At 57.9% G+C, this 57,671-nt stretch carries 51 protein-coding genes (2 of these 51 only partly in view); 34 read left to right on the forward strand and 17 right to left on the reverse strand.

The genetic code is table 11. The features are described from left to right. The 4 genes in view from ACE1BR_RS09550 to glmS are tightly spaced (at most 18 nt apart) and all read right to left on the reverse strand, a layout consistent with a single transcriptional unit that may run on beyond the window. Window positions 1-659 carry the 5' portion of a methylaspartate ammonia-lyase gene (locus ACE1BR_RS09550; RefSeq protein ID WP_374869674.1) on the reverse strand. Its footprint begins 583 nt before the window's first position, so 659 of the gene's 1,242 nt are visible here — the first part of the coding sequence; the start codon lies at window positions 657-659; the stop codon falls past the left edge of the window. Continuing rightward, complete coding sequence (locus tag ACE1BR_RS09555; protein ID WP_374869675.1) at window positions 659-2,104, reverse strand: methylaspartate mutase subunit E; 1,446 nt, start codon at window positions 2,102-2,104, stop codon at window positions 659-661. The genes ACE1BR_RS09550 and ACE1BR_RS09555 overlap by 1 nt, the downstream gene beginning before the upstream one ends. Before the next feature lie 18 nt (window positions 2,105-2,122). After that, on the reverse strand, window positions 2,123-3,511 hold the full coding sequence (gene glmL / locus ACE1BR_RS09560; RefSeq protein ID WP_374869677.1) for a methylaspartate mutase accessory protein GlmL: 1,389 nt from the start codon (window positions 3,509-3,511) through the stop codon (window positions 2,123-2,125). Beyond that, a complete protein-coding gene (glmS, locus tag ACE1BR_RS09565) occupies window positions 3,511-3,960 on the reverse strand; it encodes a methylaspartate mutase subunit S (protein WP_374869679.1) in 450 nt (149 codons plus the stop codon). Before glmS ends, glmL begins: the two co-directional genes overlap by 1 nt. Window positions 3,961-4,703: 743 nt before the next feature. On the opposite strand from glmS, the gene ACE1BR_RS09570 reads away from it, so the two are divergent. After that, window positions 4,704-6,668 (forward strand): LTA synthase family protein, encoded by a 1,965-nt coding sequence (locus ACE1BR_RS09570; protein WP_374869681.1) that lies wholly within the window; start codon window positions 4,704-4,706, stop codon window positions 6,666-6,668. 204 nt (window positions 6,669-6,872) lie between these two features. Here ACE1BR_RS09570 and eno read toward each other — a convergent pair whose 3' ends face one another. The 5 genes from eno to rlmD all read right to left on the reverse strand — a co-directional run bounded on the left by eno (window position 6,873) and on the right by rlmD (window position 14,701). Then, window positions 6,873-8,174 (reverse strand): phosphopyruvate hydratase, encoded by a 1,302-nt coding sequence (gene eno, locus ACE1BR_RS09575; protein WP_335866726.1) that lies wholly within the window; start codon window positions 8,172-8,174, stop codon window positions 6,873-6,875. A gap of 89 nt (window positions 8,175-8,263) precedes the next feature. Then, on the reverse strand, window positions 8,264-9,901 hold the full coding sequence (pyrG, locus tag ACE1BR_RS09580) for a glutamine hydrolyzing CTP synthase (protein WP_374869684.1): 1,638 nt from the start codon (window positions 9,899-9,901) through the stop codon (window positions 8,264-8,266). Between the two features lie 141 nt (window positions 9,902-10,042). Beyond that, the gene (gene mazG, locus ACE1BR_RS09585; RefSeq protein ID WP_374869685.1) at window positions 10,043-10,840 is read right to left on the reverse strand and encodes a nucleoside triphosphate pyrophosphohydrolase; all 798 of its coding nucleotides are present in this window, start codon (window positions 10,838-10,840) and stop codon (window positions 10,043-10,045) included. 84 nt (window positions 10,841-10,924) lie between these two features. Next, the gene (gene relA, locus ACE1BR_RS09590; RefSeq protein WP_374869687.1) at window positions 10,925-13,138 is read right to left on the reverse strand and encodes a GTP diphosphokinase; all 2,214 of its coding nucleotides are present in this window, start codon (window positions 13,136-13,138) and stop codon (window positions 10,925-10,927) included. 240 nt (window positions 13,139-13,378) lie between these two features. Beyond that, window positions 13,379-14,701, reverse strand: a complete 1,323-nt coding sequence (rlmD, locus tag ACE1BR_RS09595) for a 23S rRNA (uracil(1939)-C(5))-methyltransferase RlmD (protein ID WP_374869689.1) — start codon at window positions 14,699-14,701, stop codon at window positions 13,379-13,381. Between the two features lie 153 nt (window positions 14,702-14,854). Here rlmD and barA point away from each other — a divergent pair, with 153 nt between their 5' ends. From barA to galE, 7 genes are all read left to right on the forward strand, one after another. After that, window positions 14,855-17,572: a two-component sensor histidine kinase BarA gene (gene barA, locus ACE1BR_RS09600; protein ID WP_374869691.1), complete on the forward strand. Its 2,718-nt coding sequence runs from the start codon at window positions 14,855-14,857 to the stop codon at window positions 17,570-17,572. Window positions 17,573-17,661: 89 nt separating this feature from the next. Next, window positions 17,662-18,141 (forward strand): DUF1456 family protein, encoded by a 480-nt coding sequence (locus ACE1BR_RS09605; protein ID WP_374869693.1) that lies wholly within the window; start codon window positions 17,662-17,664, stop codon window positions 18,139-18,141. 34 nt (window positions 18,142-18,175) lie between these two features. Continuing rightward, the gene (locus ACE1BR_RS09610; RefSeq protein ID WP_374869695.1) at window positions 18,176-19,051 is read left to right on the forward strand and encodes an N-acetylmuramoyl-L-alanine amidase; all 876 of its coding nucleotides are present in this window, start codon (window positions 18,176-18,178) and stop codon (window positions 19,049-19,051) included. Window positions 19,052-19,203: 152 nt separating this feature from the next. Further along, window positions 19,204-19,671, forward strand: a complete 468-nt coding sequence (locus ACE1BR_RS09615) for a Dps family protein (RefSeq protein WP_374869697.1) — start codon at window positions 19,204-19,206, stop codon at window positions 19,669-19,671. A gap of 288 nt (window positions 19,672-19,959) precedes the next feature. After that, window positions 19,960-21,609 (forward strand): hydroxylamine reductase, encoded by a 1,650-nt coding sequence (gene hcp / locus ACE1BR_RS09620; RefSeq protein ID WP_374869699.1) that lies wholly within the window; start codon window positions 19,960-19,962, stop codon window positions 21,607-21,609. 84 nt (window positions 21,610-21,693) lie between these two features. After that, entirely contained in the window at window positions 21,694-22,683 is a 990-nt protein-coding gene (locus tag ACE1BR_RS09625) for an FAD-binding oxidoreductase (protein ID WP_374869701.1), read from the forward strand. Window positions 22,684-22,777: 94 nt separating this feature from the next. After that, window positions 22,778-23,791, forward strand: coding sequence for a UDP-glucose 4-epimerase GalE (gene galE, locus ACE1BR_RS09630; protein ID WP_374869703.1), 1,014 nt, complete (start codon window positions 22,778-22,780; stop codon window positions 23,789-23,791). A gap of 70 nt (window positions 23,792-23,861) precedes the next feature. Here the strand turns inward: galE and ACE1BR_RS09635 are convergent, their stop codons facing one another. Further along, on the reverse strand, window positions 23,862-24,563 hold the full coding sequence (locus tag ACE1BR_RS09635; protein ID WP_374869705.1) for a phosphatase PAP2 family protein: 702 nt from the start codon (window positions 24,561-24,563) through the stop codon (window positions 23,862-23,864). A 248-nt stretch (window positions 24,564-24,811) separates the two neighbouring features. On the opposite strand from ACE1BR_RS09635, the gene mpl reads away from it, so the two are divergent. Continuing rightward, window positions 24,812-26,194: a UDP-N-acetylmuramate:L-alanyl-gamma-D-glutamyl-meso-diaminopimelate ligase gene (gene mpl, locus ACE1BR_RS09640; RefSeq protein WP_374869707.1), complete on the forward strand. Its 1,383-nt coding sequence runs from the start codon at window positions 24,812-24,814 to the stop codon at window positions 26,192-26,194. Beyond that, window positions 26,191-26,802 (forward strand): flavin prenyltransferase UbiX, encoded by a 612-nt coding sequence (locus ACE1BR_RS09645; RefSeq protein WP_374869709.1) that lies wholly within the window; start codon window positions 26,191-26,193, stop codon window positions 26,800-26,802. The genes mpl and ACE1BR_RS09645 overlap by 4 nt, the downstream gene beginning before the upstream one ends. 75 nt (window positions 26,803-26,877) lie before the next feature. Here the strand turns inward: ACE1BR_RS09645 and ACE1BR_RS09650 are convergent, their stop codons facing one another. Then, on the reverse strand, window positions 26,878-27,492 hold the full coding sequence (locus ACE1BR_RS09650; RefSeq protein WP_374869711.1) for a TetR/AcrR family transcriptional regulator: 615 nt from the start codon (window positions 27,490-27,492) through the stop codon (window positions 26,878-26,880). A 201-nt stretch (window positions 27,493-27,693) separates the two neighbouring features. Between ACE1BR_RS09650 and hpt the strand changes: the two genes are divergently transcribed. The 15 genes from hpt (at window position 27,694) to ACE1BR_RS09725 (ending at window position 40,903) form a co-directional block, all read left to right on the forward strand. After that, window positions 27,694-28,224: a hypoxanthine phosphoribosyltransferase gene (gene hpt, locus ACE1BR_RS09655; protein WP_235461428.1), complete on the forward strand. Its 531-nt coding sequence runs from the start codon at window positions 27,694-27,696 to the stop codon at window positions 28,222-28,224. Between the two features lie 110 nt (window positions 28,225-28,334). Further along, window positions 28,335-29,252: an ABC transporter ATP-binding protein gene (locus ACE1BR_RS09660; RefSeq protein WP_374869713.1), complete on the forward strand. Its 918-nt coding sequence runs from the start codon at window positions 28,335-28,337 to the stop codon at window positions 29,250-29,252. Then, window positions 29,249-30,022: an ABC transporter permease gene (locus ACE1BR_RS09665; RefSeq protein ID WP_215805696.1), complete on the forward strand. Its 774-nt coding sequence runs from the start codon at window positions 29,249-29,251 to the stop codon at window positions 30,020-30,022. Before ACE1BR_RS09660 ends, ACE1BR_RS09665 begins: the two co-directional genes overlap by 4 nt. Window positions 30,023-30,659: 637 nt before the next feature. Then, entirely contained in the window at window positions 30,660-31,307 is a 648-nt protein-coding gene (locus ACE1BR_RS09670) for a B12-binding domain-containing protein (RefSeq protein WP_374869716.1), read from the forward strand. After that, a complete protein-coding gene (locus ACE1BR_RS09675; RefSeq protein ID WP_374869718.1) occupies window positions 31,304-32,314 on the forward strand; it encodes a uroporphyrinogen decarboxylase family protein in 1,011 nt (336 codons plus the stop codon). The genes ACE1BR_RS09670 and ACE1BR_RS09675 overlap by 4 nt, the downstream gene beginning before the upstream one ends. Further along, window positions 32,307-32,939, forward strand: a complete 633-nt coding sequence (locus ACE1BR_RS09680) for a hypothetical protein (RefSeq protein ID WP_374869720.1) — start codon at window positions 32,307-32,309, stop codon at window positions 32,937-32,939. Before ACE1BR_RS09675 ends, ACE1BR_RS09680 begins: the two co-directional genes overlap by 8 nt. Window positions 32,940-33,353: 414 nt before the next feature. Then, a complete protein-coding gene (locus tag ACE1BR_RS09685; RefSeq protein ID WP_374869722.1) occupies window positions 33,354-34,505 on the forward strand; it encodes a double-cubane-cluster-containing anaerobic reductase in 1,152 nt (383 codons plus the stop codon). Between the two features lie 9 nt (window positions 34,506-34,514). Continuing rightward, the gene (locus ACE1BR_RS09690) at window positions 34,515-35,297 is read left to right on the forward strand and encodes an acyl-CoA dehydratase activase (protein WP_374869724.1); all 783 of its coding nucleotides are present in this window, start codon (window positions 34,515-34,517) and stop codon (window positions 35,295-35,297) included. Beyond that, window positions 35,294-35,551: a DUF3343 domain-containing protein gene (locus tag ACE1BR_RS09695; protein ID WP_374869726.1), complete on the forward strand. Its 258-nt coding sequence runs from the start codon at window positions 35,294-35,296 to the stop codon at window positions 35,549-35,551. The genes ACE1BR_RS09690 and ACE1BR_RS09695 overlap by 4 nt, the downstream gene beginning before the upstream one ends. Window positions 35,552-35,683: 132 nt before the next feature. Continuing rightward, entirely contained in the window at window positions 35,684-36,694 is a 1,011-nt protein-coding gene (locus ACE1BR_RS09700) for a substrate-binding domain-containing protein (protein ID WP_374869728.1), read from the forward strand. Next, entirely contained in the window at window positions 36,695-37,453 is a 759-nt protein-coding gene (locus ACE1BR_RS09705) for an ATP-binding cassette domain-containing protein (RefSeq protein ID WP_374869730.1), read from the forward strand. After that, window positions 37,450-38,433, forward strand: a complete 984-nt coding sequence (locus ACE1BR_RS09710; RefSeq protein WP_374869732.1) for an ABC transporter permease — start codon at window positions 37,450-37,452, stop codon at window positions 38,431-38,433. Before ACE1BR_RS09705 ends, ACE1BR_RS09710 begins: the two co-directional genes overlap by 4 nt. A gap of 9 nt (window positions 38,434-38,442) precedes the next feature. Beyond that, a complete protein-coding gene (gene melA, locus ACE1BR_RS09715; RefSeq protein WP_374869734.1) occupies window positions 38,443-39,804 on the forward strand; it encodes an alpha-galactosidase in 1,362 nt (453 codons plus the stop codon). A gap of 147 nt (window positions 39,805-39,951) precedes the next feature. Next, complete coding sequence (locus ACE1BR_RS09720) at window positions 39,952-40,371, forward strand: MauE/DoxX family redox-associated membrane protein (protein WP_374869736.1); 420 nt, start codon at window positions 39,952-39,954, stop codon at window positions 40,369-40,371. Window positions 40,372-40,375: 4 nt separating this feature from the next. Then, a complete protein-coding gene (locus tag ACE1BR_RS09725) occupies window positions 40,376-40,903 on the forward strand; it encodes a rhodanese-like domain-containing protein (protein WP_374869738.1) in 528 nt (175 codons plus the stop codon). Between the two features lie 154 nt (window positions 40,904-41,057). Here the strand turns inward: ACE1BR_RS09725 and yfbV are convergent, their stop codons facing one another. Next, entirely contained in the window at window positions 41,058-41,498 is a 441-nt protein-coding gene (yfbV, locus tag ACE1BR_RS09730) for a terminus macrodomain insulation protein YfbV (protein WP_374869740.1), read from the reverse strand. 305 nt (window positions 41,499-41,803) lie between these two features. Here yfbV and ACE1BR_RS09735 point away from each other — a divergent pair, with 305 nt between their 5' ends. From ACE1BR_RS09735 to ACE1BR_RS09755, 5 genes are all read left to right on the forward strand, one after another. Next, window positions 41,804-43,006 carry an acetate kinase gene (locus tag ACE1BR_RS09735; protein WP_374869742.1) on the forward strand — a complete coding sequence of 401 codons (1,203 nt, stop codon included), beginning with the start codon at window positions 41,804-41,806 and terminating at the stop codon, window positions 43,004-43,006. Window positions 43,007-43,061: 55 nt separating this feature from the next. Continuing rightward, on the forward strand, window positions 43,062-45,233 hold the full coding sequence (gene pta, locus ACE1BR_RS09740; protein WP_374869744.1) for a phosphate acetyltransferase: 2,172 nt from the start codon (window positions 43,062-43,064) through the stop codon (window positions 45,231-45,233). 378 nt (window positions 45,234-45,611) lie between these two features. Further along, window positions 45,612-45,932, forward strand: coding sequence for a ComEA family DNA-binding protein (locus tag ACE1BR_RS09745; RefSeq protein ID WP_374869746.1), 321 nt, complete (start codon window positions 45,612-45,614; stop codon window positions 45,930-45,932). A 96-nt stretch (window positions 45,933-46,028) separates the two neighbouring features. Continuing rightward, on the forward strand, window positions 46,029-46,940 hold the full coding sequence (galU, locus tag ACE1BR_RS09750; RefSeq protein ID WP_374869748.1) for a UTP--glucose-1-phosphate uridylyltransferase GalU: 912 nt from the start codon (window positions 46,029-46,031) through the stop codon (window positions 46,938-46,940). Between the two features lie 213 nt (window positions 46,941-47,153). Then, complete coding sequence (locus ACE1BR_RS09755) at window positions 47,154-48,551, forward strand: peptide MFS transporter (RefSeq protein ID WP_374869750.1); 1,398 nt, start codon at window positions 47,154-47,156, stop codon at window positions 48,549-48,551. Between the two features lie 74 nt (window positions 48,552-48,625). Here the strand turns inward: ACE1BR_RS09755 and ACE1BR_RS09760 are convergent, their stop codons facing one another. Then, window positions 48,626-49,597 (reverse strand): response regulator, encoded by a 972-nt coding sequence (locus ACE1BR_RS09760; protein ID WP_374869752.1) that lies wholly within the window; start codon window positions 49,595-49,597, stop codon window positions 48,626-48,628. Between the two features lie 283 nt (window positions 49,598-49,880). Between ACE1BR_RS09760 and ACE1BR_RS09765 the strand changes: the two genes are divergently transcribed. The 3 genes from ACE1BR_RS09765 to ACE1BR_RS09775 all read left to right on the forward strand — a co-directional run bounded on the left by ACE1BR_RS09765 (window position 49,881) and on the right by ACE1BR_RS09775 (window position 52,279). Then, window positions 49,881-50,579: a DnaT-like ssDNA-binding domain-containing protein gene (locus ACE1BR_RS09765; RefSeq protein ID WP_374869754.1), complete on the forward strand. Its 699-nt coding sequence runs from the start codon at window positions 49,881-49,883 to the stop codon at window positions 50,577-50,579. A 71-nt stretch (window positions 50,580-50,650) separates the two neighbouring features. Further along, window positions 50,651-51,505 carry a DnaA ATPase domain-containing protein gene (locus tag ACE1BR_RS09770; protein ID WP_374869756.1) on the forward strand — a complete coding sequence of 285 codons (855 nt, stop codon included), beginning with the start codon at window positions 50,651-50,653 and terminating at the stop codon, window positions 51,503-51,505. A 138-nt stretch (window positions 51,506-51,643) separates the two neighbouring features. After that, a complete protein-coding gene (locus ACE1BR_RS09775) occupies window positions 51,644-52,279 on the forward strand; it encodes an SDR family oxidoreductase (RefSeq protein WP_374869758.1) in 636 nt (211 codons plus the stop codon). Window positions 52,280-52,346: 67 nt separating this feature from the next. Here ACE1BR_RS09775 and ACE1BR_RS09780 read toward each other — a convergent pair whose 3' ends face one another. The 4 genes from ACE1BR_RS09780 to ACE1BR_RS09795 all read right to left on the reverse strand — a co-directional run bounded on the left by ACE1BR_RS09780 (window position 52,347) and on the right by ACE1BR_RS09795 (window position 57,181). After that, window positions 52,347-53,531, reverse strand: coding sequence for an ABC transporter permease (locus ACE1BR_RS09780; RefSeq protein ID WP_374869760.1), 1,185 nt, complete (start codon window positions 53,529-53,531; stop codon window positions 52,347-52,349). Next, complete coding sequence (locus ACE1BR_RS09785) at window positions 53,531-54,685, reverse strand: ABC transporter permease (RefSeq protein WP_374869762.1); 1,155 nt, start codon at window positions 54,683-54,685, stop codon at window positions 53,531-53,533. The genes ACE1BR_RS09780 and ACE1BR_RS09785 overlap by 1 nt, the downstream gene beginning before the upstream one ends. Next, window positions 54,685-55,689, reverse strand: a complete 1,005-nt coding sequence (locus ACE1BR_RS09790; protein ID WP_139742676.1) for an HlyD family secretion protein — start codon at window positions 55,687-55,689, stop codon at window positions 54,685-54,687. The genes ACE1BR_RS09785 and ACE1BR_RS09790 overlap by 1 nt, the downstream gene beginning before the upstream one ends. 85 nt (window positions 55,690-55,774) lie before the next feature. Continuing rightward, entirely contained in the window at window positions 55,775-57,181 is a 1,407-nt protein-coding gene (locus ACE1BR_RS09795; protein ID WP_374869764.1) for a TolC family protein, read from the reverse strand. A 291-nt stretch (window positions 57,182-57,472) separates the two neighbouring features. On the opposite strand from ACE1BR_RS09795, the gene dusB reads away from it, so the two are divergent. Further along, window positions 57,473-57,671, forward strand: the beginning of a protein-coding gene (gene dusB, locus ACE1BR_RS09800) for a tRNA dihydrouridine synthase DusB (RefSeq protein WP_374869766.1). It continues 767 nt past the right edge of the window; only the first 199 of its 966 coding nucleotides appear in the window; the start codon lies at window positions 57,473-57,475; its stop codon lies beyond the right edge, outside the window.

The raw sequence follows: 57,671 nt of genomic DNA on the forward strand, positions 1-57,671 counted from the left end.
TCGGACAGCCAGCGCACATACTCACGCAGTTTCTCGCCTTGAAAGCCCAGCTTCTCCTCCACGTTGTTGATGAGCGCATGGGGCAACACGTCGACACCTTTGATGATCATCTTGTCGACGGCGATATAGCGGTCATCACCGCTCTGGCCAAATAACGGGATAGCTTCCGGCACCCGGGGCAGCCGCCATTCGTTGCAGATCACTTCCGTTTTCAGACGACCGGTCGCCAGCGCGGTGGCATCGAGCAGCGCCTGCGACAGACCATAGCGAACCGCGGTATGCAGCAGTTTGCCCTCGATGCGCAAGGTGTCGAAGAAGCGGGCATTGGGCAGGAACTCATCGACAGCGCGGCCTTCCAGCAGCGGTTTAATGTAGTCATTGAGGAATGGAATAAAGTGATCCGCGAGGAACAGGGGATCACGACCGCCTGCCCCGGAGTACTGGACGGCGGCACAGTCACCGACCGCGACCATGCCGTTGTCCAGGATCAGCTGTACCGACACGCATTCACCCGCCTGACGTACAGAGGTAAAGCCCGGGGTCACCGGCTTGCCGGTATAAATGAATCCATCATGACCCGCTCCGTCTTTAATCGCCTGCTGATCATCGAAATAGAATGAGGAGTAACCAGCAGTGAACAGGGCCTGTTTAATTTTCATCATGGTCTTCCTATTAATTGACTGTGGGATACGGCATTGATGTCATCAACAACCATCTGGAAGGAGGGCTTGCGCCCTTCAGAGAGCGCACGCTCGGCGATGTAATCGTGGTGCATGGCGAGAATATCTTTGGGCAGAGGAACAGCCCCGGCTTCAAGGACGCGGATCGCACCGGCGTTATCGCGAACCGGCAGCATTTTCCCGGCGTTACAGGTGGCCGGTGCAAACGGCACATCCAGTACCCCCGCTTCGAAGGCCAGCACGGTGCCGCGAGCGATATCACCGTTGCCCAACTCGAAGACACGCTTCAGCACGGCGCGCACCTCGCTCTTGATCAGGTCAACCTCCTGTCTGACGGCAGCGCACGGCGGGAATTTCTGATCACTGACCATATTCAGCATCTGGCGCGAGGCCTTCAGCCCCTGGAGGTTGGCGGCAGCCGTCGGAATGCCGAAGGCTTCGTGCGGGCTCTTGGTGATCACCTTGGTGGCCCCGGACATACCAGCAACCGCCGCCCCCCAGGAGATGATGGCAAACGCCTTGGATTCATCTTCCGGGAAGCCCCCCATCCACTGGTGGAAGACAGTGCTCAGCTCGTAATCTTCGCAACCGAAGTTATGGAAATATTCGTGGGAGAGCTCGCGCAGCGACTGGATCGCGGCGATATCCTGGGTCAGGCTACCGACCTGGCCGTAACCGACGGTGATCGATTTCACCCCCTGCTCCAGCGCCAGCAATCCTTCGATAATGGCCACCGCATGTGACATGAACGGCGGGATCAGGGTGCCGGTCAGTGGGCCAAACGGCTCGCGATTGATACGGATGCCGTGCTCTTCATAGAGCCCCATCAGACGGTCGCAGTACTGCCAGTCGCGGATTGATTTCTCCAGAGAGACCCTTTTGGCATAAGGGATGTTGTAGGAGATGCCGCCGCCTTCATAGCTGGTGAAGCCGCTGGCCATCGCGATTTCGGCGAGCAGACGCGCATCCGGCGTACCGTGGCGAACCTGGATCGGTTTTGCCAGCGCTTCCGTCATCCGGCGGCAGGCAGCTACGCCATGGTTAACCACCGGCAAGCCATTGAGTTTGGAGGTGCCAGCCTCGATGGATTTCTGGATCCCGATGGCGGCCTCTTCATAGCGGTTCAGACGGGTATAGGCATCGATGGTGCTCGGCAGCAGATCGCACTCTTCCTGCAAAGTTTTCAGCAGCTCGATGTGTTCGTCCATCAGCGCCACACCAGCCCGTGGCTGACTCAGCGTCTTGCCCTCCTGGTCGGCCTTCATCAGGGCTTGAGAAAAGCGCTTGTGCTCGGGAATTGTCTGCTGGTACTTCACACCCTCTTCGAAGTTTTCGACGTCTTTGCCGGTGTGCCAGGTCTGCAATACCTGATGCCGCTCGGTCATGAATTCGTCATAGGTCAATTTCTTGTTTCGAAGTTCCATTCGTAGCTGCCTTAATTTTTATAGGGTTAAACATTGAATGCTGGTGCGGGCCGCGGCCTGTGGATACAGCCTGGCTGCGTTGGCCAGCAGAGGTAACAAGCCTCTTGAATCCCGGTAATAGTCAAATTGGGTGGGTAACAGAATGCGTCTGCCTTCGTCATCCAACTCGCGGTACTTCAACCAGTTATGGATGTCGAACCGGCTGGCACGGGAGAGCCATCCACCCGAGCCAACCACTTTGCGCACCGTGGTGAGATCACGCCCCATCTGCAAATCGACGCAACCGACACAGGTGCAAACCTGCTTTTTGGTGCCGGCATGGCGCTCGCTGGCGTAGCCGACACAGAGCCCGGCCAGCAGGGTGTCGAAGTAGCGCTCCTCCTCGTTGGCAGGCAGATGATCTGGCTGGGCAACCAGCTGCTGCAGATAGTGATAAAAGGCTTCCTGACGCTGTGGCTGCTGGGCAAATATCACGTTCACCAGCTCGCGGGTGCTTTCCCCCACCACGGCAGCAGAGACCCGCATGCCCAGATCACCTTCCACGGTGCGTTTTACGAATGGCTCGGGCACACCGTGCAGCACGGTATCCGGCGAGAGGGTGTTGGCGCTGGCGGAATAGATATCGGTGGTGGCCCCACCCATATCGATCAACATGAACTCTTTCCATGCGCTGTCGTAATCGCTGATGGTTTTTACCAGTTCAAAGACAGTCCACGGCGTTGGCATCGGCTCTTCGCCGGTTTCCCCGACGATCACGTCCAACCCCTTGCCCTTCACAATGCGGGACAAAAACACATCGCAAATGGCCTTGCGTGCCGAGTAGGGGTTGGGGTGATCGAGATCGGGCAGGATGTTGTCGACCATCAGCAGATCTTTGTGGCCAAGGATCGTCTGTACCTCATCCTGAATGTCACGGTTGCCAGCGTAGATGATCGCGCAATCCAGGGATGACTCCGCCAGCGCACGGGCATTGGCCAGGCCATATTTCTCTTCGCCACCATCGGTGCCGCCGGTAAACAGCAGAATGTCTGGCGGTGTGGCCTCCAGCTCCCGGATATCGTGGCGGTTCAGCTTATAGGAGTAGTACTGGGCGATTTTGGCTCCCGCCGAATGGGCGGTCACTTTCGCAGACTCCAGCGTGATGGAGGGCACCAGACCCATTGCAGCAACGGCAAGACCCCCTTTCGCCGACGAGGAGTACTTCAGCGTCACCTGCCCGCTGTGCAATAAGGGGCGCGCGTCAGCGACATTCAACACCTTGTTCAGGCAGGCAAAAAAGCCCTCCGCCAAATGGTGGGTAGTCGTGGGAGTCAGGACATGGTTCACCAGCGTTAGCTCATCCCCCTCTGGTGCAAAGAGGGCGGCTTTGGTCCATGTCGAACCTATATCGACGGAGACGGTTTGCATCAGAGCGCCTCTTCCAGACAGGGCTGTGCAGCGCTCTGGCGCTGATTAATGTCATTCGCCATCAAGCGGCAGACATCTTCCAGTTCATGACTTGGCGAAAAGACTCTGTTAAAACCCATCTTCTTAAATTTGGCTTCGATATCGGTAAAATCATGTTTACCAACCACCAGATTGCCGCCGACATAGAGCAGAATATCGCCGATACCACGTTCAATGCAGCGCTCGCGCATTCCCAGACAATCGATATCGCCATGACCATAAATGGAGGAGACAACAATCGCATCAGCACCCGTTTCAATGGCCGCATCAATATATTCATCCTGACTCACCATCACGCCAAGATTGATGACGCGAAAATCATGGGCAGTAAACACGCGATCCAGAACGATATTACCTACCGCATGGCAGTCAGCACCAATGACGCCAATGACCAGTGTTGATTTTTTCATGGGTAACCCTCTGTATTTAAAAGTGCCTATGCACTGACAACCTCATCGCCGTGCATGATGGTGAGGAGTTTCTACAGAAGGTAACCAGGGCACAATTGATCTATTTTCAAAAGAACTTCACAAAAACAAAGACTCTTTGACAAGAGACTTAAAAAACCAATTAATTCAATTGCCTACATAAAAATAGAGATGATACTGTTATTTGGTTTTTAACGGGGAAAGAAAACTACCATCTATATATGTGATCAGGCTCTTGTTTTACCAGAAATACTAAACGACAGATAATTAATGTTTTATTCAACTTGCTAATAATGAGAATGCATTTCGCCACTAAATATGTTCAGCATCTCCTTATTGATGTTTTTATTCGTGCCTGTTAATCCTCAAAAAATGATAAACCCATCAAAGTTTTTATTAAAAAACAACCATATGCTACAGCGTTTATTTTTGTATTACCGAGCAGTGATAGCCACTGGTAGCTGAGTGCGGTGAACCATCATCTCCACGACGACTCATTTGTTCCTGCTCGCGGCTTTTACATATGGGGGGACACCCCCTTTGAAGTGGAGGAGAACAACCGTTGCGCTAAACCTGCTCATCCAAAAGATCGTAGTGGACAAGCTGCAGCGCACTTCTGGATTGTTCAACCCATTTACTACTCACAGCCATTAATACTTGAGAGTCGAGCAGCATATCGGTTATCAATAGCCGCTCGATAAATGCCTGATTACTCCGGATTGATTATGTTTGCTCGCTTTCTGCTGTCGGGTCTGGCGCTGCTCGCGCTCCTGGCTCTGCTGCTCAAATCCCTGCTGCTGTTCTGGTCGCCCGCCAGCTTTGCGGTGCTGACCACCACTCAACAACTTGAGGCGCTGCTGTGGGGCTTTCGCTTCGATCTGGCGGCGGCAGCCCTGCTGTGGGCACCTGCCGCCCTGCTCTGCTGGCTGGCGGTGCGGCTCGGGCTGCGCCGCCTCTCCTGGCTCTGGTGGTGGGTACCAGCCCTGGTACTGGCGGGGTTGCAGGTCGCCGACCTGATGTATTTTGCCAATGCCGGGCGTCATATCGGCTATGAGCTGGGCGAAGTGACCCGCGAGGCGGGCAGCCTGCTCACCACCGCCCTTAAGCAGTACCCATTGCTGATGATCGCAACCCTGGCCGGAGCGCTGGCAAGCGCCCTGTTGTGTCGCCACCAGCTGCACCTGCCCACGCGCATGACGATAGCAAAGACCGAGCTGCCGCTGCTGCTCACTCTCGCCGTCGCGGTGCTCTGCGTGCGCGGCTCCCTGACCGAGCTGCCGATGAAGCCGGATCGCGCCTACGCCATTGGCAACTCTCAGCAGGCACTGCTCGCCCTCAACCCCGTCTACGCCATGCTGGTGAGCACAGCGTCCGCCGATCAGACCGGCGGCGGCACGCCGCTCTATCATCAATTGCCGCAGCCCACCGAACCCCAGTTGGCATTGCTGGCTCACCTCGACGGTCACGCTCCCTACCAGCCACCGCAGCGCAAAATGAACATCATTCTGATGCTGCTGGAGAGCTGGCCTGCCGAGCTGATGCAGAGCTACAACCCGGCTGCACCCAATGTCACTCCCCATCTGGATGCGCTACACCGCGAGGGGCTGCGCACCGATGGTCTGATCGCCGGCGGCCGTCGCACTGTCGAAGGCTTTTTCAGTGCACTCTGCTCCTATCAGAATCCACTGGAGGCGGGCATCCCCAATACACCATTGCAGGATCAGCACTATGAGTGCCTGCCCAAGCTGTTGAGCGATGCGGGCTGGAGCACAGCCGTCTTTCAGGGGATGCACAAGGGGGAGACGGGACAGCTGGCTCAGCTGCTGGGGACGCAGGCTTCTTACGGCAAGCTGGAGATGCCACCACCACAGGTCGAGCAGAACAGCTGGGGCTATCAGGATCCGGACCTCTACCGCTTTATCCTGAACAAGGCGCGCGAGGAGTCACGCCCCTTCTTCTACATGGTGAACAACACAACCACCCACGATGACCAGCTCCCGCCGGGCGAGCCCTGGCTGTTTGGCGACCAGAGCAGCAACGAGCGGCAGATGAGCGTGCTCCACTACGCCGACAAGGCGCTCGGCCGCTTTATCGAGGAGTACCAGCAGGCCGACCTTGGCCCCACCCTGTTCGTCATCACCGCCGACCACACCGCTGGTGAGCGCAGCGGCCACATGGGGCGGTACTGGATCCCGTTTCTGATGTTCGCAACCGATGGCTCAATCGCCCCGCACTATCAGCCGGGCATAGGTGCCCAGCAGGATATCGCCCCCACCATTCTCGACCTGCTGGGGGGCAAAGCGCCCTGGTTTACCGGCCACTCCCTGCTAAGCGAACCACCGCGAGGGGGTATCTATAGCGCCAGCGGCAGCATTGGCAGAGTATACGGGGAGCACATTGTGGAGTACCCGATGCAGGATCCGGACAAGGTCACCTGCTTTAACTGGAAAAAGGATTTACTGCTGAGATCACCGCAGCCTTGCGACGAGCAGGCCTATCGCGAGCGCGACCTCAGCTGGGCCACCACCTGGTATCAGCAGAGCCTGCTGTTTGACGGCAAGTCGCGCGACTATGGCCTGATCAGCCCACAGAGCCAGCTCTCGCCACAACTGGCCGAACAAAGCGCCCCAGCCCCCGAAACGAATGCGGTAGCCGAACACCACAACGACCTAGGTAACGCCAAGAGCTGAGCCAACCCCAAGCAAAAAGCCCGCATCATGCGGGCTTCTTTTTATCGGGTGCCAGTCTGGTCATTGCTGACCAGCTGCGTCGCCAGGGTTCCGGCAACGGCGCAGAAAAACAGGCATAAAAAAATCCGGAGCCACAAGGGCTCCGGATTGTTCGCCAAACCTGGGGTCTGGCCGGGTCAACCGAAGTTGACGACCGAGGCTTGATTAAGCCTGGTTCTTAACTTCTTTCAGACCGCGGAAAGGAGCTTTGGCACCCAGAGCTTCTTCGATACGGATCAGCTGGTTGTACTTGGCAACACGGTCAGAACGGCTCATGGAACCGGTCTTGATCTGGCCAGCAGCGGTACCAACAGCCAGGTCGGCGATGGTCGCGTCTTCGGTCTCACCGGAGCGGTGGGAGATGACGGCAGTGTAGCCAGCGTCTTTGGCCATCTTGATGGCAGCCAGAGTTTCGGTCAGGGAACCGATCTGGTTGAACTTGATCAGGATGGAGTTGGCAACGCCGTTGTCGATACCGCGCTTCAGGATCTTGGTGTTGGTTACGAACAGGTCGTCACCAACGATCTGGATTTTCTTGCCCAGTTCAGCAGTCTGGTAAGCAAAACCGTCCCAGTCAGATTCGTCCAGGCCATCTTCGATGGAGACGATCGGGAACTTGGTGGTCAGGTCAGCCAGGTAGTCAGAGAACTCGTTGGAGGTGAAGATACGACCTTCGCCTTTCAGGTTGTACTCTTTCTTCTCTGCGTCGTAGAACTCGGAAGCAGCGCAGTCCATGGCCAGGGTCACGTCGGTGCCCAGCTTGTAACCGGCAGCAGCAACGGCTTCAGCGATCACTTCCAGCGCTTCGGCGTTGGATTTCAGGTTAGGAGCGAAACCACCTTCGTCACCGACTGCAGTGTTGTAGCCCTTGGACTTCAGCACTTTGGCCAGGTTGTGGAACACTTCAGCGCCCATGCGGACAGCTTCTTTCAGGGTCTTGGCGCCAACCGGCTGGATCATGAACTCCTGGATGTCGACGTTGTTGTCGGCGTGCTCACCACCGTTGATGATGTTCATCATCGGCAGCGGCATGGAGTAAACACCTGCAGTGCCATTCAGCTCGGCGATGTGGGCGTACAGCGGCATGCCTTTAGCAGCAGCGGCAGCTTTGGCGTTAGCCAGGGAAACAGCCAGGATGGCGTTGGCGCCGAACTTGGATTTGTTCTCGGTACCGTCGAGGTCGATCATGATCTGGTCAACAGTGGCCTGGTCCTTGGCATCTTTACCCAGCAGAGCTTGAGCGATCGGGCCGTTTACGGCTTCGAGGGCTTTCAGCACGCCTTTACCCAGGAAACGGCTCTTGTCGCCGTCACGCAGTTCCAGCGCTTCGCGGGAACCGGTAGACGCGCCAGACGGAGCGGCTGCCATACCAACAAAACCACCTTCCAGGTGAACTTCGGCCTCAACGGTCGGGTTACCACGGGAGTCGATGATTTCACGACCGATCACTTTAACGATCTTGGACATGTGTATTTCCTCAGGTTTCGTAAAAAAACAACAAAAATATGCCAAAAAAAGCGGCTGTGGCACAGTGCCCCAACCGCATTTATTTTCAATTACTTCAAATTACGCTTCTGATACTCGCCCGCCGCCTTCACAAAACCGGCGAACAGAGCGTGGCCATCACGAGGAGTTGAGGTGAACTCCGGGTGGAACTGCGCGGCCACGAACCAGGGGTGATCCGGGATCTCGATGATTTCCACCAACTTCTTGTCGGCAGAGAGACCGGTCACTTTCAGACCTGCCGCTTCAATCTGCGGCAGCAGCTTGTTGTTCACTTCATAACGGTGACGGTGACGCTCGTAAATGGTCGGGCTGCCGTACATCTGACGCACCTTGGAATCTTCGACCAGGTGGCAGAGCTGGGAACCCAGACGCATGGTACCACCCAGATCAGAGCCCTCGGTACGGGTCTCAACGTTGCCTTCTTCATCCACCCATTCGGTGATGAGACCGACGACCGGATACGCGCAATCTTTCTTGAATTCGGAGGAGTGAGCCCCTGCCATGCCCGCCACGTTGCGAGCGAATTCGATCATAGCAACCTGCATGCCGAGGCAGATACCCAGGTAAGGGATCTTGTTCTCGCGAGCATACTGGGCCGCCTGGATTTTGCCTTCCACGCCACGCTCACCGAAGCCACCCGGTACCAGGATCGCGTCCAGACCTTCCAGCAGCTCGGAGCCACGGGTCTCGATGTCCTGGGAGTCGATGTACTTGATGTTAACGGAAAGGCGAGTCTTCAGGCCACCGTGCTTGAGCGCTTCGTTGACGGACTTGTAGGCATCCGGCAGGGATACGTACTTGCCGACCATACCGATGGTCACTTCTGCAGTCGGGTTGGCCTCTTCGAAGACCACCTGTTCCCACTCGGACAGGTCAGCTTCTTTGCACTCCAGACCGAAACGCTCGGTGAAGTAGGAGTCCAGATTCTGGGATTTCAGCAGTGCCGGGATCTTGTAGATGGAGTCGACGTCTTTCATGGAGATGACGGCGCGCTCCGGCACGTTGCAGAACAGGGCAATCTTGGCGCGCTCGTTGGCCGGAATGGCACGGTCGGAGCGGCAGATCAGCACATCCGGCTGGATACCGATGGAGAGCAGCTCTTTGACGGAGTGTTGGGTCGGCTTGGTCTTCACTTCACCGGCCGCTGCCAGGTAAGGAACCAGCGTCAGGTGCATGAACATGGCATTGTTGCGGCCCACTTCGGCAGCCAGCTGACGAATGGCTTCGAGGAACGGCAGGGACTCGATGTCACCGACGGTACCGCCCACTTCGACAATGGCAACCTGATGGCCTTCGGCACCGGCAATCACCCGCTCTTTGATGGCGTTGGTGATGTGCGGGATAACCTGAATGGTAGCGCCCAGATAGTCACCACGACGCTCTTTACGCAGTACGTCGGCGTAGATACGGCCGGTGGTAAAGTTGTTGCGACGGGTCATCTTGGTGCGGATGAAACGCTCGTAGTGACCCAAATCCAGATCGGTTTCGGCCCCGTCCTCGGTTACGAACACTTCACCATGCTGGGTCGGGCTCATGGTGCCCGGATCCACGTTGATGTAGGGGTCCAGTTTCATGATGGTCACATCCAGACCACGGGCTTCCAGAATGGCTGCCAGAGAAGCTGCGGCAATGCCTTTGCCGAGGGATGAAACAACGCCACCAGTAACAAAAATATATTTGGTCGTCATGCTGAACCTGAAAGAAGTTTAGGGAATTTTAAGGGGTGCTTCGGGGATGAAGCAGGACGGGGAAACAGTATACCAAAAACCCCTCTCCCAAACAATGAGCAAAAATCTATCAGGCTCATCGCCCCCCCATCTTGCGCCAAATCAACTTTGCTCGGTTTCCTTGGCCCGATCCCAGGCGGCATCGAGCTTTTCGAGGGTGCAATCGGTCATTTTCAAGCCTTCTGCGGCGATAAACTGCTCAACCTGACGAAAACGACGTTCGAACTTGGCGTTGGCGCCCCGCAGCACCTGCTCCGGATCCTTGCCCAGATGACGCACCAGATTGACGGTGGCAAACAGCAGATCGCCGAGCTCATCGCTCACCCGCGCCTCGTCCACATCGGCCATCAGCGCCTCTTCCATCACCTCGTCGATCTCTTCGTGGATCTTGTCCACCACCGGCCCCAAGGTCTTCCAGTCAAAACCGACGGTGGCGCAGCGCTTCTGAATTTTGGCTGAGCGGGTCAGGGCCGGCAGCGCCAGCGGGATGTCATCCAGCACGCTCTCTTGATCGAGTGCCGCCCGTTCTTTGGCTTTTTCCGCCTCCCAGTTCGCTTTTACCGCCTGCTCGTTGGCAAGATCTGCATCGGAAAACACGTGGGGATGGCGGCGAATGAGCTTTTCGCTCACCGTGTCGACGATATCGGCAAAGTCGAACAAGCCGCGCTCTTTACCCAGCTGGGCATAGAACACCACCTGGAACAACAGGTCACCCAGCTCCCCTTTCAGCCCCTGCCAATCCTCGGTCTCGATGGCGTCGGCCACTTCGTAGGCCTCTTCCAGGGTGTGCGGCACAATGGTCTGAAAGTTCTGTTTCAGATCCCAGGGACAACCGTTTTGCGGATCGCGCAGGCGGGCCATGATGTCGAGCAGTTGGGGCAGGTCGTAACGTTGGGACATGGGATATTCGCTTGTTGATTCGTACCACAGGGTCAAAACAGTGACCGACCTGGCGGTCGGTCACAAGTTGGTTCTTGATGACAATCAGAGGCGCTTGGCGCTAATCACATCGTTCAGCTGGCTAAGCTTGGCCAACGCCCGGTTGAAGGCGTTGATGTTGTAAATCTCCAGCTCCATGTCGATCTCGGCGGTCTGCTCGCGCACGTTGGAGCGTGAGCGTACCCCCATCACATTGATCTTCTCGTTGGCCAGCACGGTGGTGATATCGCGCAGCAGACCTGAGCGATCGTTGGAGATAATCCGGATGGTGAGGCCGTAACCACCGGAGTAGTTCTCGCCCCACACCGCATCGATCAGCCGCTCCGGATTGCGCCGTGACAGCTCCTTGAGCTGCTCGCAATCTTCCCGGTGGATCGAGACGCCACGCCCCATGGTGATGAAGCCCTGAATGGAGTCCCCAGGGATCGGCTGACAGCAACGGGCGATATGGGTCATCAGGTTGCCGACCCCTTCCACCACGATGTGATCCTTGGGCTTGTGGCGCATCGGCGAATTGGCCTTCTGCTCCAGTTTCTCCAACAGGCGACGATCTTCCTCTTCCGCCGTCGGCTTGTTGTAGCAGGTGTCGAGATAGTTGAGCACCTGGTTGATGCGGATATCGCCGCTACCGATACCGGCCAGCAGATCGTCGGTGCTCTCCAGATTGAAGCGACGCAGCATGTTGCCTTTGTCGATCTTGGACATGCTGAGGTTGTGGCGATCCAGCTCCTTCTCGAACAGCTCGCGCCCGGCCACGATATTCTTGTCCCGATCCAACTTTCTGAACCAGGTTGCCACCTTGGCCCGCGCCCGACTGGAGCGCAGGAAGCCGGAGTTGGGGTTCATCCAGTCGCGGCTCGGGTTCGGCTCTTTCTGGGTGATCACCTCCACCTGATCGCCGGTTTGCAGTGCGTAGGTGAACGGCACAATGCGACCGTCAATCTTGGCGCCGATGCAGCGGTGGCCAATCATGCTGTGGACGTGATATGCAAAATCGAGCGGGGTGGCGCCTGCCGGCAGGTCGATGACATCCCCTTTCGGGGTGAAGACATAGACTCTGTCCTCAAACACCTGACTGCGCAGATCTTCGAGCAGCGAGCCGCTCTCGGAGAGATCCTCCTGCCAGGCAAGCAGCTTGCGCAGCCACTCGATCTTGTCTTCGAAGTTGTTGGCCTTGCCGCCAGCCTGCGCCCCTTCCTTATAGCGCCAGTGTGCCGCGACGCCGAGTTCGGCGTCCTGATGCATCTGGTCGGTACGGATCTGGATCTCTACCGTCTTGCCCTCCGGCCCCACCACCACGGTGTGGATCGACTGATAGCCGTTGGGTTTGGGATTGGCGACATAGTCGTCAAACTCGCGGGGAATATGGTGGAACTGGGTGTGCACGATACCGAGCGCCGCATAGCAATCCTGCAGCCGCTTGGTCACTACCCGCACTGCGCGCACGTCGAACAACTCGTTGAATTCGAGGTGCTTCTTCTGCATCTTGCGCCAGATGCTGTAGATATGTTTTGGACGGCCATAGACCTCGGCCTCGACCCCCGCCTCTTTCAGCGCATCGCGCAGGGACTGCACGAACTCGCGGATGTAGCGCTCGCGGTCGAGCCGTTTCTCGTCGAGCTGCTTGGCGATCTGCTTGTAGGTTTCTGGGTGCAGGTAGCGGAAGGCGAGATCTTCCAACTCCCATTTGAGCTGACCGATGCCGAGCCGGTTGGCCAGCGGCGCATAGATGTTGGTGATCTCCTGGGCCATCAGCACCCGGGTCTCTTCATCCGCCTTCTTGGCTTCGCGCAGGCAGGCGATCCGCTCCGCCAGCTTGATTACCACGGCGCGCACATCCTCGACCATGGCAAGCAACATGCGGCGCACGTTGTCGACCTGCTCCGGCGAAGTTTCGCTGCGATGGAGGGTTTGCAGGGAGCGGATGGCCTCCATCTCCAGCACCCCTTCCACCAGCTTGGCGATCTTGGGGCCGAAGTCTTCGTCCATCCGCTCCTGGCTGATGAGACCGGCTTCGACGAAGGGGTAGATGATGGCCGCTTTGAGAGTACCGAGATCCATACTGAGCATCAGCAGGATGCCCACCATCTCGATACCGCGCACCAGCAGCTTGCTGGTCAACGCCTCATCGCCAAGCGTCAGACAGTACTGGTAGACGGTTCGCAGCTGATCCTTGTCACTGTCACTTAAGGAGAGCGAGCTGACCCACTCCTCCAAGGTGAAGTTGTCTTTTAAATGAATATCGCGAACCGCAACCATGGTATCAATCCTTTAAATTATCGGGCCGAAAGCTGTCACTTCCCCCCTCTCATGAGACTGCCTCAAATGGGGATATCCGGCGCACTTTTCAAGGCATATTGTCTAAAAAGACAATAGAGTGCGCCAACAGGCCCTGCCGATCTACGAGGGTCTAGATTACCCCAATCACGTCTGCTCAAACAGTCGCGGCGATGCCGGATGCAATATCCGGCATCGCCGTCCTAATGAGCGGGATTACTGCTACTCCCGCTCAAACAGCGCCATGGACTCCAGATGGCCGGTATGAGGGAACATATCGAGCATGCCGAGGCGCACCAGACGATAACCCCCTTTCACCAGCACCTGACTGTCCCGGGCCAGGGTGACCGGGTTACAGGAGACGTAGACCACCCGCTTGGGGGAAAGTTTCACGACGTGTCCCATTACCTCCAGAGCACCGGGGCGAGCCGGATCCAGTAGCACCAGATCAAACCCTTCCCGCGCCCAAGACATGCCGACAATGTCATCGCTCAGGTCGGCCTTGTAGAAACGGGCATTGGTGATGCCGTTGCGACGGGCGTTCTCTTCGGCCCGCTGCACCATCGCCAGTTCACCTTCGACACCGACCACTTCGCGAGCCTGACGAGCCAGCGGCAGGGTGAAGTTGCCGATGCCGCAGAAGAGATCGAGCACCTTGTCATCTTTGCTCGCCCCGAGCCATATCAGCGCCTGCTCAACCATGCTCTGGTTGATGGGGCCGTTGACCTGAATGAAGTCACCGGGAGCAAATGCAAGAGACAGACCATCCAGTGAGTAGGATGGGGAAAAATGTTGCTGCAGCGCTTCGATGCGCTCATCAGCAGCCTGCAGATAGAGGTCGATCCCCTGCGCCTTTGCAAACTCCACCAGCAGGGCGCGATCCGCCTCATTGGGGCGACCGGTGTGGCGCAGCAGCATCATGATCCCCTGCTCGGCCTGAATAAGCTCGGCATGGCCCAGCTCGCGCTGGCTCTTGAGGCGATTGAGGCACTCACGCAGCGCCGGGATCAACGCCGAGACCGGTTCGGCCAGCACCGGGCAGCCGTCGATCTCCACCAGATCATTGCTATTGCGGCGGCGAAAACCGACCCGGGTGCAGCGGCCGTTTTTGTCGAATTTGATGGCCAGACGACAAACCCGACGGTAGGCACGATCTTCGCCGGTCAACACCGGCTCCAGCAGCGGAGCCTTAATGTTGCCGAGGCGCTCGAACAAGCTGACCAGTCCGGCCGCTTTGGCGGCTTGCTGATCCGCAACCGACATGTGCTGGGCACTGCAACCACCGCACTCGCGATAGTGGCTGCAGAAGGGGGCGATGCGGTTGGCCGCCGGGGTCACCACCTGTTGCAAAGCGGCATGGCCATACTGTTTTTTCTCTTCGGTAATGCGCGCCTTGACGGTCTCGCCGGGCAGCGCCCCTTCGACGAAGATCGCCTTGCCCTGATGGCGACCGATACCGACGCAGTGGTGATCGAGAGTGTCTATCGTAAATTCAATGCGTTGGAGCTGAGTGGACTTCTTTTGGGGCTTGAAAAACTGGGCCATAAAACTTGGTGCCTATAGGTGGCTATGTCATGATTGTGGAATCTGCTGCCGGGTATTGTCCCACAAGAATAATAGTATGACCAAATACGGCCTGAGAGCCAGTGCATTGCCATCAACCCTATCGCCAACCCTGATCACTGGTGGCCTGTTCGTATGACCAAATATGGCCTGAGAGCACGCGTTCTCGCCTTCACCATTCTGCCCACCCTGATCATCGGTGGCCTGATGGCCGCTTACTTTACCTTCCACCGCTACCAGCAGCTGGAAAACAACCTCATTGATCAGGGGATCAACATCATCGAACCGCTGGCCATCGCCAGTGAATATGGCATGACCCAGCACAGCCGCGAATCCCTCAAACGGCTGATTGGCCTGACCCATCGCAAGAATTCGCCGCTCATCAAATCCATTGCGGTCTTTACCCAGGACAACCAGCTGTTTGTCACCTCTAACTACCACCGGGACTTCACCCGGCTACGGCTGCCCGATGGCGACCCCATTCCCGAGCTGACCAGCATCACCCTCTATGGTGACGATATTATCTTGCGCACCCCGATCCAGGCCGAAACCACCATGGACGGCTTCCCGCTGCCCAGCGATGTAGAGCCACCGATGATCGGCTACATCTCGATGCAGATAACCACAGACCGCGCCATGCTGCTGCATTATCGCGACACCTTCTTTGCCATCATCATGGTGATCGTCGGCGTCGCCTTCAGTACCCTGTTTGGCTTCAGACTGGTCAAGAGCGTGACCCAGCCCATCACCAACATGGTGCAGGCGGTGCACAAGATCAGGGAGGGTCGCCTCGATACCCGGGTCAGCGGCGAGCTCACCGGCGAGCTGGATATGCTGAAAAACGGCATCAATGCCATGGCCAAGGCGCTTTCGGAATACCACGAGGAGATGCAGCAGAATATCGATCAGGCGACCTCTGACTTGCGCGAAACGCTGGAGCAGATCGAGATCCAGAACGTCGAGCTCGACATGGCCAAAAAACGGGCGCAAGAGGCGGCAAGGGTCAAATCAGAGTTTCTGGCCAACATGTCCCACGAGCTGCGCACCCCGCTCAACGGCGTCATCGGCTTTACCCGCCAGTTGCTGAAAACCAGCCTGACCCCGAGCCAGACCGACTACATGCAGACCATCGAAAAGTCGGCGCGCAACCTGCTGGGCATCATCAACGACATCCTCGACTTCTCGAAGCTTGAGGCTGGCAAGTTGCAGCTGGAGCATATCCCGTTCAGCCTGCGCGATACGCTCAACGAGACCATGCACCTGCTCGGCCCCAGTGCCCACGACAAGCAGCTGGAGCTCTCCCTGCGGGTGGATGCCGACGTGCCGGACTCTCTCACCGGTGACCCCATGCGCCTGCAGCAGGTGTTGACCAACCTGACCGGCAACGCCATCAAGTTCACCGAGCAGGGTAACGTGGATGTACATATCGAACAGATAGGCAGCAGCAATCACAAGGTGAGGCTCAACGTCCAGATCCGTGATACCGGCATCGGCATCTCGGAAGAGCAGCAACATCAGCTGTTCCAGGCCTTCAACCAGGCCGACTCCTCCATCTCCCGCCGTTATGGCGGCACCGGCCTCGGGCTGGTTATCACCCAGAAGCTGGTGCAGCAGATGGGCGGTCAGATCCGCTTCGAATCGGAGCTGGACCAGGGTTCAACCTTCTCGTTCAGTCTGGATGTAGAAGTTTCCCCTCTGCCCCAGAGCGATCAGCTGCCACTGGATCGGATCCGTGGCAAGCGACTCTGGCTGCTGGAGCCGGATCCCTTCGCCCAGACCTCGCTGCACGCCCTGCTGACAGAGTGGCAACTCGATGTGCAACTGCAGGCAAGCGACGCCCCCTGGCCGGAGATGAGCGAACAGGACATAGTGCTCATCGGCAGCAGTACCCTGCATACACCGCAGCAGGTGCTCAACCAACTCGACAGTCTGAGCGGCCAGCAGCAGAACACTATCGTGCTGCTCAGCAGCCACGAGCCCACGCTCTACGAGGCAATGCTGACCCACGGAGCCCAGCACTGCCTCTCCAAACCGGTCAACCATCGCAAACTGCTGCACGCCCTGCTCTCGCCAGAGGCAAGCCGCCAGAAGCTGCCCGCCCAGCCCGCGCCACGCCAGTTGCAGCCGATCAAGGTGCTGGCAGTGGATGACAATGCCGCCAACCTCAAGCTGATCGCCGCCATGCTCAAAGAGATGGTGAGTCAGGTGGTGGTGTGCAAGAACGGCAAGGAGGCGGTCAAACAGGCCCAGAGCCAGCCGTTCGACATCATCTTCATGGATATCCAGATGCCGATCATGGATGGCATCAGTGCCACCCAAGCGATCCGCAACCAGTCCCTCAACACCACCACGCCGATCGTGGCGGTCACTGCCCACGCCATCCCCGGCGAGCGTGAGCGACTGATCCGGCAGGGGATGGATGACTATCTGGCCAAGCCCATCGACGAGAGCATGCTGGCTCAGCTGATCACCGACTTTGCCCATCGCCGCCACCAGAATACCGGCGCCCAGCAGATCGACTGGGAGCTGGCAGTGCGTCAGGCGGCGGGGAAAGAGGATCTCGCCAAAGAGATGCTGACCATGCTGCTGGCCAGTTTCGATGAGGTCGAGCCGGTGCTGGATGCCGCGCTGGCAAGCGAAATTGAAGATAGCGAGGTGTTGATCCATATCCATCGTCTCAACGGCGGCTGCGCCTACTCCGGCGTACCGGGGCTGCAACGGCTGCTCTCCCAGCTGGAGCAACAGCTGCGCGACGGCGTGCCAGTCAGCGAGCTGGAGCCCGAGCTGCTGGAGCTGCTGGATGCGCTGGAACTGGTGCGCCAGGAGGCCCCCCGCTATCTAGACCAGACCTGACGGGTTTGCCCTGAACTGTATCGGCACCCGCTTTTTCTGACGCGGAGGCCGCCAGATGGTAAAGTTGCGCCGTTTACACAGGAGTCAGCATGACCAACAACGATATTCTGCGCCGTCTGCGCTACGCCCTCACCATCAGCAACGACCAGATGGTCGAGATGTTTGCCAAGGGCAACCTGACGGTCACTCACGCCCAGCTGCACAGCTGGCTGATGAAAGAGGCGGAAGAGGGTGAAGAGCAAGAGGCAGGCTATGTCGCCTGTCCCGACTCGGCCCTGAGCCAGTTCCTTGACGGCTTCATTATCGCGCGCCGTGGCGTGCGGGAAGATGCACCGGCCCAGGTGATCCCGAACCGGATCAACAACAACATGATCCTGCGCAAGCTGCGCATCGGTCTCAACTACAAGGAAGAGGACATGCTCGGCACGCTCAAGCTCGCCGACTTCAACCTCTCCAAGTCCGAGCTCAGTGCCCTGTTCCGCTCCAAGGATCACAAGCACTATCAGGATTGCGGGGATCAGATCCTGCGCAACTTCCTGATCGGCCTCACTGCCAAGTACCGCAGCTAACCAACAGCGCGGCTGACCAGGCAAGGCCACCGACATGTGCCAGCGACTCACTCTTCCCCCACACAGCAGACTGGCTGCGGCAGGGAGATGGCGCTGGCGCTTTCTGCTTCCCCTCTTCTTTCTGCTACTAGGTGGCTGCACCCCGGCCGAGTATCAGCTCTCTACCCGCTATCAGAGCGCCAACCAGAACGAGCGAATCGCCTTTCTGATCCTCCACTACACCGACGAGGATGATGCCAACTCCCTGCGCCTGCTGACCGAGCCGGAGCACAAGGTGAGCGCCCACTACCTGATCCCCCGCGACAGCCACGAGACCCCGCTACCGGTCTATCAGCTGGTGCCGGACAGCGCGCGCGCCTGGCATGCGGGACGCAGCCGCTGGCACCAATATGCCGGGCTCAATGCCAGCTCCCTTGGCATCGAGATCGTCAACCTCGGCTATCCGCCGGAAGATGAGCTGCTGGCCCCCGATGCCCGCCGCTGGCAACCCTATACCCCGCAGCAGATAGCTGCCGTCGGCGCCCTCAGTCGGGAGCTGGTCGCCCGCTACCGCATTCCGCCGACTCAGGTGCTGGGCCACAGCGATGTCGCCCCCGAACGCAAGCAGGATCCCGGCCCCCACTTCCCCTGGCGTCAGCTCTACCTTGAGTACGGGGTCGGCGCCTGGCCCGATGAAGATCGGGTAGCTGCGCTCCTGACCAGCCCCCTGCCCGAATGGAGTGCCACCATGTGGCAGCAACAGCTGGCTCGCTACGGCTACGGCCTGCCCCAAACCGGCCAGTGGGATGAGCAGAGCCGCGCCGTCATGCGCGCCTTTCAGCTCCACTTTCGCGCCAGCAAGGTCGATAGCGAAGCGGACCGCGAGTGTCAGGCCATCCTGATGGCGCTGCTCGAGAAGTTCCCAAGCTAACCCGCCCTTTCACCATTTCCCTCCCCACTTTGATAGCCACTCGCTATCAAACCGTTAGGCACGAGCGATTATCCCTTCAAATAACAAGGGGTTAATCTGAGTTCGTTCCAAAACAGATTGTCAAACCCGATGTCCTTATCTGGAGGTGAATGATGAAAAGCCCGATTGGTCTTGATACTGCTCAATCACAAGCCCTGGCAGCCGAGTTGAACAAATTGCTGGCCAGCTACCAGATCCTCTACATGAACGTGCGCGGCTTCCACTGGAATATCCGTGGCAACCAGTTCTTCGAACTGCACCTGAAATTTGAAGAGATTTACAACGACCTGCTGCTGAAAGTCGATGCGCTGGCCGAGAGGATCCTGACCCTGGATGGGGTGCCTATGCACAGCTTCAGCGACTACCTGAAAGTCTCTGCCATCCCAGAGCAAAAAGGGCTGCACGATGGCCGCGCCTGTGTTGAATCCCTGCTGGAGAGCTTCCGCGAACTGCTGGTCGCCCAGCGCCGCATTTTGAACCAGGCCGCCGAAGCCGGTGATGAGGGCACTGCCTCCATCCTCTCCGACTATGTGCAGCAGCAGGAAAAACTGGTCTGGATGTTACGCGCCTACCTGGCTTGATAGTGAACCAAGCCAGCTATAGCGCACGTATGCAGGCTTGAGGAAGTACCGGGCCGGGAGCACCTGATCAGAGCCCGGCCCAGCCCGCTTGATTGTTATGTTCTGTTGCAAACCTGAGTTGTCTCTCCTTTTATCCACCCGCTTGCCGCCCTGTTTGGGCGGCTTTTTTATTTTTGATCTGCATCAAGGGAATCTTAATTGGCAAATTGAATGTCTATTAAGTTTTTCGCGAGGGGAATAGAATCGCCACAAAACAGACAACTGAAATGTCCAATTAGGAGAGGCATGATGTTTTGTGTGCAATGTGAACAGACAATTCGTACCCCGGCTGGCAACGGCTGTGCCTACGCACAAGGTATGTGCGGCAAGACGGCGGAAACCTCGGATCTGCAAGATGTGCTGATCTATACCCTGCAGGGGCTCAGCGCCTGGGCGCTGGCCGCCCGCGAGCAGGGCATCATCGACCGCGAAATCGACGCCTTCGTGCCCAAGGCCTTCTTCGCTACCCTCACCAACGTCAACTTCGACTCGAATCGCATCGTGGCCTATGTCAATCAGGCCCTCGCTTATCGCCAGCAGCTGGCCGATCGTCTGACAGCCATGGCGGTGCAGGTAAGTGACTTGCCGTCATCCGCCCACTTCGAGCCCGGCGCTGAGCTGCTGGAGCAACTTGCCCATGCCGCACCAGCCGCCCCCAATCGGGGCAAGAGCGAGGTGAATGAGGACATCATGGGGCTGCGCCTGCTCTGCCTCTACGGCCTCAAGGGCGCCGCCGCCTACATGGAGCACGCCCGGGTGCTGGATCAGCAGAGTGACGAGGTGGCCGCCGAATTCCACCGCATCATGAGCTGGCTCAGCACAGACCCGAGCGAAATGGGTCGCCTGTTCAACTGCGCCATGGAGATCGGTCAGCTCAACTTCAAAATCATGGAGATGCTGGATCTGGGTGAAACCAGCGCATTTGGCCACCCGGAACCGACCCAGGTCAGGGTCACGCCAATCCCCGGCAAATGCATTCTGGTCTCCGGCCACGACATGATGGATCTCAAGCTCATTCTGGAGCAGACCAAGGGGACTGGTATCAACGTCTACACCCACGGCGAGATGCTGCCCGCACTGGCCTACCCCTTCTTCAAACAGTACCCCCATCTGGTGGGCAACTACGGCTCCGCCTGGCAGAACCAGCAGAAGGAGTTTGCCAACTTCCCGGGCGCCGTGGTAATGACCTCCAACTGCATCATCGACCCGAACGTGGGCAACTACTCTGATCGCATCTTCACCCGCTCCATCGTCGGCTGGCCGGGCGTCACTCATCTGGAGGGAGATGATTTCTCCGCCGTGATTGCCAAGGCACAAGCGCTGGAAGGCTTCAAGCACACCGAGCTGGAGCACTTCATCACCATCGGCTTTGCCCGCAACGCCCTGATGCAGGCCGCACCGGCTGTGATTGAGAAAGTCAAGGCCGGGGAGATCAGCCACTTCTTTCTGGTGGGAGGCTGTGACGGCGACAAGGCCGAGCGCGCCTACTTCACCGAGTTTGCCAAGGCGGCGCCGCGCGACAGCCTGCTGCTCACGCTGGGCTGCGGCAAGTACAAGTTCAACAAGCTCGACTTTGGCGACATCGGCGGCATTCCGCGTCTGCTGGATGTGGGTCAATGCAACGATGCCTACTCCGCCATCCAGCTGGCGCTGGCGCTCTCCGAAGCGTTCGAGTGCGGGGTCAACGATCTGCCGCTGACGCTGGTGCTCTCCTGGTTCGAGCAAAAAGCCATCGTCATTCTGCTCACCCTGCTCTCCCTCGGGGTGAAAGACATTCGTACCGGCCCAACCGCCCCCGCCTTCCTCACCCCGGCCCTGCTCAAGGTACTGGAGGAGCAGTTTGGCCTGAAAGGGACCACCACAGCCGAAGCGGATCTGGCCGAGATCCTTGCTGCCTGATTATCTCATCATGCTGTAAGCATTTGGCGAGCCGTCCGGCTCGCCTTTTTTTGAAGCCATTCTTTCCACAAGAGGAGCCTTGCGATGACCTCTCTCACCCTGCGTTGCATTAGCCGTCGGGCAGATACCCACGACGTGGCCAGCTGGCAATTTGCCCCGCTTGCAGAAACCTTGCCTCCCGTGCTGGCTGGCCAGTGCGTCACCTTGCATACCGAGATCGACGGCAAGCCCCACTGTCGCGCCTATACCCTCTCCTCCAGCCCGCAGGATAGCTGCTGGCAGGTCACCATCAAGGATGTCGGGCTGGTCTCCCACCATCTGCACCAGACCTTGCAAGTGGGTGATCACATCCGGGCAGACGGCCCCTTTGGTGAGTTCAACCTGACTGCATTGCCCTGCGAGCGGCCGCTGCTGCTCAGTGCCGGCTCCGGTATCACCCCCATGTGGGCCATGCTGCGGGACGAACTCGCCAAGCGGCCGAACGCCGACATTCGCTTCATTCACAGCGCCCGCTCGCCAGCAGACGTGATATTCGCAGACGAGCTGACACACTTGGCCAAGGTTCATTCCGGCTTGCGCTGTGCGTTAGTGCTGGAGCAAGCCCCGGCTGACCATCCCTGGATTGGCCGACTCACCCCCACCATGCTGGCCGAGCTGGCCCCTGACCTGCACGAGCGCCATGTCTATCTCTGTGGCCCGGCACCCTATATGACCGCAGCAAGCACTATGCTGGCGGAGCTGGGATTGTCGCCAGAGCAGCTACATCAGGAGTCCTTTGGTCTTCCTCCCGCAGAGCCCGCTGCAGCCACCAGCGACCACTTCTGGCTGACTCTGAAAAAGAGCGGCAAAAAAGTAAAGATCCTGCCGGGCCAGACCCTGCTGGCAGCACTGGAAGCTGCGGGTGAAACCATGATGGCGGCCTGCCGCGCCGGGGTGTGCGGGGCCTGTCGTTGCACTACCGCAGGCAATATCGAGCGCCAGAGTGTGATGACGTTGAGTGCACAGGATCTGGAGAGTGGTGTAGCCCTGGCCTGCTCCTGCACAGCGCAGGGGGATATCTGTCTCGACTATTGAGGTGTGCAGAAGGCTTCATTAGCATCTCAAGCTTTTCCCGAACAGGCTGGGCAGGTAGACTCTGCCCCAGTTTCACTAGAACACGGGATAAAAAATGACAATTCTGGTTACAGGGGGCGCTGGCTATATCGGCTCCCATACCCTGGTTGAGCTCTTGAACGTTGGACAACAGGTAGTGGTACTCGACAACCTCTCCAACTCCTCTCCCGAGTCCCTCAAGCGGGTTGAGCGGATCACCGGCAAGCCGGTCATCTTCGTCGAAGGGGATGTGCTGGACCGGGCCTGCCTGCAGCAGCTGTTTGCCGCCTACCAGATCGAATCGGTGATCCATTTCGCCGGGCTCAAGGCGGTCGGCGAGTCAAGCCAGATCCCGCTCACCTACTACCAGAACAACATTACCGGTACTCTGGTGCTGTGCGAAGAGATGGCCAAGGCAGGCGTATTCCGGCTGGTGTTCAGCTCCTCGGCCACTGTCTATGGCGATCCGGCCTCGGTACCACTGCGAGAAGATTTCCCTACCAGCGCCACCAACCCCTATGGCCGCTCCAAGCTGATGGTCGAAGAGATCCTGCGCGATCTCGCCAAATCCGACCCCCGCTGGGCCATCGTGCTGCTGCGCTACTTCAACCCGGTCGGCGCCCACGAGAGCGGTTTGATCGGGGAAGATCCCAACGGCATCCCCAACAACCTGCTGCCCTATATCAGTCAGGTCGGTGTCGGCAAGCTCAAGGAGCTGGGCGTATTTGGCAATGACTACCCGACGCCCGACGGCACCGGCGTGCGCGACTACATCCACGTAGTCGATCTGGCCATCGGCCACCTGAAAGCACTGGCGCGCATCCAGAGCGATACCGGCGTCTTCACCTACAACCTGGGCACCGGTCAGGGCTACTCGGTACTTGAGATGGTCAAGGCCTTCGAGGCGGCCAGCGGCCGTCCCATCCCCTACGAGATCAAACCCCGTCGCCCCGGTGACATCGCCGAGTGCTGGGCCGAGCCGACGCTGGCCCGTGCCGAGCTGGGCTGGCAGGCAGAGCGCGGTCTGGAGCAGATGATGGTCGATACCTGGCGCTGGCAAAGCAACAACCCGAACGGCTATCAAGGCTGATGATCTAGCGGGTTGATAACAAAACGCCCCGGCATTTTCATGTCGGGGCGTTTTATTTTGTAACGCTCAATCAGTGGGTCTGACTGCGCAGCAGTGGCAATGGCGCAAGATAGGGAACGATTCGCGCGATCAGGCGATCTGACAGCGGGGTCAGCAGCACCCATGGCAGGCAGAGGGTCGCCAGCCCCAGCGCACCGACATAAACATCGGTAAACCAGTGGGCACCTGAGAAAATCCGTGGCGCAGAGAAGAGCGGCACCATCAGCAGAGCGCAGATCCCGGTACTACGCGGCAGATAACGCAAGGCAAAGCCGGCAAAGATCATCAGGAACAGCGCGTGATCCCCGGGGAAACTGTCACCAGAAGAGTCCTTGGTCGGGATCGCACTGAGATGGGTGACTCGCAGCGCATCGCTCACCATCAGGGTCGGGCTGGGCCGCTCCACCGGCAACTGGTGGCCAAGCTGGTTGATCACCACTGCACTCAGCAACATCACTATGCCCATCGCCACCAGCTGACGGCGACCAGCCATATCACGGGCACAGAAGGTGCGGGCTAGGATCAGCCCCATACACCCCAGCACCACCAGATCGAACAACCGGTTATTGGTAATGGCGACCAGATCCGCCCAGCGGGCAGAATCACCAAGCCAGCCATTAACGATGTGAAAAATTGCGAGATCCCATTGATCCCAAGGGCCATGAGCTGGCAACGCAGCCCAACTAATGGCCACCAGACCACCAACCAGATAGCAAAGCAGGAACTTGCCCATCAGCACTCTCCTTCAAAAAAGGGGCGTATCGTAAAACTGTTACGTGCATCACAAAACCAGATAATTGTAAAAAAGTGCGACACAAGATAACGCCTCAATTGCACTCCTTTTTTATCCCCCACACTGGCATGGTCCGGTTTTCCGCTTCTCGAGCCAACTCTGTTGGCCTCTCACCATGGCCGCGACTTGTGCCGCAGCCTCAACACCCCCTAGAATGCGCACTTCCCTTTACTGCGAAAGGAAGCGGTATGCATATTCACATTCTCGGGATCTGCGGCACCTTTATGGGTGGTCTGGCGGTGTTGGCAAAACAGCTTGGCTATCACGTCACTGGCTCCGATGCCAACGTCTATCCCCCCATGAGTACCCAACTCGAGCAACAGGGTATCGAACTGACCGAGGGCTATGACCCCTCCCAGCTCGATCCGGCACCGGATCTGGTGGTGGTCGGCAACGCCATGAGCCGTGGCAACCCCTGCGTGGAGTATGTGCTGGACCGCAATCTGCCCTATATCTCCGGCCCCCAGTGGCTGCTGGAGCACGTGCTGCAGGATCGCTGGGTACTGGCCGTTGCCGGAACCCACGGCAAGACCACCACCGCCAGCATGCTGGCCTGGGTGCTGGAGTACGCCAAGCTGGAGCCGGGTTTCCTCATCGGTGGCGTGCCGGGCAACTTCCCGGTCTCTGCCCGTCTCGGCTCCGCCCCCTTCTTCGTCATCGAAGCAGACGAGTATGACTGCGCCTTCTTCGACAAGCGCTCCAAGTTCGTTCACTACCACCCGCGTACCCTGGTAATGAACAACCTGGAGTTCGACCACGCGGATATCTTCCCGGATCTCGCCGCCATCCAGCGTCAGTTCCACCACCTGATGCGTACCGTGCCGAGCAACGGCCGAGTGCTGTTCCCGCAAGCCGATGACAACCTCACTGCCGTGCGCAAGATGGGCTGCTGGAGCGAAGTGGAGCTGGTAGGTCAGGACAACGCCAAGTGGAAGGCGGTCAAGCTGGCCGATGACGGCTCCGCCTTCGAGGTGTGGCTGGATGGCGCAAAACAGGGTGAGGTGCACTGGGAGTGCATCGGCGAGCACAACGTCAACAACGGCCTGATGGCCATCGCTGCCGCACGTCATGCCGGAGTCATGGTGGAGCACGGTATTGCGGCGCTCTGCCAGTTCAAGTCCCCCAAGCGACGGATGGAGCTCAAGGGCGAAGTGGCTGGCATTAGCGTCTATGACGACTTTGCCCACCACCCCACCGCCATCGAGACCACCCTCGGCGGCCTGCGCGCCAAGGTTGATCACGCGGGAGGCAAAGCCCGCATCCTGGCGGTGCTGGAGCCCCGCTCCAACACCATGAAGCTGGGAGTGCACAAAGAAGAGCTGGCGGGCTGCTTCGACGGCGCCGACGAGGTGTTCTTCTTCCAGCCGCCCCACATCGGCTGGGATCTCGGTGAGGTGACCGCCCACATGACCCGACCGGCCAAGGTGTTCAACGATCTGGAAACCCTGATCAACCGGCTGGTGGCCGAGAGCCGCGATGGCGACCATATTCTGATCATGAGCAACGGCGGCTTCGGCGGCATTCATGACAAGCTGATCGCCCGCCTCAAAGATTATCACGGCGAACTATGAACAAAGCGATCACTCTGGCGCTGACCGGTGCCTCCGGCGCCCCCTATGCCCTGCGTCTACTGGAGTGCCTGGTGCAGGCGGACTATCGGGTCTACCTGCTCGCCTCATCGGCGGCCAGAGTGGTGCTCAAGACCGAGCAGCAGCAGGATTGGCCGGGTTCACCCAAAGAGCTATCGGCTTACCTCTGTCGCCAATATGGCGCCATCGATGGCCAGATAGTTGCCTGCGGCAAGGAGGAGTGGTTCTCGCCGGTGGCCTCCGGCTCGGCGGCTCCCAAACAGATGGTGGTATGCCCCTGCTCCATGGGGACCGTCTCGGCCATTGCCAATGGCACCTCAGACAACCTGCTGGAACGGGCGGCGGATGTGGTGATCAAAGAGCGCGGCCAGCTGATCCTGGTGCCCCGCGAGAGCCCCTTCTCGGCGATCCACTTAGAGAACATGCTGAAACTGGCGCGGCTCGGGGTGACCATCATGCCCGCCGCCCCCGGTTTCTACCATGAGCCGAAAAGCATTGCGGATCTGGTGGACTTTATGGTCGCCCGGATCCTGGATCATCTTGGCGTCGAGCATGAGCTGACCCGCCGCTGGGGCTATGGCCACCACTGAGGCGACCCGCCACATCCGGCCACAAAAAAACGGCGCCACTCAAAAAGAGTGGCGCCGTTTTTTCGTTAAGTCGTATCAGCCAGCCTGAATAGGTGCCGTTACGTACTTGAACAGGAAATCAGTCACCTCTTCGCGCGCCGGGCGCTGGGGTTGATTGATCATCTGCATCATCACATAGCCAAAACCGGTCAGAGAGCGGGCCAGATCCTGTGCTGACAGCACGCTGGTCATCTCCCCTGCATCCATGGCAGTTTGCAGCTCGCTGGCGATCAGTTCAAGACTCTGATCGAGCAGCCGTGTATAGCGGGGCCATACCTCTTCCCGGACTGATGAACTCCACTCCAGCCAGATGCTGGCGTAGTCAGGCTGGTCGTAGGCTACATCGACAGAGAGGCGTACATGACGCAGGATCTTGTCGAAGATAGGGCCCTGACCGCCATATGCCTGCGAAAGCATTTGATTCACAAAGCGTTCAATCTCGGCCAACACCTCATCCACCAACTCCTCGCGGGTGTTGAAATAGTTGAAGACGGTGGCAACAGAGACCTTGGCCTGCTCGGCAATTTCGGCGTGACCTGCACGACCGATACCGCGACGGGAGAACACTTCGATGGCACATTCCATCAGTTGATTGCGACGAGCTTCCGGCGACAGCCGGGTACGACGTCTTATTTCTGCGCGTGGTTCCATAGTTTTTATCATCTAATAGTTATTGGTTATGGTGTTTATAGTATTTTAACTAATCATGCCTGAGTGCCTGCTAACTCTATCAATTAAAATAAGCTGATAAAAGCACCATGTATCTATAGCGCACTTCGACACGAGTGGTAGAATCATCGGTTTTGATATTCATGAACGGCCAAATTCCCTTTGGCCCTATGGGAGTAAGTGATGAAACACACTGTCGAGGTGATGATTTCCGAGGCCGAAGTCGCCGCCCGGATCGCCAAATTGGGTGAAGAGATCACCGCCCGCTATCAGGACTCTGACGAAGTCGTGATGATTGCACTGCTACGCGGCTCCTGCATCTTTCTGGCCGATCTCTGCCGCCAGTGCCAGTTGCCCATCACCCTGGACTTCATGACCGCCTCCAGCTATGGCTCCGGTATGCACAGCACCCGTGACGTGCGCATCCTTAAAGATCTGGATGACGACATCAAGGGCAAGGATGTGGTGATCGTCGAAGACATCATCGACACCGGCTACACCCTCAACAAGGTGCGCGAGATCCTCTCCCTGCGCGAGCCGAAATCCCTCGCCATCTGCACCCTGCTGGACAAACCCTCCCGCCGCGAAGTGCAGGTGCCGGTTGACTGGATCGGCTTTGCCATTCCGGACGAATTCGTGGTTGGCTGTGGCATCGACTATGCCCAGAAGTACCGCAACCTGCCCTTTATCGGCAAAGTGGTACCACAAGAGTAAGCAAGGTTGGAAAACATCCAGAACGGGATGGCTGTCGGCCATTTTCTGTTTGCAGGCGGCCTTGGCCGCCTTTTCTGTATCAAGACGGGTTCAGCCAGTTAGAGGTTGCAATGAACGCACTGGAAATCAGCGGCCTGAAAAAGACCTATCAGGGGGGCGTCGAAGCCCTGAAAGGCATCGATCTCACCGTCAAGCAGGGAGATTTCTTCGCCCTGCTCGGCCCCAACGGAGCGGGCAAGTCCACCACTATCGGCGTCATCAGCTCGCTGGTGAACAAGAGTGGCGGCAAGGTGAAGGTGTTTGGCTACGACATTGACACCCATCTGGAACAGGCCAAGGCCCAACTCGGTCTGGTACCACAGGAGTTCAACTTCAGCCAGTTCGAGAAGGTGATCCAGATTGTCACCCATCAAGCTGGCTTCTACGGCGTGCCCAAAGCGGAAGCGAAAATTCGCGCCGAGAAGTACCTGCGCCAGCTCGATTTGTGGGAGAAGCGCGACATGCCGGCCCGCACCCTCTCCGGCGGCATGAAGCGCCGATTGATGATTGCCCGTGCCCTGATGCATGAACCCAAGCTGCTGATCCTCGATGAGCCGACCGCCGGGGTCGATATCGAGATCCGCCGCTCCATGTGGAGTTTCCTCAAGGATCTCAACCAACAGGGGGTCACCATCATCCTCACCACCCACTATCTGGAAGAAGCGGAGATGCTCTGCCGCAATATCGGCATCATCGACAAGGGCCGCCTGATTGAAAACACCAGCATGAAGAATCTGCTGGGCAAGCTGGGTCGCGAGACCTTCCTGCTCGATCTGGCGCCGGATTCTGCCGTACCGCACCTGCCCGAATTCAACGGCCGGATGCAGGATGAACGTACTCTGGAAGTGGAGCTGGAGAAGAGTCAGTCCCTCAACAGCCTGTTCGAGCAGCTGTCGAGCCAGCAGGTGCAGGTGCTGAGCATGCGCAACAAGGCCAACCGGCTGGAAGAGCTGTTTGTCACCCTGGTCGAAGAGGGGAGAAAAGCATGAACCTGACCACTTACTACATCGCCTTCAAGAGCATTCTGGCTAAAGAGGTGAGCCGCTTTACCCGGATCTGGATCCAGACTCTGGTGCCGCCCGCCATCACCATGAGCCTCTACTTCGTCATCTTCGGCAACCTGATTGGTTCGCGCATCGGTGACATGGGTGGTTTCACCTACATGGAGTTCATCGTGCCCGGCCTCATCATGATGTCGGTCATCACCAACTCCTACTCCAACGTCGCCTCCTCCTTCTTCAGCGCCAAGTTCCAGCGCAACGTGGAGGAGCTGCTGGTGGCGCCGGTGCCCAACTACGTCATTATCGCCGGTTACGTGGGCGGTGGCGTGGCACGCGGCCTCTGCGTCGGTCTTATCGTCACCCTGGTGTCGCTGTTCTTCGTGCCGCTGCAGATCCACCATCTGTTCAGCGTCTGCGTGACCGTGCTGCTGACCGCCATCCTCTTCTCGCTGGGTGGCCTCATCAACGCGGTGTTTGCCAAGACCTTCGACGACATCAGCATCATTCCTACCTTCGTGCTGACGCCGCTCACCTATCTGGGCGGAGTGTTCTACTCCATCACCTTGCTGCCCCCTTTCTGGCAAGGCGTCTCCCAGGTTAACCCGATTATCTACATGGTGAATGCGTTCCGTTACGGCTTCCTCGGCATCTCCGACGTGCCGCTTGGCACCGCCTACCTCATCATCATCGGCTTTATCGTGGCCCTCTACGCTCTGGCCTGGTGGCTTATCTCACGCGGTACCGGACTGCGCCACTAACCCACTGCAACGAACACCCCACGGGTAAACGTTAAAAGATGAGGGAGGCATACCGCCTCCCTCTGTTTTGCCTGCCAACCCAGGCAGCACGTTCAGTATCGCCAAACGCCTCTGTCTACTCACCTGACATCCCTTTTAGAAGACCCTGTCTATTCGTGCGTGGTGACTGCAATGGAATGACGAGTTCCCGGTTGCACCGATGCATGGCAATAAGTGGCTTGGTCCTCCATCCGTGACCAACACCACATGTTGACCCGTCTATTTGGCAAATAGTTACGCCCCTGCCAGAACGTTTGAAAAACAATGCAGCCGATGGCAACCAGCTCGGTGACCAGTAGAAAACAGCCATCCATTTTTGCATTCCCAGCTATTTTTCATGACAGAACTAACAAGAAGAACATAAAACCACCATTTGCCAAATCATTTTTGAGACAGCCCCAGTTTTTGCCATGTCTCGCTTCTGTTTTTCATTCGACAAGCTAATATGCTCCACTTGGCAACCAGCTCCATTTTGGTCGCGGCAATGAAAATATGACTACGGAGAATAGATCTCCCATGAACTCAGGAAAATGAGAACGCCATCCCAAGCGCTAGCTCATGTGGTAAACCTGACTTTATAAAAATTTAGAGGTTTAAAGTGGCAAACTTGCTTTTAACAAAAATATCCTGCGCCATTGTTGATATGGATGAAGATAATATTGAGACGATATTACAAGAGGCCCTTGATCAAGGCATCCCTATGGAGGATATTTATGAGATTGGCCTCAACAATGGCATGCTTGAAGTAACCCGAAAATTTGAATCCAATGAATATTATGTTTCCGAGGTGATAGTTTGTGCCGACACGCTTAATAAAGGAATTCTTTTCTTAAGAGGAAAAGGTGGTCAGCGAAAAGTAAATGGGCCTAAAGTACTGATCGCCGTAGTAGAAGGTGATTTCCACGAAATCGGCAAAAATATCGTCAAAATAATGTTTGAAGCTGCAAATTTTGATGTCATCGATTTAGGCATAAACCAAACATCTAATGACATTATCCGTGCAGCTAAAGAACATAACGTTGATGTTATTACGCTTTCAACCATGATGACCACAACCATGGGTAAGATGAAAGATGTAATCGACACGATTAATAATTCAGATCTAAAGGGAAAGTTTAAAATCATCATTGGCGGTGGCTGTATCAGCGATAAATATGCCAAGGAAATAAACGCTGACGGATACTCTAAAAATGCTATCGATGCAGTCAAACTGGTTAAATTTTTAATGTTAGGGAATGCTTCATGAAAAACAAACCATGGCAAAACATGACTATGCTGGAGTATATAAACAGCGAAGCCCGTGGCTTTTTTATTCCAGACATGGGAACCAATGGATTAGAATTGATTGGCGGTTGCACATTATATGATGTTTACCAGAATCCATTAAAGCAGCTTGAGCTGGCTAAAAAAATGGATGAGGTTTTTGATGGTGATTTTGTTTATACCGCATGTGATGGCATGGTTTTTTGTGAAGCACTAGAGATGGAAATACTAAAACCTGATGATGATTTCCCCAGTGTTTTAAATCATCCATTCAAAACCATCGAAGATATTGAAAAAATAAAATTTCTAGACCCCTATAAAGATGCCAGGATGCCTACCAATCTTGAAAGCATCCGATTGTTATCTGAAAATATGGACAAGCCGGTCTATGACTCTGTGCTCGGCCCCTTTACACTGGCGGTTCAGATGGCAGGGGCGACACATCTCTTGGGGGAGATCATCAGAAACCCGGCGTTTGTTGAAACCATCCTGAAATTTACCACAGACCTTATCAAAAGATACGTGTTGGCTTGTGAGAAGGCGGGGGCAAATTATATAGCATTATCAGAACCGGCAGCAGTCACCCTCAGCCCGGAAAGATTTGCAAAGTATGTGACCCCCAATCTAAACACAATATATAAAGAGATGAAATGCTGGAAGGGAATGCATATTTGTGGTGATACTACTTTTTTACTTGATTCAATTTTAAAATGTAATATCGACGCACTCAGTTTGGATCAATGTCTAGATTACGAGAAAATCGCCCCTTTAATTCCAAGCGACATAGTTCTCATTGGTAATCTGGATCCAGTCGACCTTGTTGGGAGAGGCACCCTTCAGGAAATTGAAAAAGAAACCAAACATTTAAAAAGAAAAATGAAAAATTATAATAATTTTTTATGTGGTCTGGGCTGCGATTGTTTAAATGACACCCCTGTAGTAAACCTCAAAAAGGTTATAGAAATAGCGAAAAGTGCAAACTATGACTAACCATGACATCCATTTAAAACAGCGAGCACCAGCCTCTATAGAGGCCAATTATATAAGTGGCAAGGTGACAAGTAATAAAGACACTATTTTGAAGTTTTTGGGCTATGCAGGTAGGGAGGCTCCTCTCCCTATACTGCAAAAAATAGATACAATCATCTTGGGCATAGAAGGTTTGCTGGATATTCAATATGAATATAAAACATTCCATGATTATGCATTTGCAATTTACACTGTTGGTGAATTAATTGAGGAAGAGATAAGAGCCTACCTCACTAAAAAAGAGATGATGAACGCCCTGATTTTAGATAAAGCGGCCATCGTAGCACTTGATGCTATCAAGGATGCAATTATTGAAAACATAGAATGTGACACCCAAAAATTTGTCAGCGATGAAGTGTACCCAGCATCAAAAAACTTCCCGATAGAAAACCAAAAAGTTATATTTGATTCCTTTAACAACATTGACAAGATAACAATCAATCCATTTTATCAACTATCCCCTATTAAAAGTGTCGGAGTAAAATTCAGCTTGGCTACCCGCAAGAAAAAATTTAACCGATGCAAGGATTGTGAAAACCCGTGTGAAAATAAACAAGCATCAAGAAGAAGCAACAGGTGCTTATGATTTTGTATTGATGACATTCTGGGGTAGGAATCAGGTTCTCGCCATCCCCGCATCAGGTCTGAGAATATGCCTGAAAAGCATATACCCTATGCATTCGCCCCTACCCCGGAACACGCCCCCAAATTGTTTTACCACCTTGCTTGGTTCGGTCTCACAACCTTCTTCATATAGTCCCCCCTTTACCGGTCCGGTTTTGTCACTCGCATACCTATAACACTGTCGTTACTTGCCCTCCCCCGCGATTTCACTCGGTATCACATCAACAACAAATAACCCTTTCATCATTAAGGTGTTTTATGAATCCCTGTGATCTTGCTCACTTTTCGCTGCCTGTCGGTCGGTAGAATTGCTCCGTTGGAAAGGCCGTTTCGGACGGCTTTTTCGTGCTTTTTTTCCACCAGGACAGGATCGCTTATGTCACTGATCACCGAGTTGCCAGCCATTTTCGATAGTTTTTCAGATGCCCGTCGTCAGGGCTTTCTGGCTGTGATGGCACTCAAGGAGCGACAGATCCCCTTGGTCGGAACGTATTGCACCTTTATGCCCCAGGAAGTGGCGATGGCTGCCGGTGCTGTGGTGGTGTCGCTCTGTTCCACCAGCGATGAGACAATGGAAGAGGCGGAGAAAGATCTGCCCCGCAACCTCTGTCCGCTGATCAAGAGCAGCTACGGCTTTGCCAAAACCGACAAGTGCCCCTACTTCTACTTCTCCGATCTAGTCGTGGGTGAAACCACCTGCGACGGCAAGAAGAAGATGTACGAGTACATGGGCGAGTTCAAACCGGTGCACGTGATGCAGTTGCCCAACCGCGCCGATGACGATGCCTCCCGCACCCTGTGGCGCAGCGAAATCCTCCGCTTCAAAGAGGTGCTGGAGCAGCAGTTTGGTCAACCCATCACCGAGCAGGCGCTGCACGAAGCCATTGTGCTGAAAAACCGTGAGCGGCAGGCGCTGGCCGGCTTCTACCGGCTCGGCCAGCTCAATCCCCCGGCGCTGAGTGGTACCGATATCCTCAAGGTGGTCTATGGCGCCACCTTCCGCTTCGACAAGGAGCAACTCATCAGCGAGTTGCAGGAGATGACCAGCCGGATCAAGGCCGAGTACGCCGAAGGTAAACGACTCGATGCCCGCCCCCGCATCCTCATCACCGGCTGCCCCATCGGCGGCGCGGCCGACAAGGTCGTACAACTCATCGAGGAGCACGGTGGCTGGGTGGTGGGTTATGAAAACTGCACCGGTGCCAAGGCGACCGAACGCTGTGTCAGCGAAGAGGGTGACCCCTACGATGCCCTGACCGACAAGTATCTGGCCATCGGCTGCTCCTGCATCTCCCCCAACCACCAGCGCATGACCCTGCTCAGCCAGATGGTGGAGGAGTATCAGGCTGACGGGGTGATCGATGTGATCCTGCAGGCTTGCCACACCTATGCGGTCGAGTCGCTGGCCATCAAACGCCACGTTCGCGATCGTCATGGCATCCCCTATATGGCAGTGGAGACCGACTACTCCAACGCCGACCGGGGACAACTGGCTACTCGTCTGGCAGCCTTTATCGAAATGCTATAAGGAGTTCCCGTGTCTCTCTCAATCGGGATTGACTCGGGCTCCACCGCAACGAAAGGGATCCTGTTTGACAGCCGGGACGGCGGACGTATTGTCCGTCGTTTTCTGGTGCCAACCCCTTTTCGTCCGCTGGCAGCCATCGAGCAAGGCTGGGCCGAACTGTCGGCCGAGCTGCCCCAACGACCCCATCTGACGCTGACCGGCTATGGCCGGGATCTGGCGCAATTTGCCGATCGCCGGGTTACCGAGATCTCCTGCCACGGGCTGGGTGCCCGCCTGCTCTGCCCGTCGGTACATACCGTCATCGACATCGGCGGCCAGGATAGCAAGGTGATCCAGCTGGACCGTGACGGCAACCTCACCGACTTTCTGATGAACGACAAGTGCGCCGCCGGTACCGGCCGGTTTCTCGAGGTGATCACCCGCACTCTGGGTGCACGGGTCGAGCAACTCGACGAGCTGTTGCAAGGGGCCGAGCCCCACGACATCAGCAGCATGTGTACCGTGTTTGCCGAGTCGGAGGCGATCAGTCTGCGCTCGGCGGGCATTCCGGCCGAGTCGATCCTCTCCGGCATCGTCAAATCCATGGCCCGGCGCAGTGCCAACTTCATCGGCCGCCTCGGCGCCAGACCGACGGTGCTGTTCACCGGCGGCGTCAGCCACTGCGCCACCTTCCGCCACTATCTGGCCGAAGGGCTGGGCTGCGAGGTGACGACACACCCCGACGCCCAGTTTGCCGGTGCGCTGGGGGCAGCGTTGTTCGGCGCGCGCGCCATGGCGGGAGGCAAATCATGAACGAAGAGTTCCTCTACCTGTTCCACTCCACCCTCGGCACGGTCCGGCTGCGCAAGCAGCTGGAGCAGCAGCCCCACCTCTTTCGGGTCTGCAACGTGCCGCGCCAGCTCAGCGCCGGCTGTGGCCTCGCCATTCGCCTGCACTGCCCGCCAGATGAGTGGCAACGCTGGTGCCAACAGGGTGAAACGGCGGCCGTCTTTCGCTGCGAAGCGGACGGCGATTATCAGGAGCTGGCCCGCTACCCGGCCTCTTGAGCTCACACACCCAAGCAGGTAGAACCATCCGGCACCAGGCCGTGACCATCACCACATTTATTCAGCGATCCGGATTGCCTGTGTCACACAGCGCACTCTGTACCGCCCGTGTTTACCTTATGGAGAAAAAAGATGAATAACATTCACGTCGGCAAAAAAAACACCGCCAAACGCTGGCTGACCGGCCTGCTGATGTCCAGCTGCCTGCTAGCCTCCCAAGCGGGCGCAGCCCCTTCCGGCAAAGACATGACCATCTGGTTTGATGCCGGTGGCCCGGTCGGTGAATCCTACGTCACCGTGCTGCAAAATGGCGCGGTACAAGCGGCTGAAGATCTGGGCGTCAACCTGCGCCTGGTCTACTCCGACTGGCAGCCGCAGAAGATGATCGAGAACTTCAAACAGGCGGTGGCCGCCAAGCCCACCGGTATCGTAGTGATTGGTCTGCCTGGTGACAGCGCCTACCAGCCGCTTATCAGCGACGCTATCGCCAAGGGGATCAAGGTCACCTCGGTCGATACCGAACTCTATGGCACCATGACCAGCGAACAGGCGAACGGGTTTGGCTTTGTGGGCGACAACAACGCTACCCGCGGCATAAAACTGGCCAAAGAGGCCCTGCGCCGCAGCAATCTGAAGAAGGGCGACCGCGCCATGGTGTGGGGCCTCAAAGATGTCTCTAATCGCAGCGACTCGACGATCGGCCTGATCAAGACCCTGGAAGAGGCGGGCATGAAGGTCGACTTCATCCAGATCTCGCAAGAGGTGGACAAGGATCCGACTCTGGGCGCCCCGGTCATCACCTCCTATCTGGCAACTCACCCCGATGCAAAAATGGTGCTGGTGGATCACGGTGCCCTGACCGCTCAAATGGGCAACTTCCTGCGCAACTCGGCCATCAAACCGGGTGAGCTGTTTGTCGGCGGCTTCAGCCTCTCCCCCGCTACCGCAGACGGGATCCAGTCCGGTTATGTGCAATTGGTCGCCGACTGCCAACCCTACCTGATGGGTTACCTCTCTGTGGTCCAGCTGGTGCTGAGCGAGCGTTACGGCTTCGCCGGTCTGGACATCAACACCGGAGCCGGTTTTGTCACCAAAGACAACATTGGTCTCATCGCCCCGCTGGCGGCCAAAGGTGTGCGCTAAATGGCGCCAATGGCCCTCGATCTGCACGGGCTGAACAAATGGTTCGGCCCGGTGCACGCCCTGCGGGATATTCATTTCCAGCAACGGGCCGGTGAAGTGGTCGCCCTGCTTGGTGACAATGGTGCAGGCAAGTCGACCCTGATCCGGGTGATTGCCGGTGCCGAGCCATTCGGCAGTGGCACCCTGACCATCGCGGGACAAACGGTCGATGGCGAGCGCTACGATGTGCCCATGGCCCGTCGGCTCGGTATCGAGACCGTCTATCAGAGCGGTGCCCTCGGCGGGCAACAGAGCGTCTGGCGCAACCTCTTTCTGGGGCGCCACCTGCGCAATCGCTGGGGCTTCATCGATCAGCAGGAGGAGCGGCGCCGTGCCGCCGACCTGCTGCGAGTGCTCAACTTTCGCGGCATCGGCGCCAACGTCGATGCCCCGGTCAGCCTGCTCTCGGGCGGCGAACGGCAGGGGCTGGCCATCGGCCGCGCCATGCTGTTCGATGCCAGGCTGGTGATCCTGGACGAACCGACCACCGCCCTCTCTCTCGGCGAAGTGGAGAAGGTGCTCAACTTTATCGAACAGTTACGGGCTCAGGGGCGCGCCTGCCTGCTGATCACCCACAACATGGCCGATGCCTACCGGGTTGCCGACCGTTTCGTGGTGATGGACAGGGGCGCCATCGTCGCCCAGTACCACAAGGCCGACATGACTCTGCCCGCGCTGCAACAAGCACTGCTCGATGCCGTCAGAAGGGGCAGCCAATGAGACATTTTCTACTTGCCAACAGAGCGCCCTTGCTGACCGGGCTGATCCTGCTGCTGCTGTGGGGGCTGTTTGCCAGCATCAGTCCGGTCACTTTTTTCCATGGCAGGATCTACACCTCCCTGCTGTCGACCATTCCGCTGACCATCCTGCTGGCGCTGGGCATGACCCTGCTGATCATCGCCCGCGAAATAGATATGAGTTTTCCGGCCATTATCGCACTGGGGGGATTTCTCTTTGCCTGGCTGTTCCAGCACACGGGGTCACCTCTGCTGGCACTGATAGGAGCGATGGCGGGCGGACTGCTGTGCGGGCTGCTCAACGCCCTGCTGATCGTGCAGTTCCAGATTCCCTCCATCATCGCCACCATAGGTACCCAGTTCTTTATCGGCGGCCTCACGACTGTGCTGGCCGACGGGCTGGCCATCAGCCTGCCCGCAATCCGCGATACCCTGCTCCATACCCTGCTGACAGGGCGGGTGTGGGAGTGGTTGCCTGCCCAGGCTCTCTGGAGCCTGCTGGCAGCGCTGCTGCTCTGGTTGCTGCTGGCTCATCACGAGCTGGGCGACCACATCAACTTCATCGGTGACAACCCGGAGGCGGCCCGCCTGATGGGGGTGCCGGTCAACCGGATGCGGCTCGGCCTCTTCATGCTGATGGGGCTGCTCTCTGCCCTGGTCGGGGTGCTGATCAGCGTCGAGATGAGCAGTTGGTGGCCCAATCAGGGGCAAGGTTACATGCTGCTGGTATTTGCCTCGGTATTCATCGGGGGCACCTCGGTACTGGGTGGCAGAGGCACCCTGCTGGGTAGCCTGTTTGGTGCCTGCATCATCGGCATGCTGGAGGCGGGGATTATAAGCGCCGGTCTCGACGGCTTCTGGACCCGGCTGGTCTATGGCGTCATGATCCTGGCCGCCCTGGTGATCCACGGCAGCCTGCTGCAACTGCAACAGGGACGCTGGCGTTCCCGTTTTTTCAAATAAGGTTCTGAGATGAGCAAAATCACCATCATTGGCGCAGGCAGCGTCATGTTTACCCGTCAGATCGTCTCGGCCCTGCTCTCCTACCCCGCAATGGCGGGCACCGAGCTGGTACTGATGGATCTCAATCCCGAGGTGCTGACCCAGAGCCACCGCCTCATCACCATGATGGTGGCGCAATCCGGCCTCCCCATGCAGGTGAGCCAGAGCACCAGCCAGCGCGATGCAATACGCCAAGCGGACTTCGTCATCAACGCCATTCAGGTGGGCGGCCTTGCCCCCTGGCGGCTGGACATGGCGATCCCGGCCAAATACGGGGTGATCCAGGAGGTGGGCGACACCATGGGGCCGGGGGGCATCTTCCGCGCCCTGCGCCACATTCCGCCCATGCTGGCGATCCTGCGGGATATGGAGGAGCTCTGCCCGAACGCCCTCTTCATCAACTACGCCAACCCGCTGGCCCCCCTCACCTGGGCAGCCAAGGAAGCAAGCGGCATTCAGTCCATCGGCCTCTGCTACGGGGTGCGCTACACCGTCGCCCAGCTGGCCGGTTATCTGGGGCTCGGCCCCTGGGTCGATCACCCCTCCACCCCGGAGCGTTGGCAACGCCTGATGTATCACGATGTGCCGGCCGAAGTGGATTACGAGTTCGCCGGGATCAACCACATGACCTGGATCACCCGCTTTGCCATCCATGGCAAGGATATGCAGCCGCAGATCCGGGCGCTGGTGAATGATCCGAAAACCCGCGAGGCGGACGGCGTGCGCTGCGAAGTGCTGAAGTTCTTTGGCCTCTGGTGTACCGAGAACCACTGGCACTGCAGTGACTATCTGCCCTATTTCCGCAAGAACGAGGCGATGATCAACCACTTCCTGCCCCAACGCTGGGATCTGTTGGCCCTCGAAGAGCAGGTCCACGCTGCTGGCAAGGCGGAGATCGCCGCCCAGCTGGCGGGGGAGAAACCGTTCGTCATCTCCCCCAACATGCTCAACGGGCCCAAGCTGATCCACGCCATGGTGAGCGGCGAGCGCACCCGCATCAACGGCAACCTGGCCAACTGTCAGCCCGAGGGACTGCTGGTGGAGAACCTGCCCGCAGAGTGCGTGGTGGAAGTACCGATCTGGGTCGATGAGAAAGGGCTGCAACCGCAGGCGATGGGGCGGCTGCCAACCCAGTGCGCCAGCCTGTGCAAGAGCAACACTGCGGTGCAGGAGCTGATCGTGCAAGCGGCCCTCACCGGCGATCTCGATGCCGCCCGCTACGCGCTGGCCCTCGATCCGGTCACCGCTACCGTCTGCACCCTGGAGCAGATCCAGCAGATGTTTGACGAGATGTACGCCGCCCAGCGCCAGTGGCTGCCCCAGTTCGCCTGATTGTAATAAGGGTCGGTACTGTGGCGTTCACGCCCAGTACCGACCCTTCCCCCGCAAAATCGAGATTTATGTGGTCTTGCATGGGGTTAGCCATTGCGGCTCAATCGGGAATTGTTAGAATTTACCCTCTCTATAAAGAGGTAGAACATGCCTGCGTTGCTGCGCATGCTGGCCAATCTGGCATTGGGTGGATTCTTCGTCGCCTCGGCCGGGTTCAAGCTGGTATCCCCCGCCCTGTTTGTCGAGCAGATCGACGCCTTCGGCCTGATCTGGCCGTCGCTGCTCCCGCCGGTGGCCTGGGGGCTGCTCGCCCTGGAGCTCTGTGCCGGGCTCGCGGTCATTGCCAACCGGCGCTGGGGACTGTGGCTGGTGATTGGGCTGCTCGCCCTGTTTATTCCGGTGTTGGGCTATGGCGTTGCCATCGGCCTCGACATCTCTTGCGGCTGTTTGGGCAAGGCTGATCTCAGCTCGCTGCCGGATGCCATTGTGCGGGATCTGCTGCTACTGACGCTTGCGGGCGCTCTGCTGCTAACCTCCCGCCCCGTTTTTCCAGTTCTAAAGGAGTAGTGACATGATGACATTGCGATCCTGCACCCTGGTGGCCTCGCTAATCGCCGCCAGCGTTGCCCTGAGTGGCTGCGGCGACAACCAGTTCGAACAAGAGGTGAAACTGGAACAGTCGGCAGTACAACTGGCGCAAGAGACGCAGCAGGGGGGCTATCAACTGCTGACTGTGGCCGAGCTGAAGACCCGGATGGACAAGGGCGAGGAACTGGTGATCATCGACACCATGCCCTATGAGGACTCCTACAAAAAAGAGCATATCCCGGGTGCCAAGAACTTTGCTTTCGTGAAAGAGGCAAAAGCGGGCGACAACTGGAGCGAGATCGTCGAGGGAAACGGTACCCCGGAACAGTTTCAAGCTCTGCTGGGTGAAGACAAAACCCGCCCGGTAGTTATCTACTGTGGCTTCGTCAAGTGCGGTCGCAGCCACAACGCAGCCGCCTGGGCGGTGACTCAGGGCTATCAACAGGTCTATCGGGTGCCGGGCGGTATTTTCGCCTGGAAAGGGGCTGGCTATCCGGTCTCTGCCGAGTAAACCCGTTCAAGGATAAGTCAGCAAACACACAGCCAGAGAGTAGGGCCACGCGACGCCAAAAAAATGCCTTACCCGATAGCAGGCGAGGCATTTTATTCAGCAGAGGATGTTTGATTCACTGTTCAGGTGATATTCAACCCTTTCTATTCTCCGGTTATTCGTAGAGAAAAGACTTATCTAGCTGCTGGAAGGCGGCATTGAGGGTATCGGCCAGCTCCTCATAGCGGGGCTGTGAAACCAGCTGGCGACGCCCTCCCTGTTCATTCATCTTGCCGTTGATCTCCCGATACCAGCTCGCCAGCGAAGGAGGCAAGCGGGTGTCAGCTCGCTGACCGAGCCAGTAGTAGCCTTGCAGTGGCAGACTAAGCAGAAACAGTACCGAGGTGATAACGGATGGCCAGTAGTGCAGCTCACCAAACTGGAACTGCAACATGACGCTCAGCACCGCCAATGCAGGGATCACCTTGAGCGCATACTCGGTAGCCTTTATCACCCTATTTTCAGGAAACATCGAATTGAGCTCGGGACGGCGCGGCCAAAGCGTCATATAATGGCGGCCTTGCTGTAACTTAGTTCCAAAAATGTTCATGCTCATTACTACCTCCGAGCGCTTTTTGAACGTACCAACGGCAAAACCTCGACAAAATTTGATGTAAAGTAACAAAGGTTGAGGATGACTTTGTTATTTTTCAACAATCGGGTTATCCTTTGTACGCCCATTTTTGCGTCAAAAGCATCGTGCTATTGACCTGTCAGGGACGTCTGGATTTCGGGTCTTGTATCACTATACAAGGGGCAAGCAACAGATTGCCAACCCTCATAAGGATAAGTTGAAAGTTTTTGGACGCACTGCGTCCAACGCATCCGCCTACACAACCCAATCTGCGATAGGATTTATTCATGAGTAAGCTGGTTCTTGTTCTTAACTGTGGCAGCTCTTCCCTGAAGTTTGCTGTCATTGACGCAACCACCGGTGATGACCTGCTGTCCGGCCTGGCCGAGTGCTTCAACCTCGACGACGCCCGCATCAAGTGGAAACTGAATGGCGAGAAAGGCAGTGCCGATCTGGGCGCTGGTGCCGCTCACCAGGAAGCATTGGACTTCATCGTCAACAAGATCCTGCCGCTCAATCCGGAACTGTCCAAGAACCTGATCGCCATCGGCCACCGTGTTGTTCACGGCGGCGAGCGCTTCACCTCCTCCGTGCGCATCTGCGAAGACGTGATTGCCGGCATCGAAGCAGCTGTTCCGTACGCACCGCTGCACAACCCGGCTCACCTGATCGGTATCCGTGAAGCCCGTCGCGTATTCCCGGCTCTGGCCGAGAAGAACGTGGCAGTGTTCGACACCGCATTCCACCAGACCATGCCGGAAGAAGCCTTCCTGTATGCTCTGCCGTACAAGCTCTACAAAGAGAACGGTATCCGTCGCTACGGCGCTCACGGCACCAGCCACTACTACATCAGCCTAGAAGCTGCCAAGCAGCTGAACAAGCCGGTTGAAGAGCTGAACATCATCAACTGCCACCTGGGCAACGGCGGTTCCGTCTGCGCCATCAAGAACGGCAAGTCTGTCGACACCTCCATGGGCTTGACCCCGCTGGAAGGCCTGGTGATGGGTACCCGCTCCGGCGATCTGGATCCGGCCATCATCTTCTTCCTGCACGACAAGCTGGGCATGAGCGTTGCTGATATCAACACCATGCTGACCAAAGAGTCCGGCCTGCTGGGTCTGACCGAAGTCACCTCCGACTGCCGTTTCGTTGAAGACAACTACGACAGCAAAGAAGAAGCCAAGCGTGCCATGGACGTTTACTGCTACCGCCTGGCCAAGTATATCGGTGCCTACGCCGCCGCCATGGACGGTCGTCTGGACGCCGTAGTCTTCACCGGTGGTATCGGTGAAAACTCCGCACCTATCCGTGAAATCACCCTGAACAAGCTGGGTCTGCTGGGCTTTGACGTTGATCACGACGCCAACCTGGCTGCACGCTTTGGCAAGGGTGGCGAGATCACCAAGGCCGGTTCTACCAAAGCCCTGGTTATCCCGACCAATGAAGAGTGGGTGATTGCCCACGACGCGCTGGAACTGGTCGGCGCTTAATTGACGCAGTAACTCGAGGCCGCCCATCTGGGCGGCCTTTTCCTGATCCCAAAAAATGAACAAGGGGTATAAAGTGGCACGCACTATTATGCTTATCCCGGTCGGCACTGGTGTCGGCGTAACTTCCGTGAGTCTTGGCGTTGTTCGCGCTATGGAACGTCACGGTGTCAATGTCAGCTTCTTCAAACCGGTTGCCCAGCCGCGTCCGGGTGAAACCGGTGCCGAGCGCTCCACCGCCGTTATCCGCGCTGCTGCCAACATCAATCCGCCCGAGCCGTTCACTCTCTCCTACGCCGAGAACATGATCAGCGCCAGCAACACCGATATCCTACTGGAAGAGATCGTTGCCCGCTTCGAAGAGCACGTGAAAACCAGTGGTGCCGAAGTGCTGGTTGTCGAAGGTATGGTGCCGACCGACAAGCAGCCCTTTGCCAACAAACTGAACTATGACGTTGCCAAGGCGCTGGATGCCGACATGGTGTTCGTGACCCACCCGGGCCATGACTCCAGCCAGAAGCTGAAAGAGCGTATCGAGCTGGCCTGCTCCAACTTCGGTGGTGTCAACAACCCCCGTATCGTTGGTTGCGTCATCAACAAGGTTGGCGCTCCGGTTGACGAGCACGGCGTAACCCGCCCGGATCTGACCGAGATGTTCGAGGCGCACCACCATGCGTCTGAAGCTGCCCACAACCTGGAAGTGCTGCAAGTGTTCGGCAAGAGCCCGCTGCGCATTCTGGGCTGCATCCCCTGGAATACCCAGCTGATCGCCCCGCGCGCCAAGGATCTCGCCAAGCATCTGGCCGCCAAGATCCTGAACAAGGGTGAGCTGGACAGCCGTCGTCTGCAGACCGTGACCTTCTGTGCCCGCTCTATCCACAACATGATCGAGCACTTCCGTCCGGGCAGCCTGCTGGTGACCTCTGGCGATCGCTCTGACGTCATCGTCTCCGCCTGCCTGGCCGCCATGAACGGCGTCAAGCTGGGTGCTCTGCTGCTGACCGGTAACTACCATCCGGAACCGCAAGTGCTGGCCCTGTGCCAACAGGCGATGGCTACCGGCCTGCCGATCATGATCACCGGCACCAACACCTGGCAGACCGCCGTCAGCCTGCAGAACTTCAACGTCGATATTCCGGAAGATGACCGTGAGCGTATCGAGCTGGTGCAGGACTATGTGGCTGGCCACATCGACAAACACTGGATCGAGTCACTGACTGTCAGCTCTACCCGTTCCCGTCGCCTGAGCCCGCCGGCTTTCCGTTATCAGCTGACCGAGCTGGCCCGCCATGCCAACAAGCGTGTAGTGCTGCCGGAAGGCGACGAGCCGCGCACCATCAAGGCTGCCGCCATCTGTGCCGAGCGTGGCATCGCCCGTCCGGTTCTGCTGGGTAACCCGGAAGAGATCCGTCGGGTTGCAGAGCAGCAAGGTGTGGTACTGACTGACCGCGTCGAGATCATCGATCCGGTTGTCGTACGCGAGCGCTATGTGCCGCGTCTGGTCGAGCTGCGCAAGAACAAGGGCATGACCGAAGTGGTTGCCCGCGAGCAGCTGGAAGACAACGTGGTACTGGGTACCATGATGCTGGAGCGCAATGAAGTTGACGGCCTGGTATCCGGCGCGGTACACACCACTGCCAATACCATCCGTCCGCCGATGCAGATCATCAAAACCGCTCCGGGCTCTTCCCTGATCTCCTCCATCTTCTTCATGCTGCTGCCTGACCAGGTTCTGGTCTACGGTGACTGCGCGATCAACCCGGATCCAACTGCCGAGCAGTTGGCCGAGATCGCCATCCAGTCTGCTGATTCCGCTGCCGCGTTCGGCATCGAGCCGCGCGTAGCCATGATCTCCTACTCTACCGGCACCTCTGGCGCCGGTGCTGATGTAGAGAAAGTGCGTGAAGCGACCGAGCTGGCCAAGGCCAAGCGTCCCGACCTCATCATCGACGGCCCGCTGCAGTACGACGCGGCCATCATGGAGAACGTGGCCAAGTCCAAGGCACCGAACTCACCGGTTGCAGGTAAAGCCACCGTGTTCGTCTTCCCGGATCTGAACACCGGCAACACCACCTACAAAGCGGTACAGCGCTCTGCTGACCTGGTCTCCATCGGCCCGATGCTGCAAGGCATGCGCAAGCCGGTCAACGACCTCTCCCGCGGCGCTCTGGTTGACGACATCGTCTACACCATCGCCCTGACCGGTATCCAGGCAGCTCAGGCTGAGTAATCAGTCCGTCACCTGAAAAAACCGATCTCGAAGGCTGCTCACCCCAGGTGAGCAGCCTTTTTTATTGCTTCTATCCGGGAAAGCCAGAGAAACACACCATCAGCCCGGCGTTGGGCGGAATAATGCTATCCGGTACATCGGCGAGTGTGCTGATCAGCCCCCAGAGCTCACCCTAAACGACCAACCAAAGATGCATATAAAAGATACCGCAGATCATATGGTTGCAAAGGGAGTCCAAAAAAGGCTGAGTGCTTATAGCAAATCTTCCGTAATTGGGGTGGTGAGCTGCGATGTCAAAAATAGCAGTAAAAAAGACCCGTTCGATACGCTATTCGTCAATTCGCCATTCGGCACAATCCACATCACGGAGGAATGGAAATGCTGATGAAGAAGATCTCTGCGGTTATGTTGCTGGCCTGCTTGCCCCTATTCAGCCAACCCTCACTGGCGGCGGATAAAGTAGTACCCAAGCAAAACACCACGACATCTGTCGCCAAGGAGAGCGGCAAAGTTGATATCAATACGGCAACCCTTGCCGAGCTAACCAGCCTCAAAGGCGTTGGTGACAAGAAAGCACAAGCCATCGTCGACTATCGCGAAAAACAGGGAAAATTTACCTCGGTCGACCAACTGGCCGATGTGAATGGCATCGGCCCAGCCACGCTGGAAGCCAACCGCGACATGATCATCGTCAAATAACGTCCGAGCACTGCATACGCAAATGGGGCAGCCGGTGGCTGCCCCATTTTTCTTGGAGTATCATGGCCGCACTTCAATCCCTCTGGATAGTTTTCCATGAAAAAGACACCTCTCGTTGTTCGCAAAGCCGTGCTCCCGGTTGCCGGCTTGGGTACCCGTATGCTTCCTGCTACCAAAGCCATCCCGAAAGAGATGCTGCCGGTGGTCGACAAGCCCCTGATCCAGTACGTGGTGCGCGAAGCCATCGCCGCCGGGATCAAGGAGATCATCCTGGTCACCCACTCCAGTAAAAACTCCATCGAAAACCACTTCGACAAGAGCTTCGAGCTGGAAGCCACCCTTGAGAAACGGGTCAAGCGTCAGCTGCTGGAAGAGGTACAGCAGATCTGCCCGAAAGACGTCACCATCATGCACGTCCGCCAGGGGGAGGCCAAAGGGCTGGGTCATGCGGTACTGTGTGCCCGCCCGTTGATCGGTGACAACCCCTTCGCCGTGCTGCTGCCGGATGTACTGATCGATGACGTGGCCAGTGACCTGAAAAAAGACAACCTGGCCGAAATGGTTCACATGTTTGAAGAAGACCAGATCAGCCAGATCATGGTGGAAGCGGTGCCCGAGAGCGAAGTGGACAAGTACGGCATCGCCGACATCAAGGGAGAAGCACTGAGCGAGGGGATGTCTCTGCCAATGCAAGCCATCGTCGAGAAACCACCCCGTGATGAAGCCCCCTCCAATCTGGCGGTAGTGGGTCGTTACGTCCTCTCCTCCAATATCTGGCCACTGCTGGAGAAAACACCAGCCGGTGCCGGTGACGAAATCCAGCTGACCGACGCCATCGCCATGCTGATGGAGCAGGAACAGGTCAACGCCTACTTCATGAAGGGCAAGAGCCACGATTGCGGCAGCAAGATCGGTTATATGAAAGCGAATGTGGAGTATGCCGTGCGTCACCGTGAACTGAACGGTGAATTTGTCAGCTGGCTGAAGCAGTTCGTCAAACAGTTGTAATAGCTGAAAATTCTGTTTTTCATAGTGGTATTCAAGGAGCATCAAATGATGCTCCTTTTTCATTTATGCAACAAAAAATCAATCATGAGTAAATAAATCCTCCGTAAATCATAATGTTGTAATTTATTCACGCATGCTCTATAAGGATTGAGGCGTGTTTCTCGCCCTTGCATAAAAAACTCAAAAAAATATAAGACACAGGTGGAAGTTCCAATGAATAACCCGTCAAAAGGGACCTTTTTAGGTCACCCTAAAGGGCTCTTTTTGCTCTTTAGTACCGAACTGTGGGAGAGATTCTCCTATTACGGCATGCGCGCCGTGCTGGTGCTCTATCTGACTGACCTCACTGCCAACGGCGGTCTGGGTTGGAATCAGGCAGATGCCCTCAAACTCTACGGTATCTATACCGGTCTGGTTTACATCACTCCGCTGATCGGCGGCTGGCTGGCGGACACCTTCCTGGGCCAACGTCGTGCCATCCTGATCGGTGCTGTGCTGATGGCTGCAGGTCAGTTCACCCTGGCACTGCCTCACGCCATGTTCCCGGATATGGTCAACTCCATGTTCTATGCCGGCCTCGCGCTGCTGATCGTGGGTAACGGCCTGTTCAAACCGAACATCTCCACCATGGTGGGTGACCTCTATGAAGAGGGCGATCACCGCCGTGATGGTGCCTTCACCATCTTCTACATGGGTATCAACCTGGGTTCCCTGCTGGCAGGCGTGATCTGTGGTGCTGCGGCTACCGCCTATGGCTGGCAAGCAGCCTTCGTCGGCGCCGGTATCGGCATGCTGCTCTCTCTGGTGATCCAGGCTACCATGGCCCAGCGCTTCCTGGGTGACATCGGTCGTGTCACTGCGGCCCAACGTGCTGCTGCCCTGCGTACTCATGAGCAAAAAGCCCCACTGACCAAGCAGGAAGTGGATCGCATCAAAGTCATTATGGTGCTGGGTCTGTTCACCATCATCTTCTGGGCCGGTTTCGAGCAGGCCGGTGGCTTGATGAACCTCTACACCCAGGAGTATACCGACCGGATGATCGGCAGCTTCGAAGTGCCGACCGCCTGGTTCCAGTCCCTGAACCCCTTCTTCATCATCACCCTGGCCCCGGTTGTTGCCGCAATCTGGATCAAGCTCGGCAAGAAAGAGCCGAACTCCCCGGTCAAGTTTGCCATGGGTCTGCTGTTCCTGGCCGTTGGCTTCCTGTTCATGGTCGGTGCTGTGCTGCAGCAAGGTGGTGACCAGACCGTGAAGACCTCCATGTTCTGGCTGGTGGGTGCCTATCTGTTCCACACCCTGGGCGAGCTCTGCCTCTCCCCGATCGGCCTCTCCATGGTGACCAAACTGGCTCCGCTGCGTCTGGCCTCCCTGATGATGGGTGCCTGGATGGGCTTCGTCGCGATTGCCAACTATGCGGCAGGCCTGATCGGTTCTATCGTTGGCGAAGCAGGCCCAATCGCCATCTTCGGCGGCATCGCCCTGGCTGCGGTATTGAGTGCCCTGTTGCTGCTGACCATGGCCAATCGCCTGGTCTACTGGATGCACGGTGCTGAAGGTCCGGCCAAAGAGCCACACGCTCACGACGATAAACTGCAGTCCGCTGCCGTCTAAACGGTCAGGATTGTAAAAAACAGACAGGGCGCCCAATCGGCGCCCTGTCTGTTTTGGCCTGCCGTCAGGCGGCATCAGTGATGGCGCACCTGCACATCAAGCGCTCCGCCGCTGTCGCTGCGAAACTGCAGAGCAAACGGTTCATGCCAGCTGCGCTTGTGCAAGGCGTAGTGGCTGCTGCGCATCAAACCAAGCGGCAATCCACCCGAGCGCATCAACCAGTGGGGAGAGGTGAGCCCGGCATTGGCAAAGACCAGCCCATCCTGCTGGTCAAACAGCAGCGCAGCCATGGCAAAGGAGTGACGCAAACCGGACTCCAGCAATTGATGATTGAGATAGTCGAGCAGCCGGTGGGGCTGGCTCAGCAAGCGACTTTCCTGACGCTGAAACTGACGATAAGGTACATTCATCAGGGAACGCACCAAGGCCCCGCAAAATGCGGCATCGGTTCCCATGATGGGCAACTCCATCACCAACACCAGCAATTTGTCTTCCACCTTGAAGGTATCGGGAATAAACAACTGCCCCAGCCCCTTGAACGTCACCTGCCAGGGGCCCCACTCCTGCAAACCTGGCGGCTTCAAGCCTGCCAGCAAGCGGCTGGCAGCCCGGTCATGCGCGCTGAAGTAGTCCATATGATCCATCAGTTCTAACTGCTGCGCCCGGCTGGCATTGCCATTAAGACACTGATCGATGCTGCGTTCGACCAGAGCATAATTCTCAAGCGGCTTGAGCAGATAATCCCGCGCACCGGCACGCAATGCGCTGGCTACCGCCTCCATGGTGCTCTGGGCAGAAATGACGATCACCGGAATGTGAGGATAACGGGCAGAGAGACAGGCAATCACCTCATGGCCATCCATATTGGGCATATTGAGATCACACAACACCACATCAGGGTGATAAAGCGCCGCCGCCGACAGCCCCTCAATGCCATCCTCCGCCTGAAACACCGTTGCCCCATCCCGTGCGAGGTAACTCACTAGCGAGTGGCGAAAAACGGCCTCGTCCTCCACCACCAGGATCCGTAGCCCGGCTTTTGGCATCTTGATAAAAACCTTATTAGTCAATTGGTTATTTAAGTAATAAGACTAGACCAAAACGGCTGGAATAGAGCGAGCTCTGCGTCAAAAATAGACTGCACAGTCGATTTTCACTGTCAGTGGCCCATCAGTGACCAGCACTCCTAGGTTGCGTACTCCATTGTCAGCACCCCTGTGTCCCCCTTTGATGACAGACAAAGATTAACCGTGCCGTCATTGCCCGTGCGAATTGTGCAAGCCAACGCCATCAGGGATAATGCCCCCACTCCGGACCGTGAAGAAGACCATGACCCCAGCCGAATACAGTGCCCTTGCCCACCCCAGATTGTCCCATCCGGCGCGCAGCCTCTATACCTTGCAGCTGCGCCGTCTGGTACTGGAAAATCAGCTGGCACGGCTCAACTACCCAGAGCTTGGTCGTGCCCTGGCAGTGGTCGACCCGGGCGATCCCTGCGGATTCTCGTTTCAGGTCAATGCCCGCCAGCTCACCGAGTTGTTCGATGAACTGATGGAGGCAGGCCTGCTACAGGTCGAGGCGCAGCCCGAAAGTGAGCACTACCATCAGTGCCCTTTTCAGTTACCACTGCTGACCCAGAAATTGCGCAGCCCACTGCCGGAGCGCCCCTTCCAGATGCATTTGCAGTGGCGACCGGATGAGGAGCTACCCGCCCTTGCCCGCTTGTGCGGGGTGATCGATGCCAGCTACAGCGAAGAGGATCTGGGGGAGTTTATCGCCTACTGGCTGGGGCGCCCCGAGGTGTTCGACTCCCAGCATCAGTGGATGCTGAAATTCATTCGTGCCCTCAAGACCCGCCGCTACACCCGCCGCAAGCCGATGGAGGTGCAGGGCTACCAGCAGGTGACTCCGGCCCCGACAGAGGCAGGTCCGAGCAAGCGGGCCCAGCAGATGATCGAAGAGGCCAAGCGACTGGCCCAACAGCAAACGCCAGAACCCGTACCACAGCAGGAGCCGGATAATGATTGATAGCGGCCCCCGCCTGCAGGCAAAATCAACCCCTTGTCTACCCATCCCTGATCGAGCAGAAGGAGCATTCCATGACTGACCCGCAAGATCCCCTGCGCCAGGAGCTGGAAGAGATCGAAGCCAAGCGCAAAAGAATCGCCAAGGCCAAGCAGGACCATCGCGTTCACGATCCCGAGCTGAGCCAGCACGTTGGAGGTCTGCTGGAGCGCATTCGTCGCCTGCAGCAAGAGACCGGCGGCGGCCAGTATGACTACGAGACCCTGCGCAAGGAGTACGACGCCAAGGCCAACGCCGAGGTGCGCGAGCTGCAGAAGGCGGCCCGCCAGGAGCGGATCCAGAAGCTGATCGCCCAAGCCGACCTCAACCCCGACTGGGTGTTCGACAAGATGGACGCCACAGATCCCGCACTCCAGTACCCCATCGAAACGGCCCGCTACTTTATTAGCGGCTTCGAGCACTGGGAGAAGAGTGGCGGCGGCTGCATGCTGATCTACGGCGACTACGGTACCGGCAAGTCAACCCTGGCGGGCGCGGTGGCGCACGAGCTGATCGAGCTTCACCAGAAATCGGTGATCTTCCAGCAGTGGGCCTCCATCGTGGATCGCCTCTTCTTCAACGTGATCCCCGATCAGGATGAGCGCAACCAGTATCGCCGCGCACTGGAAGAGGTGGATCTGCTGATCATCGACGAAGTGTCGGCCAACCGCGCCAAGATGGCAGAGAGCCAGTCCAGCTTCCTCGGCCACCTGCTGCGCCGCCGTCGCAACCTGTCGAAAAGCGTCATCATCATCACCAACCACACGCCCCAGACCCTGCATCAGGCGATCGGTGATTTCAGCTATGAGGCGATCAAGGCATTCAATCCGGTGGATATCCACCTGAGCGGCCCCAGCCGTCGCCCCAGCATCGGCAACTACCCAGGTTGATCCAGCCAGACTGATCAGCAGAGAGTGCCAGCCTCCCCGGTTCGCACTCTCTTTTTTACCTCACAAATAAAAACAACTCTCATTTACACCACAACCATAACCCTCTAGGCTAGCCCTTTCTCTGAAAGGAGCCCGTTTATGCCGACCACCCTGATTTTCGGAGCCAGCCGCGGGCTGGGCCGTGCCTTTACCCACCACGCTCTCGCTGAGGGGCACCGCGTAGTCGCGCTGGTGCGCAGCACCGAAATGGCCGCCGAATTACGCGAGCTGGGAGTAGACATCATCGAAGGGGATGCGCTGGATCCGGCTGCGGTGCAGCTGGCGTGTGCCCGGGCAGGGCAAGATGCACAGGTCGTCTCTACCCTCGGCAGCTTCCGTCAGACAGCGCCAGTGGACTATCAGGGCAACCGTCATGTGAGCGATGCCATGGAGCAGGCAGGCCTGAAACGACTGCTGCTGGTCACCTCCCTCGGCTGTGGCGACAGCTGGCAATATCTGCCGCAGCGTGCCCGTGCCGCCTTCGGCCACGAGGTACGCCTCAAAAGTTTGGCGGAGAGCTGGCTGCAAACCAGCTCCCTTGCATGGACTATTTTGCGCCCGGCGGGTCTGCTGGATGGCAACGCCACTGACCGCGCCGAGCTGAGTCAGGGCAAGGAGGTACATGGACTGGTGCGCCGCGCCGATGTGGCCGCCCAAGGCTTGCGTCTGTTGACCGATGCCGCTGCGGTGGGGCAAATCTACGCCATTAGCGATCCCACGCTGGCTCGCCCCTGAGCCAGCCGCCATCGGCCCATAGAAAAACGGTCAGCCTCAGGGCTGACCGTTTTACATTTTCATCTGCTTAACTGGCAGGCGTTTCCACCTCATCAGCTGCCGGTTGCGGCGATTGACGCCAGCGCAGCAGCAGGCAGGCCAGCATGCCGTAGAGCAGCGCCAGACCCCATAGCTGCCACCAGTAATGGGAAACCTGGGCGAAGTCGGCACCCATCTGGTTCAGGCGCAGAAACCCCTCGATAGCCGGGATAGTGGGCACCCACTGAGCCAACCAGTTGAGGGGCGCCGGGATCAGCTCCAGCGGCCAGATAAAGCCCGCCAGAAAGACCAGCGGCAGGGAGGAGATCAGCACCACCTGGGTTGGCAGATCGCGCCGGGTAAAGATCGCGCCGAGCACCACGCCAAACCAGCAGGTCGCCAGCAGGAACGGCAGAGCGAACAACCACAGCTCCAGCGGATCGGCATGACGGGCGATGTTGTAGTGATCGAAGCAGAAGCCGAGGAAGTAGCTCACCGGCAGCAGGAACAACCCCGCCAGCACCAGGGTTCTGGCCAGCAGCAACGGTAACACCGGCGCGCTTTGCCAATAACCCCTCTCACCGCGGCAGCTGCGCTGGTTCTGGGTCGCTCCCAGGATCCCCGCCCCCATCAGCAGCACCTGATGCAGGATCAGCACGAACACTGCCGGCACCACGTAGTTGACATAGCCCATGGTAGGGTTGAACACCGGCACCACGTTAAGGGCCACCGCATTCCAGCCCATGGCCGCTTGTGGCAGCGCCTCGCCGTGGCTCAACAGCCGCGCCACCTTCACCTGCGCGGCGAGAGTGCCTCCGGCCTGCGCCAGCCCCTCGGCAATGGTACCGTAGACCAGAAAGTAGGAGGCATCACCGGCATAGCTCAGGGTGACGCTCTGGCCCAGCATCAGATCCCGATAGAAGTGGTTGGGGATGTGCAGGATCCCGCTCGCCTTCCCTGCCATCATCAGCTGCCGCGCTTCATCCAGCGAATTGGCCCGCGCCACCAGCTTTACCTGCGGCGTAGCATCGGCCATAAACTCCAGCTGGCGCGACAGCTGGCTGCCATCCTCGTTAACCACCACCACCGCCTCTTCCCGCGGCAGCTGATGCAGATAGGGCTGAGGGTAGAGGAAGGAGTAGAAGAACACCCCGCCAAACAGGGTGAGCATGATGGCGCGATCCGCCAGCAGGGTGCGCAGCTCGAGGCGCAACAGATCGACAAATCCCAGCATCACTCAGGCTCCTTTTCGGCGACGGCCACTACGGCGGATTGACGGGCCAGCTCGGCCTGCTGCTTGTAACGGCGCACCACCAGCAGCAGAGGGAGCAGGAACAGCAGCAGCGCCCCCAGTTGCGGCAACGCCGAGGCGAACGGCAGACCATAGTTGCTCTGGCCAATCTGCAACTCGACATAATGAGAGACCGGCAACAGGCTGCGCCAGAAGCGGGCGAAATCCCCCATGGCACTCACCGGAAAGGTGACCCCCATAAAGGCAAAACCGGGCGCAGTGTAAGCCCCCGCCAACGACAGGGCGCGGGCCGGATCCCGGATGATACCGTAAAAGAAGGCACCCATGGTGACGCAGGCGGCCGAGGCGAGCCCCAGCCCCACCAGCAACACCAGCCAGCTGCCGTGCATGGGATAGGCAAATCCCTTGAACAGCAGCAGCGTCCAGACAATCCCCCAACCCCAGCCAATCAGCACATGGGGCAACAGGGTGCGCCAGAGGCCAAACCAGACCCCGCGAGTGGTCCAGTCCAGCCCCAGCCGATCGGTACGGGCCAGCGCATTGAGGCCGAACAGCACCACCAGGATCTGCCACACCGCGGGCAGAATAGCGCTCAGCAGAAACTGGGCGTAACTGGAGTTGAGGTTATAGAGCGCTGTGACCTGGCTGCTGATGGGCACCGACTGCCCGAGCGCGCCGGGCAGTGCCTTGCCGTCAGCCATCGCCTCCAGCACACCCACCTGACCGTTGAGAGTCCCGACCACCTGCGCCAACGCCGAGTTGACCAGCTTGGCGATGAGGATGAACTGGCCGTTGTTAAACACTGTCACCTGCGGCTGGGTACCCTGACGGGCATCCCGCTCCAGATGGTTGGGGATCACCACCAGCGCATAGATGTCGCCACCGCGCAGGGCGTGCGCACCGGCATCGATGGAGTCAAACTGTTGCTCGACCTTGAGCCCCGCCGAACCATCCAGCGAGAAGGCGAGCTGGCGCGAGAGCATACTGTGGTCGAGATCCACCAACCCCACCTTAAGATCGCGGGCCAGCCCTGCCGAGAAGATCCAGCAGAGGATCCCCAACAGCAGCAGCGGTACCCAGCTCATCAGAGCACGGCTGAACGGGTCCTGCCACAGCAGCCGAAATTCACGTCCCATCAGAGTTCAACCAGCACACTCATGCCAACCCGCAACCCGTCGACCGGTTGCAGCGGGCGGGCCTCCACCTGGAAGCTCTTCATGTCGAAACCCTGACTGGTATCAGTGGCACGCCAGGTAGCGAAATCCCCCATCACGGCCACATGGGTCACCTTGAAGCGCACCATCTGATCGCCAAGGCCCGGGATGCGGGCATCGAACTCGGTACCGACCGGGAAGCGGGGCAGCAGATCCTCGCGCACGTGGAACTGGGCCCAGGCATCGCTCATGTCGAGCAGGGTCACCACCGGGAAGCCTTGCGGCGCCAGCTCGCCGCTGCGCAGCAGCACTTGGCTTACCTCACCGTTGTGGGGGCTGGTGATGCGGGTATCGGCCAGATAGGCCTCAACCTCGGCCACCGAACCGGCCGCCATCTTGGCCTTCTCGCGGGCAGCGATCTTGGTCTCTTCCCGCGCCCCTTCCAACGCCATCTGGTACTGCTGCCACGCCATCCCTTCGCTGTAGCGGGCAGCTTGCCAGGCGGTCCAGGCCTCATCGCGTTTTTGCAGCGGCATCACGCCGTCGCGGTGCAGGCTGGCAACCCGCTCGTAGGTCTTGCCGCGCAGGGCTGCAGCCGCCTTGGCCTTCTGCCACTGATCCTTGGCCGCGGCGATCTGCTGGGCACGGGCTCCTTTCTCCGCCTCTTGCGCCAGCGCCCCCGCAGCAGCCTCACCCGCCTTGGCCTGGCTTAGCTTGGCTTCAATCTCGGGGCTCGCCAGGGTAAAGACCAGCTGATCCTTGGTCAGCTGATCGCCCTTTTTCACCAGCACTTCATCGATGCGGCCCGGCACCTTGGAGGAGACCGAATACTGCTGCGCCTCAATCTGCCCTTGCAGATGCACCGGCTCGGGCTGATAGGCAAGCCAGAAGCGCCAGCCGAGCCAGACCACCAGGATCACCAGCACCAACGGCAACAACAGCGGTTTACCCTGGCTCATCTTCTTTTTGATGGGGGGATGGCTCATCACTTCACCTCGACAAACGGGCGACCCTTGGCGGTCGAAACAGAGATAGAAAAAGGCACGGACTGATGTGCGATCAGGAGTGCGATCATGAGTTCACCTCGATCACCTGACCGTGCTGATATTGATTGAAACTGTTCATCTGGCCGGAGAGCGCCAGCAGGCGGGCCAGCGACACCACATATTGATAAGCCGCTGCCGCGCGCTGGGTCTTGACCCCAGCCAGCTGGTTTTGGGCATCCACCACATCGAGTGACGTGGAGAGCCCCTGCCCGAAGGCTTTATCCCGCAGCAGCACGTTCTCCTCGGCCAGCGCCTGGGTGGAGGAGAGGGATTGATACTCCTCCAGCCCCTGCGCCGCTTCACGCCAGGTCTTCTCTACCAGCAGCTCCAGATCCTGGCGGGTCTTGGCTTGCAGCAAATTGACCTGCAGCTCGGCGCTCTTGGCTGCCTGCACTGTCTCGGAGCGGCCATCGCGGCTCACCAGCGGCATACTGACACCCACCCCCACCAGCCAGTCCGGCGCAGTCTTGGAAGCGAGCGAATCATCTTCATAGAGGTTGTAGTTGCCGAACAGGAATACTTCGGGAGCATATTTGCCCTGCTCGACCCGGATCATCCCCTTGGCCTGCTCCTTCTTGGCACTGAGCAACTTGAGGCCGGGATGCACTTCCAGCGTCTGCTGCACCAGACCATCGAGACGGGGCAACTCCTTGTTGACGAACAAGCCGCTGCCCGGTTGGGCATTCGGCAACTTCAACATGCGGCCGAGAGCCAGTTCGGCGATCTCAAGGCTGCGACGCACCTTCTGGGTATCGATGCGCGCCCGGTCATAGGCCGACTGGGCGGAGAGCCGCTCCACCTTGGCAATCTGGCCCTGCGCCTCAAGCTTTTTGGCGTGATCCAGATGGCGGGCCAGCCCGTCCTCGATCTCCTGCTTGGTCTGCACCACTTGACCTGCCAGCACCACGCCGAAATAGGCCTGGGAGAGACTCTCGAAAGTAGACTGCTCCTTGAGCACCAGCAGTTGCTGCGCCTCGCTCACCTGCGCCTGGCGAATGTCCTGCGCCGCATCGATGCGACCACCGGCAAAGAGCGGCCAGAGCATCTTGACCGAGCTGGTCACCACATTTTGTTTGGTCAGCGGGGTAACGAAATCATTGGGAGTGAGGTGAAACTTCTGCATGAGTGGCGCCAACACCTGACCCAGCTCCGGATGGCTGGCGATGGGGTTGAGATCCATCATGTCCAGCTCCACCGGCTGATCGAGGTGGGTATAGCTGGCCCCCAGATCCACCTTGGGCAGATACATGCCCTTGGCAGCCTCGCGCAGCTGCTTGGCCCGATCGACCCCGGCCTGCTCGGCGGCCAGCCCCTCATCCTGCTGGATGACCCGAGTCCAGGCTTCGCTGAAACTGATGGTCTGTGCCTCTGCCGACCCCAGCATGGCCCCCAGCAGACACGGCCAGAGTGATTTAATGAACCTTGACGTCATAGATCCCCAATCCGCTTTGTTGCATAAATGTGTGGAGCTTTTGCTCTGTACAAGCCCGCCATCATAACGCAAACGGGGCCGACAAGTGGACAGACAATTGTGCAAGGGAGTGACCCGAATGGTACAGCGCTCCTGGTCAGCCAATCTGGCGGTTTTTCAATAACTCCAGAATTTGCAAGCCTTGGCGCGACGTTTTTTTCAGAAAAAAATGGCTGACGCTCAAATACTAACCTTTTCTCCTGCCTAAAAAATGCGTAATATACGCCGCCCTAAGCCGATGGTAACCGTGGAATGCAGATAGGTCCCCACACGCTTGAAACTCCCTTGATTGTGGCTCCCATGGCCGGTGTAACTGACCGACCATTCCGTGAACTTTGTTTACGACTGGGGGCCGGCATGGCCGTTTCCGAGATGCTGCTGGCCAACCCGGATGTCTGGGATACCCAGAAAACCAGGATGAGAATGGATCACTCTGCAGAAGGCGGTTTGC

Origin of the sequence: Aeromonas sp. MdU4, assembly GCF_041929505.1 — a bacterium.
Taxonomy (GTDB): Bacteria; Pseudomonadota; Gammaproteobacteria; order Enterobacterales; family Aeromonadaceae; genus Aeromonas.

Bases quoted from the DNA above. Each gene is read 5' to 3' on its own strand.
- ACE1BR_RS09555 (WP_374869675.1), bottom strand. From the start codon at position 2,104: ATGGAACTTCGAAACAAGAAATTGACCTATGACGAATTCATGACCGAG.
- glmL (WP_374869677.1), bottom strand. From the start codon at position 3,511: ATGCAAACCGTCTCCGTCGATATAGGTTCGACATGGACCAAAGCCGCC.
- glmS (WP_374869679.1), bottom strand. From the start codon at position 3,960: ATGAAAAAATCAACACTGGTCATTGGCGTCATTGGTGCTGACTGCCAT.
- ACE1BR_RS09570 (WP_374869681.1), top strand. From the start codon at position 4,704: ATGTTTGCTCGCTTTCTGCTGTCGGGTCTGGCGCTGCTCGCGCTCCTG.
- eno (WP_335866726.1), bottom strand. From the start codon at position 8,174: ATGTCCAAGATCGTTAAAGTGATCGGTCGTGAAATCATCGACTCCCGT.
- pyrG (WP_374869684.1), bottom strand. From the start codon at position 9,901: ATGACGACCAAATATATTTTTGTTACTGGTGGCGTTGTTTCATCCCTC.
- mazG (WP_374869685.1), bottom strand. From the start codon at position 10,840: ATGTCCCAACGTTACGACCTGCCCCAACTGCTCGACATCATGGCCCGC.
- relA (WP_374869687.1), bottom strand. From the start codon at position 13,138: ATGGTTGCGGTTCGCGATATTCATTTAAAAGACAACTTCACCTTGGAG.
- rlmD (WP_374869689.1), bottom strand. From the start codon at position 14,701: ATGGCCCAGTTTTTCAAGCCCCAAAAGAAGTCCACTCAGCTCCAACGC.
- barA (WP_374869691.1), top strand. From the start codon at position 14,855: ATGACCAAATATGGCCTGAGAGCACGCGTTCTCGCCTTCACCATTCTG.
- ACE1BR_RS09605 (WP_374869693.1), top strand. From the start codon at position 17,662: ATGACCAACAACGATATTCTGCGCCGTCTGCGCTACGCCCTCACCATC.
- ACE1BR_RS09610 (WP_374869695.1), top strand. From the start codon at position 18,176: ATGTGCCAGCGACTCACTCTTCCCCCACACAGCAGACTGGCTGCGGCA.
- ACE1BR_RS09615 (WP_374869697.1), top strand. From the start codon at position 19,204: ATGAAAAGCCCGATTGGTCTTGATACTGCTCAATCACAAGCCCTGGCA.
- hcp (WP_374869699.1), top strand. From the start codon at position 19,960: ATGTTTTGTGTGCAATGTGAACAGACAATTCGTACCCCGGCTGGCAAC.
- ACE1BR_RS09625 (WP_374869701.1), top strand. From the start codon at position 21,694: ATGACCTCTCTCACCCTGCGTTGCATTAGCCGTCGGGCAGATACCCAC.
- galE (WP_374869703.1), top strand. From the start codon at position 22,778: ATGACAATTCTGGTTACAGGGGGCGCTGGCTATATCGGCTCCCATACC.
- ACE1BR_RS09635 (WP_374869705.1), bottom strand. From the start codon at position 24,563: ATGGGCAAGTTCCTGCTTTGCTATCTGGTTGGTGGTCTGGTGGCCATT.
- mpl (WP_374869707.1), top strand. From the start codon at position 24,812: ATGCATATTCACATTCTCGGGATCTGCGGCACCTTTATGGGTGGTCTG.
- ACE1BR_RS09645 (WP_374869709.1), top strand. From the start codon at position 26,191: ATGAACAAAGCGATCACTCTGGCGCTGACCGGTGCCTCCGGCGCCCCC.
- ACE1BR_RS09650 (WP_374869711.1), bottom strand. From the start codon at position 27,492: ATGGAACCACGCGCAGAAATAAGACGTCGTACCCGGCTGTCGCCGGAA.
- hpt (WP_235461428.1), top strand. From the start codon at position 27,694: ATGAAACACACTGTCGAGGTGATGATTTCCGAGGCCGAAGTCGCCGCC.
- ACE1BR_RS09660 (WP_374869713.1), top strand. From the start codon at position 28,335: ATGAACGCACTGGAAATCAGCGGCCTGAAAAAGACCTATCAGGGGGGC.
- ACE1BR_RS09665 (WP_215805696.1), top strand. From the start codon at position 29,249: ATGAACCTGACCACTTACTACATCGCCTTCAAGAGCATTCTGGCTAAA.
- ACE1BR_RS09675 (WP_374869718.1), top strand. From the start codon at position 31,304: ATGAAAAACAAACCATGGCAAAACATGACTATGCTGGAGTATATAAAC.
- ACE1BR_RS09680 (WP_374869720.1), top strand. From the start codon at position 32,307: ATGACTAACCATGACATCCATTTAAAACAGCGAGCACCAGCCTCTATA.
- ACE1BR_RS09685 (WP_374869722.1), top strand. From the start codon at position 33,354: ATGTCACTGATCACCGAGTTGCCAGCCATTTTCGATAGTTTTTCAGAT.
- ACE1BR_RS09695 (WP_374869726.1), top strand. From the start codon at position 35,294: ATGAACGAAGAGTTCCTCTACCTGTTCCACTCCACCCTCGGCACGGTC.
- ACE1BR_RS09700 (WP_374869728.1), top strand. From the start codon at position 35,684: ATGAATAACATTCACGTCGGCAAAAAAAACACCGCCAAACGCTGGCTG.
- ACE1BR_RS09705 (WP_374869730.1), top strand. From the start codon at position 36,695: ATGGCGCCAATGGCCCTCGATCTGCACGGGCTGAACAAATGGTTCGGC.
- ACE1BR_RS09710 (WP_374869732.1), top strand. From the start codon at position 37,450: ATGAGACATTTTCTACTTGCCAACAGAGCGCCCTTGCTGACCGGGCTG.
- melA (WP_374869734.1), top strand. From the start codon at position 38,443: ATGAGCAAAATCACCATCATTGGCGCAGGCAGCGTCATGTTTACCCGT.
- ACE1BR_RS09720 (WP_374869736.1), top strand. From the start codon at position 39,952: ATGCCTGCGTTGCTGCGCATGCTGGCCAATCTGGCATTGGGTGGATTC.
- ACE1BR_RS09725 (WP_374869738.1), top strand. From the start codon at position 40,376: ATGATGACATTGCGATCCTGCACCCTGGTGGCCTCGCTAATCGCCGCC.
- yfbV (WP_374869740.1), bottom strand. From the start codon at position 41,498: ATGAGCATGAACATTTTTGGAACTAAGTTACAGCAAGGCCGCCATTAT.
- ACE1BR_RS09735 (WP_374869742.1), top strand. From the start codon at position 41,804: ATGAGTAAGCTGGTTCTTGTTCTTAACTGTGGCAGCTCTTCCCTGAAG.
- pta (WP_374869744.1), top strand. From the start codon at position 43,062: ATGAACAAGGGGTATAAAGTGGCACGCACTATTATGCTTATCCCGGTC.
- ACE1BR_RS09745 (WP_374869746.1), top strand. From the start codon at position 45,612: ATGCTGATGAAGAAGATCTCTGCGGTTATGTTGCTGGCCTGCTTGCCC.
- galU (WP_374869748.1), top strand. From the start codon at position 46,029: ATGAAAAAGACACCTCTCGTTGTTCGCAAAGCCGTGCTCCCGGTTGCC.
- ACE1BR_RS09755 (WP_374869750.1), top strand. From the start codon at position 47,154: ATGAATAACCCGTCAAAAGGGACCTTTTTAGGTCACCCTAAAGGGCTC.
- ACE1BR_RS09760 (WP_374869752.1), bottom strand. From the start codon at position 49,597: ATGCCAAAAGCCGGGCTACGGATCCTGGTGGTGGAGGACGAGGCCGTT.
- ACE1BR_RS09765 (WP_374869754.1), top strand. From the start codon at position 49,881: ATGACCCCAGCCGAATACAGTGCCCTTGCCCACCCCAGATTGTCCCAT.
- ACE1BR_RS09770 (WP_374869756.1), top strand. From the start codon at position 50,651: ATGACTGACCCGCAAGATCCCCTGCGCCAGGAGCTGGAAGAGATCGAA.
- ACE1BR_RS09775 (WP_374869758.1), top strand. From the start codon at position 51,644: ATGCCGACCACCCTGATTTTCGGAGCCAGCCGCGGGCTGGGCCGTGCC.
- ACE1BR_RS09780 (WP_374869760.1), bottom strand. From the start codon at position 53,531: ATGCTGGGATTTGTCGATCTGTTGCGCCTCGAGCTGCGCACCCTGCTG.
- ACE1BR_RS09785 (WP_374869762.1), bottom strand. From the start codon at position 54,685: ATGGGACGTGAATTTCGGCTGCTGTGGCAGGACCCGTTCAGCCGTGCT.
- ACE1BR_RS09790 (WP_139742676.1), bottom strand. From the start codon at position 55,689: ATGAGCCATCCCCCCATCAAAAAGAAGATGAGCCAGGGTAAACCGCTG.
- ACE1BR_RS09795 (WP_374869764.1), bottom strand. From the start codon at position 57,181: ATGACGTCAAGGTTCATTAAATCACTCTGGCCGTGTCTGCTGGGGGCC.